Source organism: Roseivivax marinus (genome assembly GCF_900109705.1).
In the GTDB taxonomy this organism is placed as follows: domain Bacteria; phylum Pseudomonadota; class Alphaproteobacteria; order Rhodobacterales; family Rhodobacteraceae; genus Roseivivax; species Roseivivax marinus.
On the sequence record NZ_FOAI01000008.1, the window covers coordinates 54,388 to 109,832 of the forward strand.

The window sequence follows — 55,445 nt, forward strand, 5'->3', positions numbered from 1 at the left end:
CTCGATGGCGTCGGCGACCTCGTAGGCTTCCTCGATGGTATAGGGCGCGATGGTCGCGAAGGTCTGCTCCACGTCCCAGGGGCAGCCGGTTTGCGGATCGCGCAGACGGCGCATGATCTCGAGTAGGCGGGGCATCCCGCCCTTCGGGTCGTGGACGAGGGCATCGGATGCGTCTGGGGTCATTGCGCCGGCCTGCGTTTTGCGGTTCCCTCGGGGTCTCGCGCATTGCGCCTCCCTTGTCCATGGTCCCATGCCCGCACTGAACCGCATCGCCGCCTTCGCCCCCGACATGACCGCGTGGCGTCGGCACCTGCACGCCCATCCCGAACTTGGCCTCGCCTGTCACGACACGGCGGCCTTCGTCGCCGACCGCCTGCGCGAGATCGGCGTGGACGAGATCCACGAGGGGCTAGCCGAAACCGGCGTGGTGGCGGTCATCCACGGTTCCGGGCCGGGCCCGGTCACGGGCCTGCGTGCCGACATGGATGCACTGCCGATCCTCGAAGAAACCGGCGCGGACTGGGCCTCGACAGTGCCGGGCCGGATGCACGCGTGCGGCCATGACGGCCACACCGCGATGCTCCTGGGAGCGGCACGCTACCTCGCCGAGACCCGCGCCTTCCGCGGCACGGCGGTTCTGCTGTTCCAGCCCGCGGAAGAGACCATCGGCGGCGGTCGCCTCATGGTCGAAGCTGGCGTCATGGAGCGTTTCGGCATCGAGGAGGTCTACGCCATCCACACCGATCCGGTGACGCCCCTGGGGCGGTTCTCGACCCGGGCCGGGCCGATCATGGCGGCGGTCGACGACTTCGAGATCGTGCTGACCGGGCAGGGCGGACACGCCGCGCGTCCCGACGCCTGCATCGATCCGATCCCCGCCGCGCTGGCGCTGGGGCAGGCGCTGCAGACCATCGTGTCGCGCAACGCCGACCCGCTGGCCGGGATCGTCCTGTCGCTGACCGTGGTCGAGGCCGGCTCGGCCACCAACGTCATCCCCGAGCGCGCCCGCCTCGCCGGCACGGTCCGGACGTTCGACGCCCGCCTGCGCGACACCGCCGAACGGCGCCTGCGCGAGATCGTGGCAGGACAGGCGGTGAGCTACGGCGTGACGGCGCACATCGACTACGACCGCTCCTACCCGCCGACGGTGAACCACGCCGAGCAGGCCGGCTTCGCGGCGGACGTGGCGCGCGAGGTGGCGGGAGCGGCTGGAGTGGACGACGACGTGGCCCCCGTCATGGGAGCCGAGGATTTCTCCTACATGCTCGAGGCGCGGCCCGGGGCCTACGTCAAGCTAGGGCAGGGGCCCGGCGCGTCGGTCCACCACCCGAAATTCGACTTCAACGACGAGGTCGCCCCACTCGGCGCGACTTTCCTCGCCCGCCTGATCGAGCGGCGGCACGGCACCGCGGCTGGCTGACGGGCCGGACGGATCTCACGCGGACAGCACTGACAGGAGGCGCAGGTGGCGCTCGAAGACGCAAAGACCCAGATCGACCATGCCTTTACGCGGCCCGACGCCGCCGGGCTCAGTTTCGAGAACGCCTTCGGTGGCGCGACCTCGTTCCTGCGCCGGCGCTACACCAAGGACCTCGCGGGCATCGACGTGGCGTTCACGGGGATACCGTTCGACCAGGCGGTGACGCACCGCCCTGGCTGCCGTTTCGGCCCCCGCGCGGTGCGCGAGGCGTCGTCGCTTCAGCCCTACGATCCGCCCTATGGCTGGGGTTACTCGCCGCTCGAGGCGTTCGCGGTCGCCGATTTCGGCGACATGCCCTTCGACTATGCCAAGGTCTGGGAGGTACCCGCGGCGATCGAGGCGCACATCGCGGGGATCCTCGACCAGGGCGCCGCGGCGATCACGCTGGGGGGTGACCACTTCATCACACTGCCGGTTCTGCGCGCGCACGTCGCGAAGCACGGGCCGCTGGCGCTGGTGCAGTTCGACGCCCATTCCGACAGTTGGGCCGATGACGACCCGGACCGTATCGATCACGGCACGTTCGTCTACAAGGCCGTGGAGGAGGGGCTGATCGACCCGGCGCGTTCGGTCGCCATCGGCATCCGGACGGAGAACCCCGATACCCGCGGAGTCACCGTGATCGACGCGCCCGAGGTGCACCGGACCGGCCCCGACGCGGTGGCCGCCCGGGTGCGCGAGATCGTGGGCACTGGCCCATGCTACCTGACCTTCGACATCGATGCGCTCGATCCGGCCTTCGCGCCGGGGACCGGGACACCGGTCTGGGGAGGGCTGTCAAGCGGACAGGCGGCGATCCTCCTGCGGGAACTCGCCGGTCTCGACATCGTGGGGGGGGACGTGGTTGAGGTATCCCCGCAATACGATACCAGCGGCGCCACCGCCGTTGCCGGGGCCCACGTTGCCATGGAGATCCTCTGTCTCTGGGGTTGGACCCGGCGCGGCTGACACGCGTTGCACTCGTGCAAGGGGCCGCAGACGTCCCGAGTGAGGTGGAAGTGAGAATGCTGTTCTGGCTTATCGTTCTGGTCGTCGTGGGCGGCCTTGTCTGGATCCGGTTCGCCCCGTCGGACCCTGATACGTGGCACGTCGATCCGCAGGTTACCGCCGATCAGGATCTCTCGAACGGCGTGCGGCGGCGCATTCCCGCAGGTGCCGACACGCTCGACCGCCTGAACGGGATCATCCTCGCGACGCCGCGCACCGATCGACTGGCCGGGAGCGTCGACGAGGGACGCGTGACCTACGTGACCCGCTCCAAGTGGATGGGTTTTCCGGACTATACCACGATCGAACGCGAGGCAGATGAGCAGGTCGTGGAGCTGTGGGCGCGCGCCCGCTTCGGCAAGTCCGACATGGGCGTGAACCGCGGTCGCGTCGACAACTGGCTGTCAGAACTGCGGGCGGGCGACGAGGGCTGAGACCCTTCGCGCTGTCGGGCCGTTCCGGTCAAGGTCGGCCCCCACGCATCCCTCCGCCACCTCGCGCCACATCGGCACGTTGAGCGACATCTGGCACTGCGCGGTAAAGCTGCGGCGTCCCACGTGCAGGCAGATCGTCTCGCCCAGTTCGACCCGGCCGCCGGTGCTGTCGGTGCAATAGCAGTCGATTTCGGGCGGATGACGGTCTTGGGCCCCGGCAGGAAGGGACGGAGCAAGAAGCGCGGTCAGGAGAAGAGCGGGCCGGAGCATCGCCAATCCTACCACGCCGCCGCGGCTTGACCAAAGCGTCCCGATGAAGGACAGACCGGCCTCATGGTGCCCGAAGAGCGACTTGCCCAAATCGTAGACCGGTTCGAGTATCTCGAGGCCTGTATGGCCGAGGGATCCGGCGACATCGCCGCACTCGGTCGCGAATATGCCGAGCTACGGCCGATGGTGGAGCAGATCGCGGCTTGGCGGTCGCTGCGAGACGGCATCGATGAGGCCGAAGCCATGCGCGACGACCCCGAGATGCGCGCACTGGCCGAGGAAGAACTGACCGAGCTGAAAGCGCGCCTGCCGGAGGCCGAACACGCACTGCAAATTGCGCTCCTGCCGCGCGACGCGGCCGACACACGCCCCGCGATCCTCGAGATTCGGCCGGGCACCGGCGGTGACGAGGCCGCGCTTTTCGCCGCGGATCTCCTGCGGATGTACCTTCGTTATGCCGACGCGAAGGGCTGGAGCGTCGAGATCATCGAGGAGCAGCACAGCGAACTTGGCGGTCTGAGGGAGCTTGTGGCCCGGATCTCCGGCGACGCGGTTTTTGCGCGTCTCAAGTTCGAATCCGGCGTGCATCGCGTGCAAAGGGTGCCGGCCACCGAGTCGGGCGGGCGAATCCATACCTCGGCGGCTACCGTCGCGGTCCTGCCAGAGGCCGGCGAAGTCGACATCGCCATTGATCCCGCCGACATCCGTGTCGACACCATGCGGTCGTCCGGCGCGGGCGGCCAGCACGTCAACACCACGGATTCGGCGGTGCGGATCACCCACCTGCCCACCGGGATCGTCGTGACCTCGTCCGAGAAATCGCAGCACCGAAACCGCGAGATCGCCATGAACGTCCTGCGCGCCCGTCTGTTCGACGCCGAGCGCACACGCGCCGCGGCCGAACGCTCGGACATGCGGAAGACGCAGGTGGGTTCGGGAGACCGGTCCGAGCGGGTGCGGACCTACAACTTCCCGCAGGGGCGTCTGACCGACCACCGTATCAACCTGACGCTCTACAAGCTCGATCAGGTCATGGCCGGAGATCTCGATGACGTGATCGACGCGCTGGTCGCCGACGCCCAGGCGGCTCAGCTGGCCGAGATGGGCGCGTGACCGAGGTCGCGGCGCCGTCGGCTTCCGCCGTGCTGGCGGGTGCGGTCCGGCAGCTCGACGCGGCCGGTGTTCCGGACGCGGGGCGCGACGCGCGCCGCCTGATGGCTCATGCGCTGGAAGTCCCGCCCGCACGTCTGTCTGTGGCGCTTCCGGAGCCGATGACGGTCGAAGCGCAGGCCCGCTTCGCGACCCTCGTCGCGAGACGCGCCGAACGGGTTCCGCTCAGCCATATCACCGGCGAGCGCGAGTTCTGGGGCCGCGCGTTCCGCGTCACCGGCGACGTCCTCGACCCCCGGCCCGAGACCGAAACGCTGATCGCGGCCGCACTCGAGGCGCCCTTCGCCTCTGTCCTCGATCTGGGCACCGGGTCCGGATGTATCCTCCTGACCCTGCTGGCCGAGCGACCCGGGACTAACGGGACCGGTACGGACCTCTCCCCAGGTGCGCTGGCGGTCGCGGCCGAGAATCGGGCGCGGCTGGGTCTTGATGCATCCGCCGTGCTATTGTCCGGCAGCTGGACCGATCCGCTTTCTGCGGACGCGCGCTTCGACCTTATCGTGTCGAACCCGCCCTACATCGCCGCCGGCGAGATGGACGGACTGCCGCCCGAAGTGCTGCGCCACGAGCCGCGCATGGCGCTGACGGACGAGGGCGACGGGCTCGCGGCCTACCAAGCCATTGCCACGCGCGCGCCAGATCACCTGGCGCCGGGCGGGCGTCTGATGGTCGAGATCGGCCCGACCCAAGGCCCTGCTGTCGCCGCTCTCTTCGCGTCCGCCGGGCTGCGAGACGTCACCGTGCGCCCGGACATGGACGGTCGCGACCGCGTCGTCTCTGCAAAATCCGCGCAAAATCCCGCAAGTTGACGGAAATTTGGGGGTTTGCGCTTGTAAAACGCACAATGACGTGTTTACTCGATACTCAGTCGGGCCGGTGGATGGCAACGCGGTCCCGCCCGACGCCAAGCCGCAAAGTGACGTGAACCGAACAGGCCGGCGCCGGTCGCGCGCCACGGGGTTCACGGGCAAATCCAGTCACAAACAGGGCTGACAACCAAGTTATGCGTTCTTCCAAATCACGCTCGCGGTCCAAGAATAACCGCAACCGCAACAACAACATGGGCAATGTCGTCAACCGGGTGTTCGACAGCTCCGGTCCGGACGGCAAGGTCCGCGGTACGCCCCAGCAGATCATAGACAAGTACAACCAGCTGGCGCGCGATGCTCAGCTGGCCAACGATCGCGTTGCGACCGAGAACTTCCAGCAGCACGCCGAGCACTACCTCCGCCTGCTGTCCGAAGCGCAACGCGAACAGGAGAACCGCCGCGAGGCGCAGGAACGCGAAAACCGTGAGCGCCAGGCGCAGCGTGATCGCGAACGCTCCGACAAGAACGACGACGGCAACGGTGGCGGCCAGAACAACGGCAACGACCAGTCCGGCCAGCAGGGCAAGGGTGACCAGCCGGGCAACGGCCCGCAGCCGGACCAGTCTGACGATCAGCCGCGGCAGGACGATGCCGCGCAGGAGCAGCCGCGCAAGCGCCGCAGCCGTCAGAAGGACGCCGACGTCGTCGACTTCTCCGAGGACGACGACAGCTCGGGCCTTGTCGAGACGCCGGAAAGCGCCGCCGAGGAAACGCCGAAGCCCAAGCCGCGCCGCCGCAGCAGCCGTGCCAAGAAAACGGCCGAAGGCGACGGGTCGTCGAGCGGCGACGAGGGCGGATCGGACGGCGGCACGACCGCCAGCGCCGCCGAGTGACAATTTCGAGGCCGGTCCACCGGGCCGGCACGACAATCGGCCGGGACTGCGTGATCGCAGCCCCGGCCGCCGTGTTTTCGCGGTGACGGAATCTGGCGCGCCTAGCGCGCGGCGACGAGCCGTGCCAGCGCGCAGAACTGCTCGAGCGGGATCTGTTCGGCCCGCTCGGTCGGCACGATGCCGGCCTCGACGAGCAAATCCTCGATCTGCGGATGAAGGCCCTTCAGGGCGGCGCGCAGCATCTTGCGGCGTTGATTGAAGGCCTTGCCAACGACGCGCTCCAGCACCTTGGGATCGGCGGGATAGCGGGGCTCCGGCAGGGCGGTCAGGTGCACCACCGCCGAGGACACCTTGGGCGGCGGCGTGAACGCGCCCGGCGGCAACGACATGACGATGCGCGCGTCCGTGCGCCATTGAGCCAGAACCGCGAGACGGCCGTAGGCCTTGCTGCCCGGCGCGGCAACAATCCGCTCGGCCACCTCGCGCTGGAACATGAGCGTCAGTGTCGACCACACCGGTGGCCAGACCTTCGGCGTCAGCCACCGCACGAGAAGCTCGGTGCCCACGTTGTAGGGCAGGTTTGCGGCGATCTTGATCGGTGGCGACAGGTGATCCAGCGGGTCGATCTCGAGCGCGTCGCCCTCGATCACCTGCAACCGTCCGGGATAGGCCTCGGCGATCTCGGCCAGCGCGGGCTGGCAGCGCGGGTCCTTCTCGACCGCCAGCACACGGCGCGCGCCCTCGGCCAGGAGACCGCGGGTCAGGCCTCCGGGACCGGGGCCGACCTCGAGCACGTCCGCCCCGCCAAGATCGCCCGCCGCGCGGGCGATCTTGGCCGTCAGGTTCAGATCCAGAAGGAAGTTCTGCCCCAGCGCCTTGCGTGCCGACAGGTTGTGGCGCGCGATGACGTCGCGGAGGGGCGGCAGGTCGTCAATGGCCATCTTTATCCCCGCTCACGCGGTGCCCCCGGCCATGCGCCATGCCATCTTCAGCGCCTCGATGGTCGAGGACGGATTGGCCTCGCCCCGGCCCGCGATATCCAGCGCGGTGCCGTGGTCGGGCGAGGTGCGGATGAACGGAAGGCCCAGCGTGACGTTCACGCCCCGGTCGAAATCCAGCGTCTTGATCGGGATCAGCGCCTGATCGTGATACATGCAGATCGCGGCATCGTACTTCTTGCGTGCGGCGGGATGGAACATGGTGTCCGCCGAATGCGGTCCCGTCACGTCGAGGCCATCGTCCCTGAGCCGCGCCAGCGCCGGTCCGAGGATCTCGAGTTCCTCTCGCCCGATCCGCCCGCCTTCGCCGGCATGGGGGTTCAGGCCCGCCACCGCGATGCGCGGCTCGGGGCACTGGAAGAACCGGCGGAGACCTTCGTGGGTGATCCGGATCACCCGGTCGAGCGCGTCCGTCGTCAGCGCGCGCGGGACTTCGGTCAGGGGAATGTGGATCGTCGCCGGGACCACCCGCAGCAGGTCCGAGGCCAGCATCATCACCACGCGGTCGACACTGGCGAGATCGGCGAGGTATTCCGTGTGACCGGGAAAGGCGAAGCCGGCCCCGTCAGCCAGTGCCTTCTTTTGAATGGGCAGAGTGCAGAGGGCCGAGGCGCGGCCGTCACAGGCGAGCATCGCGCCCGTGCGGATGGCCTCGACCACGCGTGCGGCCTGCGCCGCCTGTGGGGCACCGGGCACCCGTTCGCCGGGAAAGGCCAACGGCAGGACGGGCAGAGCGTCCTGCGCGGCCTCGGTCGCCGCGCGAACATCCTCGATCCGCGCCACCGGGGTGTCTTCGGGCAGGTGGTCAGGGTCGCCGATATACGCGAAGGGCAGGTCCGCGCCCAGATGCCGCCACGCCGCCGCGGCAAGCTCGGGGCCGATCCCCGAAGGCTCGCCGCAGCTCATGGCGACGGGTGCGGGGCTCATTCCCCGGTGATCCGCGCGTTGGCACGCAGCTCGGCGAGGTAGTTTTCGGCCAGGCGCTGGACGCGACGGTTTCGCAACCCGAGAGTGACCTCCTCGCGCCGTGTGCGGGGTGCGTCCTCGTCACCGTCTGCGCCGGGCGCGGCGTCGGCGGCCGGGTCGGGTGCGTTTTCCGTGGATCGCCCGCAGAGCATCAGAAGCACGAGTGTCTGGCCGTTCGAACGTGTCAGCGCGGTAGACGTCTCGCCGGGGTCGAGTTTGGACAGCTCGAAGGCGATGTCGGTGGGCAGTTCCGCCGGCGGCAGGGTCTGGCGGTCGAGGCGCGAGCGCGGCTCGTTTTGGGCGATCCCGTAGAGGTCGTCGCAGCGGTCTGCGCGCGAGGCCACAACGCGGGCGCGGGCCAGCGCCTCGGCGGTGCGTCCGCCGGGGATGTAGTAGGCGGCGTAGTCGACGGTCGCGACCTCCTGCATGGTATAGCCGGCCTCCTCGACGCCGCGCAGCTGGAACAGCGCCACCCCGTTCTCGATCGGCAGCGGGTCGGTCACTTCGCCGGGCTGAAGCCCGAGCAGGATCGGACGCAGCACCGGCGGCAGCTCGGTGATGTCCTGCCACGGCAACCGCCCGCCGTTCTCGCGCGAGCGTGTGGCCGAATATTCGCGGGCCGCGGCCGAAAAGCGCACCTCGCTCGTATAGCTCGAAATCTGCTCGGCGATGGCCTGCGCCTCGGCGGCGCGCTGCGGCGGCGCGGGAATGATGATTTCGGAGAGCAGGACGCGCACGTTGGACGAGGTGCCCGGCCGCATGGCGCGGTCGACGGTGGTCTCGGTCACGTTCGCCTCGCTGGCGAAACGCTGCCGGATGAACTGGCGCCACGCGACGCCGGCATAAACGAAGTCGCGGAAGGTTTCCTCTTCCACGCCGCCCTGCGACAGCGCCTGGATGAACTCCTCGCGGCTGAGGTTCGCGCGACCGGCGAACTCGGCCATGCCCTCGAGGATCTCCTCCTCGGTGGGGGCGACGCCCACGGAACGCGCGGCGCCCACCTTGAGGCGGTCCTCGATCAGCTGTTCGCGGGCCAGCTCCTGCGGATTGCCGGGCGAGTTCAAAAGGTCGAGCATCGCGGCGCGCTGTTGCAGCTCGTAGCCGGTGATGACCCGCTCGTCGACGCGGATGGCCGGAGCGAACAGGTTTTGCGCGGCGGCGCCCAGCGGCGCGACCGCGATCAAGGCCGCGGCGGCCAGGCGGATGAGGCTCAGTTGCATGTGCGTCTGTACTCCTTCGCGCTGCCGCCGGTGCTGAAGCCCTTCAGTGCGACGGTCAAGCCGAAATCGGTCGATGGTTCGAGGTTGGTCGAGGAGGCGAAGCGCCGCGATACGGTGAACCGCGCGCTGACGCATTCGTTCTCGTATGTCAGTCCGAGGCCGGCGCGGGCGAAGCGGTCGTCGACAAGGTCGTAGCGGCCCTCGGCTTCGCCGGACCAGTCTCCCGGCAGGTCGTAGCCGCCGTCGAAGCTCCATTCGGACGTGGCGCTGTCGCGGTTCTCGCCGGGGTCCCGTGCCACGAGGATGTAGGACGCGCCGAGGTCCACGATCCGGTTAGTCCAGGTGGCGCGCGCCGCGGCCTTGTTGAAGGTGCCGTCCTCCTCGTCGAGGAGGCCCCGCGCGGTGAAGGCAAGGCCGTCGGCGGTGGCGAGGTGGCCCGCCAGCAGCAGGTCGGAGTCCTCGTCGTCGAGGCCCGAGGACCGGGTGAAGGCCGGATCCGCATCTTCGCGCCAGACGCGACCCACGGTCATGCCCGCGGTCCAGCCGAACGGGTCGGAATGCTGCCAGCGCAGGCCCATCGCCGAGACGCGGCCCCGCTCGCGCCGGTCGGCGGCGGGAAAGCGGGAGATGTCGATCAGGTTGCCTTCGTCGAACTCGACGCGCGTGCTTTCATCGTTGGGGATGTTCGGCCGGTCGCCACCGATCCACGCCGTCTGGAACAGTGGCTCGATCAGGGTCCGGCCGCCGTCGCCGCCGACGCGGGTCCAGGGCCAGCGCAGCTCCACCTCGACGGCGGGCGTGAGCTGCGAGGCATGGCGGTCCGATGTCGCGTCCTGCCGGATCTCGAACCGGTCGGCCCAGAGATGTCCCGCGACCCCGGCGCGCAGTCCGCCCTGCAGCGTCCAGCGGCGGCGCCACGACGCTTCGAGCGTCGCGCGCGCCACGTCCCGGCCGTCGACCACATCGTCGGCGTCGTTGCTGTCCACGTTCAGGTCCGAGTAGCGGTAATGTCCCTGCGTGACACCGCCCAGCCGAAGCTCGCCGCCCCAGAGATCGGGAAAACGCTGCTCGTACTCGGAGTGGATCACGATGGTCGGCTGGGTGGCGTTGCGCTCGTCATCGCGCAGGGTCTGGTAGTGGATAAGCTCGGTGCCGAAGAAGGACAGGGGCGTTGTCCGCGTCAGGGCGATCTCGCTGTCGAGACGGTCCTTGGAGGAATAGTCGTAATCGCTGAGATACGCCTCGTCCGAGGTGGTCTCTAGATCGAACTCCAGCTTGAACCGGCGCGGCAGGTCGAAAGAGCCCTCGGCGAAAAGGTAGGCGCGGCCGTCGTTCTCGAGGGTGTCGCTGCTCGCGGCCGACAGGATTTCGAGGTCGCCGTAGCGGAACGCCTGCCGGTAGCGCAGCTCGAGCGTGCGGGTGACCGGCGACAGGTAGGGCGTGAGCGTCATATCGCGGGACGGCCCGAGCGGAATGAAGTAGGGCGTCTTGATCCCGAAGCCGAGAAGCGTCGAGGTCCGGATGCTGGGTGTCAGGAAGCCTCGTGCCCGCTCCAGCGTCGGGTCGGGGATCCGCAAACGCGGAAGATAGGCGATCGGTACGTCGAGAACGCGAAACTGAGCCCCGTCGAAGTAGATCTGTTGCTCTTCCTCGTCGTGGACCACGCGCCGCGCGCGGATCTGCCAGAGCGGCGTCTGATTGGGCCCGCAGACCTGGCACGAGGTGACCGCGACCTTGGACAGCGCGGTGTAGCGACCGCCCACCCGCTGCGCCTCGACCGACGCGAGCTGAAGCTGTTCGTCGAGGACGAGCCGCGCGCCGCGCAGGAGGCCGTTCTCGAAGTCCTGATCGAGGTCCGCCCGATCCGCGACCAGAACGTCGCCACCGGGTTCGGTAATCCGAAGCGGTCCCTCGATGCTGAGCGCGTCGGTGTCCTGGTCGTAGACGATGCGCGTCGCCTCGAGCCGGGTGCCGTCGTGCAGTGCCTCGACGTTGCCCTCGGCCACAAGGCGCGACTGGTTCTCCACTGTCACCCGATCCGCCACCAGCAGGGCGGGCTGCTCCGCGTCCTGTGCCGACACGGGACCGGCGAGGGCGCACAGCCCCGCGAGCCACAGGATCGCCAGCGCGCGCAGTCTCATCCGTCTTCCCTCTGCAAGATCAGCCCGAGCGCCAGCAGAAGCGAGGCGACGGGCGGCACCCAGGCGGCCGGGATCGCGGGGATCTGGCCGGTTTCCCCAAGGATTTGCGCGAAGTTCCGGACGTAGTAAAGCCCGAAGCCCAGAAGCACCGCGGTCAGCACCGACAGGCCCGTGCGCCCGAGGCGGCTGTGCCGCATGGTAAAGCCCGCGCCGAGCATCACCAGCGCCACGAGGAAGAGGGGCCGTGCCAGCTCCATCCAGAACCAGACGATGTGACGCTGCGCGGAAAAACCTGCGCGCTCGAGATCGGCAATGTAGCCGGGCAGCGCCCAGATCGGCACCGCGGAGGGGCGGCCGAAGCGGTCGCGGATATTCTCGCGCGTCAGAGTCGACTCGATGCGCAACTCGTCGAAGGTTTCGGACAGGGCCTCGGCGTTCTGGCCCGGCGCCAGCGGCCAGGATTTGGCGTTGGTCAGCGTCCAGGCGCCGTCGCCCAGCGTGGCGCTCTCGGCCTCCACCCGCCGGACCGGGCCGACATCGGCGTCGTAGGTCACGAAGGTCACGTCGAAGAGCGTGGTTGCGTCGGCATTCGCGCGCGTGGCGCGGATCACCGTCTGCCCCGTCCTGTCGCCCTGCCGCAGCCAGAGCCCGTCCTCGCCGATCGAGAGCGTGTCGGTCTCGCCGTTGGAATAGCGCTCTGACAGCGTCTCGAACCTTTGCGAGGTCGCCGCCGCGATGGGGTTCAGGACGGCCACCGAGATGCAGCCGGTCAGCGCCGCGACCATAACCGGCCCCACCAGCGCCACGAGGCCCGAGCGCCCGGACGCCCGCGCCACCACCAGCTCGGAGGACCGCGCGAGGCTCAGGAACACCGCCACGGACGCGAGGATCATGATGAGCGGGAGCATCTCGTAGAGTGACGAGGGCGCGTTCAGCAGTGTCAGCGTGACCACGTTCCCGAAGGCCACCTCACCGTCGAAGCGGCGCAGCTGTTCGACCAGGTCCAGAAGGCCGAGGAATAGCGCGAAGACCGCGAAGAGGCCGAGGAACATCATCAGGAACCGGCGCGCGAAGTATAGGTGCAGCGTCATGCGGGCGCGACCTCCTCCGACCGGCGGGGCCGGGCGCGGCGGAAGGGCCGGCTCGCGACGTGCAGAAGCGCCGCGACGATCAACAGGCCCACCAGCGTCGGCAGGTAGATCAGAGGCCAGAGCGCGGCACTCGACCGCACGGGCGCCGTCACCACGCTTTCCGTCAGCTTGATGACGACCAGCAGGAAAATCGCGAAGACGATCTGCCGCCCAAGCCCGAAGCGGGAAAACCCGCCCACCATCAGCGCGGAATATCCCACCAGCGCGGCGACCAGCGCCAGGAGCGGCTGCTGGAAGCGATTGTGCGCCTCCTCCAGAACTTCGCCGGGCGTGTCGTCGGCGGCCTCGGCCATCTCGTCGGTGCGAAGCAGCAGATCGGCCGTGGACATGGCATAGGTTCGCGGCCTCTGGCTGCCGCTCGATCCGACAAGCGCCGAGACGTCGTAGGTCAGGTCCGCGAAGGTCGTCGTCGAAAGACGCTCGGTCTGAAGGTCGAGGGTCTGCGCCACGCCGTTCAGCATGACGATGTTTGTCGCGCCGTCCTCGCGCAGGACGTAGGCCGTGTCCGCGATGTAGGTGACCGCGCGGCCCCGCTGGCGGCGGTCCGACAGGAACACGTCGCGCAACTGGCCGTCGTCGGTGATTTCGCCGATGTAAAAGGTCAGACCGCGCGAGGGGTGGAGGAACTGGCCCTCACGCAGGAGCTGCGCGCTGATCGACTCGGCGATCTCGCCTTCGCGCTCGCGAAGCTGCGCGAGCGAGGCCGGGACCAGCAGGTGGCTCAGCACCAGCATCATCGCCATCACGATCACGCCGAAGGCCAGCGGCGCCCGAGCCAGCCGCCACGGCGAAAAGCCCGTGGCCTGCACGACCGCCAGTTCGCTGTCCTGGCTCAGCCGGTTGGTCACGTAGGTGGTCGCTGCGAAGGCCGCCATCGGCAGCACGAGCCGGATCACGTTGGGCAGCGACAGTGCGGTGAACTCGAGGAAGATGCCCGCCGAGTGCCCGTCGCCGATCAGGCGATCGAACAGGAGAACCGCGCGGTTCACCCAATAGACCGCCACGAGGACCAGCGCGAAGAACCCGAAGAGGATCATGAAGCGCGACAGCATGTATCTGTCGAATCTGGCCACCGGTCCTCCTCGCCGCGTGTCGGGGTGCCGGGCGACCCTAGCCGGTTCCGGCGGGGGCGGAAAGTCCGGTCCGGCCGGTCGCCGCCCAAGCCAGCGCGAGGACGCGCCGCGCGCTCTGGTCATCCCCGGTCGGGGCCGATACCTCTGTGCCAGACCCGACAGACGGAGACGCCGACATGACCGACATGCGCGAGATCACCATCCAGGCCACCGACATCGAGGCGCTGGCCGAGGCCGAGGGCCGCATCGCCTGCCTGATCCCCGGCGACGGCAAGCTCGGCACCGGCGCGCGGCGGCTGAACCGGCTGACCAAGGGTGCCGTGCAGCGCGCCGTGGACAGCGAGCGGTTCGCCAAGATGAAAGAGGGCGATCTGCTGTCGCTGGCCTTCCCGGTGGGCCTCGCAGCCGAGGGCGTGGACCTCGTCAAGCTCGACCGCCGCTGCGACGCGCAGGACGCGCGCATGGCCGGTGGCGCCATCGGCCGGGCGGCAGGAACCAAGGCACTGACGGTTCTCGCCGAGAACGGCCGTCACACCGAAGAGGTGGTGCTGGGCGTGGCGCTGCGCAGCTACGAGTTCACCGCGCGCAAGTCCGAGCCGGGTGAGACGCCGAAACCCGCCGTGATCCACTGCGCCAAGCCCGAGGATGTGGAGGCCGCCGCCCTGCCGCGCCTCGCCGTGGCGGAAGGGTCGCTCTTTACCCGCGACCTGGTGAACGAGCCCGCGAACGTGCTCAACACCGTGGAATTCGCCGACCGCCTCAAGGGCCTTTCCGACCTTGGCGTAGAGGTCGAGGTCCTGGACGAGGCGAAGATGGAAGAGCTCGGGATGGGCGCCTTTCTCGCCGTCTCCGTGGGATCCGAGACGCCGGCCCAGCTCGTGGTGATGAAGTGGAACGGCGGCGGCGACGAAGCCCCGTTGGCCCTCGTCGGCAAAGGCGTGGTGTTCGACACCGGCGGCATCTCGATCAAGCCGTCTGCTGGCATGGAATCGATGACCATGGACATGGGCGGCGCCGGGACCGTTGCCGGAACCATGCGCGCACTGGCGAAGCGCAAGGCCAAGGCCAATGTCGTGGGACTTGTGGGCCTCGTCGAGAACATGCCTGACGGGCGTGCCTACCGTCCCGGCGACGTGCTGACCTCGATGAAAGGCGACACGATCGAGGTGATCTCGACCGATGCCGAAGGTCGCCTCGTGCTGGCGGACGTGCTCTGGTACGCGCAGCAGACCTTCAAGCCGTCGGGCATCATCGACCTCGCCACCCTCACTGGCGCCTGTATCGTGGCGCTTGGCAATGACAACGCGGCGGTGTTCGCTTCGGATGACGCGTTTGGCGGCAAGCTGCTCAACGCGGCCAAGGCCGAGGGCGAGGGCGCGTGGCGCCTGCCGTTCGGCAAGCCCTATGCCGATCTCATCAAGTCCGACATCGCCGACATCAAGAACTCCGGCGGACGCGCGGCGGGAACGATCACGGCTGCCGAATTCCTGAAGTGCTTCGTCGAGGATGATGTGCCGTGGTGCCACATCGACATCGCGGGCGTGGCGACCACCTCGAAGGACACGGGCCTTGCGCCGAAGGGCGCAACGGGCTGGGGCGTGCGCACGCTCGACCGGCTGGTGCGCGACGGCTTCGAGACGGAGTGAGATGGGCGCCGCCTACTTCTACCACCTGACGCGCCGCCCGCTCGAGGCGGCGCTGCCCATGCTGCTCGAACGGTCGCTGGCCGCCGGGTGGCGCGTGGCCGTGCGCGGCCGCGACCGCGGCCAGCTGGTGGCGCTGGATACGGCGCTCTGGACCGGCGACGAGGAAAGCTTCCTGCCGCACGGACTTTCGGGCGGTCCGCACGACGCCGATCAGCCGATCCTGCTGACTGATACGCCGGACCTGCCGAACAACGCTGTCTGCGTGATGTCGGTGGACGGGGCCGAGGTCGGACCCGAGGAGGTCAAGACGCTCGAACGGGTCTGCGTGCTCTTCGACGGGCACGATCCCGATGCGATGCAGACCGCGCGCCGCCAGTGGAAGGCGTTGAGCGACGCAGGCTGCGCGGCGCAATACTGGTCCGAGGAGTCCGGGCGGTGGGAGAAGAAGGCCGAGAGCGCGGGACGCTGAGGCGCAGAGCGTTGGGTGAATCACGCCTGCGCTGGGACGGGCGCACTTCTGTTGGCCGGGCAGACTACCCTATCGCGTCCGGTCAAAGCGGACGGTTTCGCGACGGTCGTTCCGAATGCCCGTTCGATCGGCACGCGAGTGGGCATCAGACGGCGCCGTGACCGCGCCACCAATTCTCTGACCAATCAGCTCAGGTGCCCCGCTCCAGCACCAGTTCGTCCCCGGCGATCTCGATGCGTCCGAACCGCTGCAGGTACGACATGCCGAGCAATGACTGGCCCATCTCGCCCTCGTTGACATAGGCCGGCACGTCTCGGTCCGTGAACGGCCCCAGCGCAACCTCGTCCAGCGTGACCGGCGCGGTGCGCACCGTCCCGTTCGCCGTCAGTGCCTCGGAGTAAAAGGCAAGGTCGTCGCCGGACAGTCCCGCGCGCTCTGCGTCGCTCAGCGTGAGCACGGTGCCCGTTGCGCCGGTATCGACCATGAAGCGCGTGGGCGTACCGTTCACCTGGAGCGTGGCGTAATAGTGCCCGTCCGGCGCGCGCGGCAGCACGATGCGGCCTTCCTCGGCGATCACGCTCTGCCGTGGCGCGGCGGTCTGGCGGATGTCGCCCCAAAGACCCACCGCGGCGATCACACCGACGAAGATCAGGGCCCAGGCGGCCATCTGCTGCAGCGTGCGGCCCATGCCCTGTCGGCCCTGAATCACCAGCCAGAACACCAGCACGGCGCCCAGAAGGACGAGATAAATCAGTGATCCGATGTCGTTGCCGCTCATGCCGGTCCCCCTTGCCTCCGCTCAGAGGTAGGGCGGGGCGCCCGCGATGTTTAGGGTCAACCTGCCTGGGGCGTCGCGAAACCGAAGGCGATCAAGCCGTCGACCACGAATTGGACCGAAAGCGCGGCAAGGATCATGCCCAGAAGTCGCGTGACCACGGTGATGCCGATCTTGCCCAGCAGACGCTCGATATGGTGCGACAGCAGGAGCAGAACCAGCGCCATGGCGAGGACAAGGAACATCACCCCCAGGACGGCGGCGGTTTCGGCCGGCCCCTCTGCGCGACCGACCAGCAGGATGACCGAGGTCACGGCCCCAGGACCCGACAGGAGCGGGATCGCCATCGGGAAGACCGACGGATCCGGCCTGTCTTCCTCCTCGTCGGCCTGGTCGTCGCGCCGCTTGGTGCGGCGCTCGAACAGCATGTCCAGCGCGGTCAGGAACAGCAGAACGCCGCCCGCGATGCGGAAGGCGGGCATGGAAATCCCGATCGCACCAAGGACGCTTTCGCCGAGAAACGCGAAGAGACACAGCAGAGTCGCACCGATGGCGCAGGCGCGCAGGATGATGGTGCGCTTGTGGGCGCGTGTCTCGCCCCGGGTCAGCGCCATGAACACCGGCACGATCCCGATGGGGTCGATCACCACGAAGAGCGTCGCGAATGCGGAGAGGAGGAAAGCGGTATCCATGGCCCGCCCGATACGCCGCGCCTGCCGCTTCGGCAAGCCCGGCGTGCTGCTGTTCACCCGACGCTTTCAGGGGACGAACCCGCTCCCTTCTTGTCGTCGGGTGAAATACTCCCGTTGGAGTGTCGTCCTCTGCGGGCGGCCGCGCCTTCAATCGCAGGAGGGCGCGGCGAACGGAGGGGTCAGACCAGACCCTTGGCGTCCCAGATATCGGCCATGTAGCCGCGGATCGTGCGGTCCGACGAGAACCAGCCCGAGCGCGCCGTGTTGAGCGCAGCCATCCGCGTCCAGGCGGAGCGGTCGGCGAAGGCCGCATCGACCTCGCGCTGCGCGCGCCAGTAGTCGCTGAAGTCAGAGCACACGAGGAAGTAGTCGTGCCCGCTGAGGTTTTCGACGATGTTGGCGTAGCGATCCGGCTCGTCGGCCGAGAACACGCCGTCGCCAATGGCCTTCAGCGCACGGGCGAGGCGCGGGTCGGCCTCGATCGCCTTGCGGGCATGATCCTCGACCGCGCGGCGTGCGTCCACCTCGTCGGCGGTCATGCCGAAGAGGAAGAAGTTCTCGGAGCCCACGCGCTCGCGGATTTCCACGTTGGCGCCGTCGAGCGTGCCCACGGTCGGCGCGCCGTTCAACGCGAACTTCATGTTGCCGGTGCCCGAAGCCTCCTTGCCAGCGGTCGAGATCTGTTCCGACAGGTCCGCGGCGGGGATCAGGCGTTCGGCGAGGGTCACGTTGTAGTTCGGCAGGAAGATCACCTCGAGCTTGTCGCGCGTCTCGGGATCGGCGTTCACCACCCGGGCCACGTCGTTGATGAGGCGGATGATATCCTTGGCGAAGAAGTAGCCCGGCGCCGCCTTGCCGGCGAAGATCTTCACCCGCGGGGTCCAGTCGGCCGAGGGGTTGTCCTTGATGTCCTGCCAGTGGGCGATGGCCTCGAGGATGTTGAGGTGCTGGCGCTTGTACTCGTGCATCCGCTTGATCTGGATGTCGAAGATCGCCTCCGGGTCGACCTTGAGACCGTGGGTGTCGGACAGCCACGACGCGAGATCGGCCTTGTTGGCGCGCTTGGCCTCGGCATAGCGGTCGGACCACGCGGCGTCGTCCACGTGCGGCTCCAGTTCCTGCAGGCGCTCGAGGTCGGCGACCCAGCCGTCGCCGATGGTGTCGGTGATGAGCGACGACAGCCGCGGATTGCACGACAGCAGCCACCGGCGCGGGGTCACGCCGTTGGTCTGATTGACGATCTTCTCGGGATGCAGCGCGTGCAGCTCCTCGAACACCGTTTCCTTCATCAGGCCGGTGTGCAGCGCCGAGACGCCGTTCACCCGGTTCGCCATGATGAACGACAGCTCGCCCATGTGGACCTGGTGATCGGCGCGGATCGACAGGCTGCGCGAGGGGTTCGCCTTGGCGTGGGCGTCGTCGATGCGGTCGACGATCTGGAGGTGACGGGGCAGCAGCTTGCCGAAGACGCCCTCGCTCCAGGTCTCGAGCGCCTCGGGCAAAAGCGTGTGGTTGGTGTAGTTCAGGCATCCCTGCGCGATACCCATCGCATCGTCGAAGGGCAGGCCGCGCTCGTCGTGCAGAAGCCGCACCAGTTCCGGGCCCGCAATCGCGGGATGGGTGTCGTTGAGCTGCACCGCGACCTTGGAGGGCAGCAGCCCCGGATCGTCGTATTCGCTGTCGAAGCGGCGCAGGATGTCGCGGAGGGCGGCGGCCGTGAAGAAGAACTCCTGCTTCAGCCGCAGCTCCTTGCCCTGCTCGGTGGTGTCGTCGGGATAGAGCACGCGGCTGATGGTCCGCGCCAGCGCCTCGGGCTGGGCCGCGCCCTCGAAATCCCCGCGGTTGAAGCTGTCGAGATCGAACGGATGCACCGCGCGCGCCGACCAGAGCCGCAGCGTGTTGACCCACTTGCCCTGCCAGCCGGCGATCGGGGTGTCGAACGCCTCGGCATCGACTTCCTCGGCCGGGGTCCAGACGGCTTTGCCGGCCTCGTCCGAAACCGATCCGCCGAAGCCGATGCGGTAGCGCGATTCCGGGCGCTCGAACTCCCAGGCGTGGCGCTGGAGCAGCCAGGTTTCGGGGGCCTCCATCTGCCGCCCCTCGGCGAAGGACTGCTGGAAGAGGCCATGTTCGTAGCGGATGCCGTAGCCCATTGCCGGGCAGCCCAGCGTCGAGAGGCTCTCGAGGAAGCACGCGGCCAGACGGCCCAGTCCGCCGTTGCCGAGCGCGGCATCGGGCTCGTCACCCACGACGGTCGCGAAGTCGAGGCCCAGCTCGTCCAGCGCGCCCCGCGCCTGGTCGAGAAGCTGGAGATTGACGATGCCATCCTCCAACAGGCGGCCGATCAGGAACTCCATCGACAGGTAGTAGACCCGCTTCGCACCGGCGTCGTAGGTCCGCCGGGTGGCGTCGAACCACGCCTCGACCATGCGGTCGCGCACGGCATAGCTCAGCGCCATGCGCCAGTCCTGGGTCTGGGCCGTCTCGGGGGTCTTGCCGAAGCTGTAGGCAAGATGGCTGAGGATCGCGTCGCGCAGGTTGTCGCGCGAGACGACGGGCAGGGTGGCGATGTTCATGGCGGGTCTCCTTGGGCGAGGGCCGTCCGGCACGGGTCCCGGTTCACCGCTGATGAAGCGCAGGAGGGCGCGCTTGGCAAGGTTCCCGGGTGTAAAAAGATGCCGCAGCGCGGCATCGCCTGTCTCTTGAGCAGTCCGGTGACCCTGCGTCCCGTGCGCGGTCTCAGGTCGCGGCGGGCCTCGCCGCACCGGTCAGCTCGGCCAGGTGAGCGGCCGAGCCGGTGAGCGCGGCGTAGTCGTCGGTGATCATCCGGATCGGGAATTGCGCCATGAATGCCGCGAAGCGCCCCTTGTCGGCGAAGGCGTCGAGAAAGCCCAGCCGCGCGAGGTGCGGTCCGAAGTGTCGCGCGACGCCGCCGCAGAGATAGATGCCGCCGAAGGGCAGGAGCGTCAGGGCAAGGTCGCCGACCATGCGCCCGAGCAGCGTGGCGAAGATCTCCATGGTGCGGACCGCGCGGGGATCGCCCGTCTCGGCCGCCTGCATGATCGCCGCCGCGTCGAGCGGCTCTCCGGTGCTGTCCTCGTGGCAGAGCCAGGCGTGGATACGCTCGAATCCACGGCCCGACAGGGCCTCCTCGGCGCCCGCGCTGCCGTGGGTGACGATGAGCCAGTCCCGCAGTCGCAGGTCGGCGGCGGTCTGAACGGGCAGGGCGGTGTGCCCGGCCTCCGCCGGCGGAACCAGCGTCCGTCCGTCGAGTCGGAAGACCGGCGCGGCGTTCAGCCCGGTGCCTACGCCCACCACCAGCTTGGCCGCATGGTCCGAAGACGGATCGCCGGTGGCGATCTCGTCGAGCGCCTCGGCCGTCAGGTGGTCCACGGCGTGTCCCTGTGCCTGGAGGTCGTTCAGGACGGCCACGGTGCTTGCGCCGGTGGCCTCGGACACCACGGCGCGGTCTACGGTCCACGCGAGGTTGGTAAGCCGGCCCACGCCGTCGCGCACCGGCCCGGCCATCGCGACACAGGCCGAAGCCGGGTGCGCATCGCGGTCGCCGAGGTAGCGGGTCAGCACTTCGGTCAGGTCAGCGTGCTCGGCATTGCGATAGCGCACGATGCTGCCGGGATCGACCCGGGCCCCGTGGGCCAGCGCGACGCGGGTGTTGGTGCCGCCGATGTCGGCGACCACGGAGAGGTCGGTCATGCGCGGCCCCCGCGGGGCGTCGGAACGTGAGGCGCAAGGTGCGAGAGGGGCCGGAACTGGCGCATGGCTCGGATCTCCTGGGTCATGACGGGGCCCGTCCGGTCGACTGGCCGAGGATCAGTTCCGCTTCGATCAGGGTTTGCAGCGGGGCGCAAGACGGATCGCGGATCATCTGGAGAACCATCTCGGCAGCGCGGCGGCCGGCGTCGCGCACCGATGCGCGGGTTGCGGTGAAGACCGGTACGTCCCCGCCGTTCCTGAGGTAACCAAGATCGTCGTCATGGGCGACCACCGAGACCTCGCGCCCGAGCGTCACGCCCTCGTCGCGAAGCGCCCGCCAGATGCCCAGCGCGACCACCATCGAGGCAGCAACGATGGCGGTGGGCGGATCAGGCAAGGCGCGCATCTCGCGCGTGGCGGTGTAGCCCAGCCGTTCGGTCATCTCGCCCGAGCTCAGGAGTGCAGGATCCGCCGCGATGCCCTGCGCGGCCTGCGCGGTCAGCACGCCCTCGCGTCGGCGCAGGGCGAAATCCTGCCGCTCGGGCCCGTTCACCAGTGCGATCCGGCGGTGGCCGAGTGCAAGCAGATGCTCGGTCGCGCGTTCGAAAGCGCGGCGGTTGTTCATGTCGATCCAGGCGTAGTCGTCGGGCAGCTCGGAGGCGCGGCCGTGGACCACGAAGGGCAGGCCGATCTCGCGCAGGAGAGCGATGCGCTCGTCGGCCGGCAGAGGCGCGTGGACGATGATGCCGTCGACCAGTCCCCTCCGCCGCAGGTTACGATAGCGCATGGCCTCGTCTTCGTCGTCGACAAGCGTCAGTTGCATGTCGTAGCCCGCGCGCAGGTAGGCTTCGGACGCGCCAGTGATGAAGTCCCCGAAGACCGGATTGACCATCTCGTGGCTCTTGGAGACCGGCATGACATGCCCGATCGCCATGGCGCGGCCGGTGGCCAGCCCCTTGGCCCAGGCATTCGGGGAATAGCCCACGGCGCGTGCCGCGGCCTCCACGCGCAGGCGCGTGGCCTCGTTCACCTCCGGATAGCCGTTCAGCGCGCGGCTGACCGTGGTGGGACTTAGCTGAAGGTGCTCTGCGAGCTGCTTGAGGTTCATCTTGCCGCTCAAAGCGCTTTCAATTCCCGAGCAGGATAGGCGGAAAGCTCCGGCCTCGGAAAGTCCTTTCTGGGTCCGGCCATGCCGCGTTGCAGCATGATTTCCGGCAAGGAACCGTGGGTCCGGCATTGACTCGTGCTATCATCTGGCCGAGCGTCACCATATCAAAGCGCTTTGAAGAGGCGCACGCAAGGCGGGTCACCGCCGTATCATGCGACCGGAACACGGGAGGTTCTCAGCTATGACACGCACATTGACCGCAAGCGTCGCGACCCTGGCCCTGCTGGCCGGGGCGGCCTCGGCGCAGGATCTGCTGGTGCCCGTTGGCGAAGGGCCGTTCACCTGGGACAGCTACAACACGTTCGCCGAGAACACCGATCTTTCGGGTGAGACTGTGACCATCACCGGCACCTGGACCGGCTTCGAGAAGGAGAAGGTCGACGAGGTCTTCCGCTACTTCGAGGAAGCCACCGGCGCGACCGTGGAATACTCCGGTTCCGACAGCTTCGAGCAAGACATCGTGATCTCGGCGCGCTCGGGCTCGGCGCCCAACATCGCGATCTTTCCGCAGCCGGGCCTGGCCGCCGACATGGCGTCCCAGGGCTACCTGACGCCGCTCGACCCTTCCGTGGGCGATTTCGTGCGCGAGAACTACGCCGCGGGTGAGAGCCTCGTGGACCTTGCAACCTATGCCGGGCCCGAGGGCGAGGAGAACCTCTACGGCATCTTCTACCGCATCGATCTCAAAAGCCTCGTCTGGTATAATCCGATCACTTTCGACGAGTTCGGTTTCGACGTGCCCGAGAGCATGGAGGAACTGAAAGAGTTGACCGAGGACATGGCCGACGAGGGGCTGACGCCCTGGTGTCTCGGCCTCGGCGCCGGGGCCGCCACGGGCTGGCCGGCGACCGACTGGGTCGAAGAGATGATGCTTCGCCTGCATTCTCCGGACGTCTATGACCAGTGGGTGTCGAACGAGATTCCCTTCGACGATCCGCAGGTGGTCGCGGCGATCGAGGAGTTCGGGTGGTTCGCCAAGAACGACGATTACATCAAGGGCGGCGCCGAGGCGGCAGCGACCACCGATTACCGCGACAGCCCCTCGGGCCTGTTCACGATCCCGCCCGAGTGCGGGATGCTGCGGCAGGCCTCGTTCGTGACCGCGTTCTTCCCCGATGACGCGGAGATGGGCGAGAACATCGACTTCTTCTATTTCCCGGCCTTCGAGGAGAAGGATCTCGGCAATCCGGTGCTGGGCGCGGGCACGCTCTTCACCATTACCGATCCGTCCGAAGGCGCGACCAAGATGATCGAGTTTCTCGAACTGCCACTGGCCCACGAGATCTGGGCCAACCAGGGGGCATTCCTCAGCCCGCATTCGGGCCTCAACCCCGAGACCTACCAGACCGACACCCAGCGTCAGCAGTCCGAGATCATCCAGGAGGCCACGACGTTCCGGTTCGACGCGTCCGACCTGATGCCGTCGGAGATCGGCGCGGGTGCGTTCTGGACCGGCATGGTGGACTACGTCACGGGCTCCGAGGCTGCGGACGTGGCGGCCGACATTCAGGCCCGCTGGGACCAGTTGAACTGATCATGACGCGCGGCCCCCACAACCCGGGGGCCGCGACGCGCTTTCGGCGGAAGGGCCCCTCATGTCCCCGATCCTGACAGGTCTCGTCACCATCGCCATCGCGGTCGCAGGCTGCGCGGGATACTTCTATGCCTCGAACTGGGTGCTGGACCGGGTGATCTTTCCGCCCGGCACCGACGATCGCGGCCGCAACATCGCGCGGGCGAACCTCGTGCGGCCGTGGCTGTTCATCCTGCCGGCAATGCTCTTCCTGTCGGTCTACCTGATCTACCCGGTGGTCGGCTCTTTCTGGCGCTCGCTCTTCAATCGCTCCGGCGTGGAGTTCGTGGGCCTCGGCAACTACACCGAGATGTTCGCCGAGGAGGGTTTTCGGGTCGCGCTCTTCAACAACATCCTATGGGTGATCTTCGTGCCCGCGGCGGCCACCTTCTTCGGACTCCTGGTGGCGCAACTGACGGACCGGCTGCGCTGGGGCAACCTTGCCAAGTCGATGATCTTCATGCCGATGGCGATCAGCTTCGTGGGCGCCTCGCTGATCTGGAAGTTCGTCTACGCCAACGATCCCGATATCGGCATCATCAACGCGCTGCGCGACTTCGTCGGGCTGGAGCCGGTGGACGTCCTGCAGGTCGCGTTCTGGAACAACTTCTTCATAATGTTCATCATGGTCTGGATGCAGACCGGCTTCGCAATGGTGATCCTGTCCGCCGCCCTGCGCGGGATCCCCGAGGAGACCATCGAGGCGGCGATCATCGACGGCGCCAACCCGTTCCAGATCTTCTTCAAGATCAAGGTGCCCCAGATCACCGGCACGATCCTCGTGGTGTGGACCACGATCACCATCCTCGTGCTCAAGGTCTTCGACATCGTCTACGCGATGACGGGCGGCAACTTCGACACCGAGATCCTGCCCTCGTACATGATGGACTACATGTTCCGCGACGACGGACGCGCCACCGCCGTGGCCTTCGTCATCATGGTCATCGTCACCCCGGTCATGGTCTGGAACATTGTCCAGGCCCGCCGCGAAATGCGCTGAGGGAGGGCGGATCATGGACAACATCGCGGGGCAGAAGTCGGGCCTGTCGATCGTCACCAATATCAGCGTCGTGGCGCTGGTGCTGATCTGGCTGATCCCGACCGTGGGGCTGCTGATCTCGTCCTTCCGGACCGACGACCAGATCACTCAATCGGGCTGGTGGCGTTCGGCCTTCGCCGTCAGCCAGGCCTACCGAGTGTCGCCGCCCGAGGAAGGCGCGCGGCAGGAGGGGGACCGCTGGGTTCTGGAGGGCAATCTCTTCGACGCGTCAGAGGACGACGAGGTGACAGGCTCGGGACAGGTCACGGGGTTCGGCCTGACCTCGCGGGCGCCCGGCGCGGCCGAACCGGGTCGGACCTACGCCCGATACGAGGTCGCGATCATGGACGAGGGCGAGCTCGACGACACCAACCTCGAGATCGCACACCCCGCCGGCGAGGAGCCCTCGTTTCCCGCCACCGACGAGGACGGCAACGAAATCGTGCTCGACCCCGCGCCGATCTTCGACCGGGCCGTGACGGTGCAGGAGAACGGCGATTTTCGCTATGAAGACGCGGAAGAGATCGACCGCGCGCCGACGATCTACATCACGGCGCCGCAGCCGCCGGACTTCACGCTGAACAATTACGAGCAGATCCTGACTTCTGACAACATGGACCAGGCGTTCATCAACACGCTGACCGTGGCGATCCCGGCGACGGTGATCCCCATCGTGGTCGCGGCCTTCGCGGCCTATGCGCTCGCGTGGATGGACTTCGCCGCCCGCGGCTTTTTCATCGCGATGGTGGTGGGCCTGCTGGTGGTGCCGCTCCAGATCGCGCTCGTGCCACTTCTCACGCTGCACCAGCGGGTCGGCATCGGTCAGAGCTTCCTGGGCGTCTGGCTGGCGCACACGGCCTTCGGGATGCCCCTCGCGATCTACCTCTTGCGGAACTACATGATCGGCCTGCCGCGCGACATCATCGAGTGCGCCAAGGTCGACGGGGCCACGGACTTCCAGATTTTCACCAAGATCGTGCTGCCGCTGTCGTTCCCCGCACTTGCGAGCTTTGCCATCTTCCAGTTCCTGTGGACCTGGAACGACCTGCTGGTCGCCAAGGTGTTCCTGCCGTCCCAGTCCGACAGCTGGGTGATGACGGTGAAGATCGCCGACGACCTTCTGGGAAGCCGGGGCGGCGACTGGGGCATCCTCGCCGCGGCGGCCTTCGTGTCCATCGCGGTGCCGCTTGCGGTGTTCTTCGCGATGCAGAAATACCTCGTGCGCGGGCTTCTGGCCGGATCGGTCAAGTAGCGCGGACGGGCAGGGAGGAGATCACCGCGTCGGGTCTTACACCCGGCGCAGCCCGTCCGGAGGGGTCGGCCCGAGAGGGCGGCGGAGGCGGGCAAGGCGACACACGGCGCGACAGACGCCGAACGAAAAGGAAAGACGCGGATGAACATGGCATCGGCGGTTGAGCCATCCCGCGACGACACGTCCACCGCCTGGTGGCGCGGCGCGGTGATCTATCAGGTCTACCCCCGCAGTTTCCAGGACTCGAACGGAGACGGGATCGGCGACCTGCTGGGCATCGCCCAGCGGCTGCCACACATCGCCTCGCTCGGGGTGGACGCGGTGTGGATCTCGCCCTTCTTCACGTCGCCGATGCGCGATTTCGGCTATGACGTGTCCGATTACTGCGACGTTGACCCGATGTTCGGGACACTGGCGGACTTCGACATCCTCATCAGCACGGCGCACCGACTGGGGGTGAAGGTCTTCATCGACCTCGTTCTGTCGCACACCTCGGACCAGCATCCGTGGTTCAAGGAAAGCCGCAGTTCCACGGATAACGACCGAGCGAACTGGTACGTCTGGGCCGATGCCAAGCCGGACGGGACGCCGCCCAACAACTGGTTGTCGATATTCGGCGGCTCGGCGTGGGCCTGGGACGGCACGCGCTGCCAGTACTATCTCCACAACTTCCTGACGGAGCAGCCCGACCTGAACCTGCACGAGCCGGCCGTGCAGGAGATGCTGCTGAACGTGTCGCGCTTCTGGCTCGACCGTGGCGTGGACGGCTTCCGACTGGACGTCATCAACTTCTACTTCCACGATCAGGAACTGCGGGACAATCCACCCCTGCCGCCCGAAGAGCGCAACCCGATCACGGCGCCCGCGGTGAACCCGTACACGTGGCAGAACCACATCTACGACAAGACCCGGCCCGAGAACATCGACTTCCTGCGCAAGCTGCGAACCTTGATGAACGAGTACGGCGCGGCGGCGGTCGGCGAGGTGGGCGAAGACATTCGTGGTCTCGAAGTGCTGGGCGAGTACACCGGCGGCGACGACAAGATCCACATGAGCTACGCGTTCGAGCTGCTGTCGGACCACATGCCCACTGCCGAGTATATCGCGGGCGTATTTTCGCAGGTCGAGGAAAAGGCGGCTCAGGGTTGGGTCTGCTGGGCGTTTTCGAACCACGACGTTCCCCGCCACCTGACGCGCTGGAAGCTCTCCGAGGCCGGCGCGCGGCTGTTCAACACCATGATGATGTGCCTGCGCGGGTCGGCCTGCATCTACCAGGGTGAAGAGCTCGCGCTGCCCGAGGCCGAGATCGCGTTCGAGGACTTGCAGGATCCGTACGGCAAAAAATTCTGGCCCTCTTTCAAGGGTCGCGACGGATGCCGCACGCCGATGGTGTGGGAGCCGTCGAACCAGAACGGCGGCTTCTCGTCCGGTATGCCTTGGCTTCCGGTGAGCCATGAACATCTGAACCGCGCGGTTTCCCTTCAGGAGCAGGACCCCTCCGCGATCCTGCACCACTATCGCCGCGCCATAGGCTTTCGTCACGCGCACCCGGCGCTGCAATACGGCACGCTCGAGAACATGCAGGCCGTGGGCACGGTGTTGTCGTTCGTGCGCGAGTACGAGGACGAAGCGCTGTTCTGCGCCTTCAACCTGTCGGCAGATCCGGGCGCGATCGACATGCCCGAGGGAAACTGGCGGCAGATCGGCATCGAGCTGGGGTCGGGCGGGCCGGCGCCCGATGGCAAGCTGCATCTCGGCCCGTGGCAGCCTGCACTCATGATGCGCGTCGGCGACTGAGACTACGGACGACGGACGAAGCGGGGAGGAGACCGGAAGACATGGCGAACCTGAAGCTGAGCGGGGTCCGGAAGGCCTATGGCGGCACCGTCGAGGTGCTCAAGGACATCGACCTCGAGATCGAGCAGGGCGAACTGGTGGTGTTCGTCGGTCCCTCCGGATGCGGCAAGTCCACGCTCCTGCGCATGATCGCGGGGCTGGAGAAGATCACCGACGGCACGCTCGAAATCGACGGGCAGGTGGTGAACGACGTGCCGCCGGCGCAGCGCGGGATCGCCATGGTCTTCCAGTCCTACGCGCTCTACCCGCACATGACCGTGCGCGACAACATGAGCTTCGCGCTCAAGATCGCGAAGAAATCCAAGGACGAGATCGAGGCCGCGGTCGACAAGGCCGCCAAGATGCTCCAGCTAGAGCCCTATCTCGACCGGCTCCCCAAGGCGTTGTCGGGCGGCCAGCGCCAGCGCGTCGCCATCGGACGGTCCATCGTGCGCGATCCCAAGGTCTACCTCTTCGACGAACCGCTCTCGAACCTCGACGCGGCGCTGCGCGTGGCGACCCGGATCGAGATCGCGCAGCTCAAGGAGCAGATGCCGGACTCGACGATGATCTACGTCACCCACGACCAGATCGAGGCGATGACGCTGGCGAGCCGCATCGTGGTTCTCGCGAACAAGGGCATCGCGCAGGTCGGTCCGCCGCTGGAGCTTTACGAGAAACCGCGCACCGAGTTCGTGGCCCAGTTCATCGGCTCGCCCGCCATGAACCTGTTGCAGGGCGAGATCGTCGAGACCGGCGAGCGTACGCGCGTGAAGATGGCCAACGGCGGCGAGGCGGTGTCGGCGGTTCCCACGCGCGAGGAGGATCGCGGCAAGCGCGTCAACGTGGGCGTCCGTCCCGAGGATTTCGCCGAGACCGACGGCACCCCGATCTACCGCGGCAAGGTGGACATCACCGAGGCCCTCGGCGAAGTAACCCTGCTCTACTTCGAGGCGCAATCCGACGAGCCGGTGATCGGCAAGCTGCCCGGCGTCCACGCCGACCTGCGCGGCCGCCAGGTGGCCATGAGCGCCGATCCTGCCAAGGTGCACCTTTTCCACGAGGGGAAGTCGCTGCTCTGGCGTTGAGCCGGGCTGCCCCTATTCCGGTGTGACAACGGTGAACGGCGTGCGCGCCAGCACCGTATCGTCCCGTCCCAGTTGATAGCGCAGTTCGTAGTCGCCCACGGTCTCGGGCGCGCGCATCACCAGCGGGCTGTCCTGCGACGTGTGGGCGAAGCTCACGCTCTCGGCGTCGGGCGCTCCGGCCTCCGCGATGGCGATGTAGTCGCGGCGATAGTCTGGCCCGGTCCACGACACTGCGAACGGAGCTCCTGCGGCCACCTCCTCCGCGCCCGCTGTCACGCTTGCCTCGATCGCGGTCAGCTCGATCGGACGGCGGGCCAGAACCTGCTCACCCACCCCGGCTGCGACGTAGCGGATCTCCCACGGGCCCGGGTTCGGTGGCATGTCGAGGATCAGCGGCGAGCCGTCGCGCACGTAGCGGAAGCCGGCATAGCCCGGGTCTTCCGGTCGCGCGACCGAAACGAAGTCGCGCTCGTAGGCCGGTCCCTCCCAACTCACCACCACCGGGGCACCGGCCGGCGCAGTTTCGGCCGCCTCGAGCGACGCCGATACCTCGTCCACCCGCAGCGGCTGCGCGGCCAGCACGGTGCTGTCCTGATCGATGACATAGCGCAGTTCGTAGTCGCCTTCCTCGAGCGGCGCGGTCACGGTGAGCGGCGCCCCGGCGCGCGTCGGCGTTCTCGAGACGAAACCTCCATCGCCCGGCCGCCCGATCACGACGTAATCGCCGCGATAGTCCGGGCCGTCCCAGTCCACCTCCACGGGCGAGCCCGCCGCCACCCGCGGCTCGGCCCAAAGCTGCGCGGTGACGGCGAGAACCTCCACGGACTTGCGGGCGACCACGGTAGCGTCCTGTGCCATCACGTAGCGCAGTTCGTAGTCGCCCGGCTCGGCGGGCATCCGAACCCGGAGAGGGCTGCCCTCCCGCGTCGGCGTGGTATTGACGTAGCCGTCGCTGCCAACCTCGGAGATCGCGATGTAGTCGCCCTCGTAGTCCGGTCCGATCCACGCGATCATCGGAGAGTCGCCGGCATCGACCGGGCTGTCGATCTCGACATCGGCTTCGACCGGCCGGACGGCCAGGGGAGCTCTTGCAAGCACCTCGGAATCCGCAGAGCGGACGTAGCGGATTTCGTAATCCCCCGGAGTGGGCGGCAGCACCAAAGCCACCGGCGTGCCCGCGCGGGTGTGGGTGTAGTTCACGTAGCCTGCATGATCAGGCCGGGACACGGCGATATAGTCGCCATCGGCGTCCGGGCCGGTCCAGTCCACCTCGACCGTGGCTCCCGCCGGCGCCTCGGACGGGCCGGTCACGGACGCGTCTGCCGCCATTGCCTGCGCTTGCCCGGTGTCGGACGAGGGGACTCCGGCCCCCTGCGCGAGGGCGGTTTGGGGCAGGGCGGCAAGGATCAGAACGAGGGGGGCGGCGCGCATGGGCGGGTCCTTCCGGCGGTGTCTGCGCGCACCCTATCGCCTTGTAGCGCGGCGCCAAGAGGCCCCGCGATGGCCGGCGCATCGCGACCCATCACGCAGGTGCAGAAAATTCTGTTAAATGTTCTATAAACGTTCCATCTTGCGATTGGCAGAGGCGCCGATCGCGCCTACATGACGGCCTTGGCGCAGAGACGAGAGCAGACATGCCCGAGATGAAGCACATCGAGGTCCGCGGGGCCCGCGAACACAACCTCAAGAGCGTGGACGTGGATATTCCCCGCGACCAGCTGGTCGTGATCACAGGGCTTTCGGGGTCGGGAAAGTCCAGCCTGGCCTTCGACACGATCTATGCCGAAGGGCAACGCCGCTACGTCGAAAGCCTGTCGGCCTATGCGCGCCAATTCCTCGACATGATGGAAAAGCCGGACGTCGACTACATCTCGGGTCTCTCCCCGGCGATCTCGATCGAGCAGAAGACGACGTCGAAGAACCCTCGCTCGACCGTCGGCACCGTGACCGAGATCTACGACTATCTCCGGCTGCTCTTTGCCCGCGTCGGCACGCCCTATTCTCCTGCCACCGGCCTGCCCATCGAGGCGCAGCAGGTGCAGGACATGGTCGATGCCGTGATGAAGATGGAGGAAGGCACCCGCGGCTACCTTCTCGCGCCGATGATCCGTGACCGGAAGGGCGAGTACCGCAAGGAATTCCTCGAACTCCGGAAGCAGGGCTTCCAGAGGGTAAAGGTGGACGGCACCTTCTACGAACTCGACGAACCGCCGACCCTCGACAAGAAGTATCGCCACGACATCGACGTGGTGGTCGACCGGATCGTGGTCCGGGAGGGGATGGAGACTCGTCTGGCGGACTCGTTCCGCACCGCACTGGATCTGGCCGACGGCATCGCCGTTCTGGAAACGGCCCCGCGTGAGGGAGAGGGAGAGGCGGAGCGCATTACGTTCTCCGAAAACTTCGCCTGCCCGGTGTCCGGCTTCACCATTCCCGAGATCGAGCCACGCCTGTTCTCGTTCAACGCGCCCTTCGGTGCGTGCCCGGCCTGCGACGGCCTCGGCGTCGAGCTGTTTTTCGACGAACGGCTCGTGGTGCCGGACCAGAACCTGACTATAAGAAACGGCGCCATCGCACCTTGGAGAAAGGGAAAATCACCATACTTCACGCAAACGATCAACGCCATCGCGAAGCACTATGAGTTCGACGCCAACACCAAGTGGGTGGATCTGCCGGACTTCGTCAAACAAGTGTTCCTGTTCGGTTCGGGCGAGGAAGAAATCCCGTTTCGCTATGACGAGGGCGGCCGGGTCTATAACGTGACCCGCGTGTTCGAAGGCGTGATCCCGAACATGGAGCGCCGCTACCGCGAGACGGATTCCAGCTGGGTCCGCGAGGAATTCGAGCGGTACCAGAACAACAAGCCGTGCTCGGTCTGCAACGGCTTCCGCCTGCGCGAAGAGGCACTGGCCGTGAAGATCGGCGACCAGCATATCGGTCAGGTCGTGGAGGCCTCCATCAAGCAGGCGTACGACTGGTGCGCGGGCGTGCCCGAAAGTCTGACCCAACAGAAGAACGAGATCGCCCGCGCGATCCTGAAGGAGATCCGCGAGCGCTTGGGCTTCCTGAACAACGTGGGTCTCGAGTACCTGACGCTCTCACGTGCGGCCGGAACCCTGTCCGGTGGCGAAAGCCAGCGGATCCGTCTGGCGTCGCAGATCGGGTCGGGCCTGACCGGCGTGCTCTATGTGCTCGACGAGCCGTCCATCGGTCTGCACCAGCGCGACAACGATCGACTGTTGGGGACGCTCAAGAACCTTCGGGATCAGGGCAACACGGTGATCGTGGTCGAGCACGACGAGGAAGCCATCCGAGAGGCCGACTACGTCTTCGACATCGGCCCCGGCGCGGGCGTGCACGGCGGCAAGGTCGTCTCTCATGGCACTCCCGGCGAGGTCGCCGCCGACGAGAACAGCCTCACCGGCCAATACCTTGCCGGGACACGGGAAATCGCCGTGCCGACCAAACGGCGCAAGGGCTACAAGAAGAAGCTCAAGGTGGTCAACGCCACCGGGAACAACCTCAAGGGCGTCACGGCCGAATTTCCCTTGGGCAAGTTTGTCTGCGTGACCGGCGTGTCGGGCGGCGGCAAGTCGACCCTGACCATCGAGACGCTCTACAAGACGGCCGCCACACGGCTGAACGGCGCGCGAGAGACCCCTGCGCCCTGCGAGACGATCAAGGGGTTCGAGCACCTCGACAAGGTCATCGATATCGATCAGCGCCCCATCGGGCGAACTCCGCGCTCGAATCCAGCGACTTACACGGGGGCCTTCACGCCGATCCGCGACTGGTTCGCCGGTCTGCCGGAGGCCAAGGCGCGGGGATACAAGCCAGGACGCTTCAGCTTCAACGTGAAGGGCGGCCGGTGCGAGGCCTGCCAGGGCGACGGCCTCATCAAGATCGAGATGCACTTCCTGCCCGACGTCTACGTCACGTGCGAGACCTGCAACGGCGCCCGCTACAACCGCGAAACGCTGGAGATCAAGTTCAAGGGCAAGAGTATCGCCGATGTCCTTGAAATGACGGTTGAAGACGCGCAGGAGTTCTTCGCTGCCGTGCCGTCGATCCGCGAGAAGATGGATGCGCTCGTGCAGGTGGGACTGGGCTACATCAAGGTCGGTCAGCAGGCGACGACCCTCTCGGGCGGCGAGGCTCAGCGGGTGAAGCTGTCCAAGGAACTCGCCAAGCGGTCCACGGGACGAACCCTGTATATCCTCGACGAGCCGACGACCGGCCTTCACTTCGAGGACGTGAGGAAGCTGCTCGAAGTCCTTCATTCCCTTGTGGATGCCGGCAACACGGTGGTGGTCATCGAGCACAATCTCGACGTCATCAAGACGGCCGACTGGATCGTCGATATCGGCCCCGAGGGCGGCAATGGCGGCGGCGAGATCGTGGCTGCCGGCACGCCCGAGGACGTGTCCCAAGAGGAGCGGTCGCACACCGGACGTTACCTCAAGGCCATGCTGGACCCGCGGAAGCTGGCAGCGGAGTGATGCGTCTTACGGCGTTCTAAAGGTCGCGGACGTATCACCGCCGTCATGACGAAGATGGCGGGCTCAGCGATATGGCGGATCGTGATGAAGGTCGTGGCGACCCTTGACCTCTCCACTCTGTCGGAAAGCGCCGCGCGATCAGTCGGGCGAGGGCGTCGAGGTGTTGAGATCGGGAACCAGCCGTCCGTGCCGGCGGGTCTCCGCGAGAAGCGCGCCGAACGTGGAGATGCCGCGGCCCTCGAGCATCGACAGCATCCGGGCCAGCGACCGCGCGGTCAGGATCGCGTCGCCGGTGGCCGAATGGCGGCGGATGTCGGTCTCGTCCACGCCGAGACGCGCCGCGATCGCGTCGAGCCGGTGATCCGCGGTCGTGCCGAACAGGATCGCCGAAAGCAAAACGGTGTCGAGGATCGGTTGCGTCCACTCCACACCCATCGCCGCGGCGTGCTTGCGCAGAAAGGCCATGTCGAATGGCGCGTTGTGCGCCACGATCACCGAACCCGCGGCGAAAGCGTGAAACGCGCGGCCCGCTTCGGCGATGCCCGGCGCTCCGGACACGTCGCGATCGCAGATGCCATGCACCCGGCGGGCGGCCTCGGGGATCGGTCGGCCGGGATTGACGAAGGTCTCGAACCGCTCGCCCGCGACGGGCTTGCCGTCCATCACCCGCACAGCGCCGATCTCCACGACCTCGTCGCGATGCGGCAAGAGACCTGTCGTTTCGGTGTCGAATACGCAGTATGTCAGCGCCCGCAGCGGAGCGTCCGGGCCCGGAGCCACGTCCGGCCGCGCGGGCAAGGCGAAATCGTAGACCACGCCCGTCTCCATGCGCTCGCCCCCCGTCTCGGTGGCGGGCGGATCGAGGACAAGAAGGTAGCCGCCATCTGCCATGGGGCGCGCGCGCACCGAAAGCCGTTCGTTGTCCGCATCGCCCCGCAGCGTAGCCCCGGCGCCCAGGCCGGTGGACTGCACCCGGCGACGCAGCGCGGCCAGTTCGCCCGCATCGAAATAGTCCGCCATCGGGGCGCCGAGGCGCGGCGGCGCACGTCGAGACAGAAGTTTTGCAGCCTGCCCATCGTAGAGGACAATGCGGTCGCCGGAGTCGACGAGGATCGTTGCCACCGGGATCTCGGTCAGAAGCGCGGTCAGCCGCGTCCGGTCCTCGGCCAGGCGCCGGGTTTCGGCGGCGACGGTCTCGGCTGTGCGCACGGCGGTATCGCCAAGCGCACGCGCCACCGCATCCGCAGCCGGGCCGAGATCGCCCAGGTGGCGTGCGTCCGTAGCCGAACCGGCAGAGGACGCGCCGCCGCCATGTGCACGCACCCTCAGGTCGTCGGCAATGCGTTCGACCGGCAGAGCAACGTTCTGATCGAAGAGCCACCAGAACAGCGCCGACAGGAACAGCAGTCCGAAACCGCCCGTGACGAAGGCCAGCACGAAGCCACCGGCGTCCTGCTGCGCGCCGAGCGCAAGCGCTCCGCCGAACAGCGCAAGCGCACTTGCCGCGAAGGCCGCGAAGAAGAGGAGGACCCGAAGGCGAAGCGAGCGGCGCATGAGGCTCAGGCCTCCGCGCAGACCGAGGATACGATCGGATCGTCTGGCCCCACGTCGCGCCAGACCGGATTGCCACCGTCGCCACCGGCCGGATCCGCGCGGCGACCCGTGGTGCAATCGACGGCGACCTGCACCGCCTGCACCGGCCGCCAGCGGCCGAAGAAGTAGAGGTCGGCGAGGAACAGCCCCTCTTGTGAGTTGGTGCGTAGGGTTCCTTTATCGACCGCGACGAAGCGCTCGGTCATCGGCACGGCGTAGGTCCAGGGGCGGTACCAGTTGGACGCGGCGACGCGGTCAGCCACAACCATGTCCTCGGGCAGCGCGGCGCGGGTGCGCGCGTACCATCCGTACTCCATCGCGATCGCTGCGATCATCATCGAGGCGCCGGCCCCCAGCGGGACCACCCAGCGCGGCAGCCTGCCGCGTGAAAGGTTCGTCACCAGAAGCATCAGCCCCGCGCCCGCCACGCCTGCGAAGATGACCGCGAACAGCTCGAATATCATTGTGGTCCCGTGCCTCCCCGCACTCAGCCCAGCATGCCGCGGCCATGACCGACCGCCGACTGCATTCCCTTGACCACCACGAAGGCGTCCCGCAGGTGCGCGCGATCAAAGTCCGACAGCTCGGCCGGCGCAAGGTAATTGTCGGGTGCCTCGCCATGACGAATGCGCCGGACCTGGTGGGCCAGCCGGGCCTCGGCGATGACGTCGTATGCGTCTATCAAGTCGCGGCCGCCGCGGTCCGACACAGTGCCCGTGGCGCGCGCGGCCGTCAGCCGGGCGCGCGTGTTGACCGGTTCGATCCGCCCGCGCAGCGCGTAGACCCGCGCGAGGTCGGTGACCGGCACCACGCCGGAATGCTTGAGGTCCAGCGTGTTCTTGTGCTCGCCGGACCGGATCAGGGCCAGCCCGCGAACAAGTCCCAGAGGCGGGGTGTGCGTCAGCGAATTCGCGATCATGTGCGACACGAAGATCGAGTTCCGCGAAGCCGCCTCGAGGGTTTCGGCCTGAAGGCTCTCGAACAGGGTACGGTCGCCGCCGATGGGCCGCAGGTCGAACATCACCGAGGCCAGCATCCGCGCCTCGGGCGAGGGGGTGGCGATCCACCCCATGAAATCAGAGCGCCACTTGGACTGCCGCTGCCGCCAACGCGGGTTCGAGGCCATCATGTCACCCGGGCAGTAGACGTAGCCGCAGCGGTCGAGGCCGTCGCAGACGCGCTGCGCCAGGGCGGCGAACCAGTGCATGTCGTCCTCGGTGGCCGCGTCGTCGATGACCAGGCAGTTGTCCTGGTCGCTGACGCCGGTCTGTTCCTGCCGGCCCTGGCTGCCGCAGGCGAGCCAGAGATAGGGGACGGGCGGCGATCCCAGCTCGGCCTCCGCGAGCGAGATCAACCGACGGGTCGCGGCGTCGGCCACGTCGGTGACAAGACGTGTCGTCACCTCGTGGCGCGTGCCCGCGCCCACGAGCTGGCGCAGGAGCAGGGGGATCCGCGCGGTGATCCGCGCCATTGCCTCTGCGTCCGGCGCATGGGCGACCTCTCCGACGAGATCGGCGGCGGTCGACGCCCGGTAGCGGGTCAGATCGGTCTGCGTGACCATGCCCACGAGCCGCGCGCCGTCACAGATCGGGACATGGCCGATCCCGTGCTCCATCATCGTGTGCAGAACGTCGGACCCGAGCGCGGCGGGCTCCAGCGTGATCGGGTGGGGGGTCATCACCGTCCGGATCGGGGTGTCGCCCGGCAGCCCCTCGGCCAGCACCTTGCCCGAAAGATCGCGCAGGGTGACGATCCCGGCGAGGCGATCGCCCTCGGTCACGCAAAGGCTCGATATCCCGGCGGCGCGCATTCGTTTCGCAGCTTCCTGCGCGGGGGTGTCCGGGGGAACCACGTGGGGCGCAGGCGCCATGATCTCGGCCACGCGGCTGGTGGCAAGATCGGCGCCTTCGGTCCGGCGCGGGCGTGCCCGGTCGAAGAAGCGGCGGACGGCCGGTTCCGCGGCGAGAAGCGCGTGCCAGGCGTCGGGCGGCAGCACCAGCAGGTGCGTGGGTTCGGTGGTGTCGGCGGTGGTGGCGGCCAACCCGTCGCGGGCCAGTCCGCGCTCGCCGAAGGAATTGCGAGGACCGAGCAGCGAGACCTGTTCGCCGTGGGCATCCCGCACCTCGATCCCGCCGGAGACGACGATGAACAGCCCGTCGAGGCGGTCACCGAAGGTGTAGACCCGGGCGCCCGCCGGCAGCTCTCGCTGAATCATGCGGGCGGCGAGGTCGGCGCGCGCGGCCTGCGCCAGGGAGGCGTAGGGATCCTGCTGGGAGAGAAACTCCGCGAGCTCGGAGTGCGACAGGGGCATCGGGCATCTCCGCGTCGGTCGTGGCGTCCGTCCACGCCTGGGGCGCGCGGACGGAACCGGATGTAAAATGACCGGGGCACGCGGGCCGCCCCGGTCGGTCGTGGTCAGTGCGACTGGGCCGAGCCTGCGCCGCGCGGCACGCGGACGCTTTCGACGAGGTCCTTGATGTCCGCCGGCACCGGCTTGGTCATCGACGACACGGTGTAGGCCACCGCGAAGTTGATCGCCGCACCCACCGCGCCGAACGAGGTCGACTTGATGGTGCCGAGCAGCGGATCCGCGTCGGTGAAGCTGTTGGTGTCGGGGATGAAGAACCAGCCCTTGTGCAGGAAGATGTAGACCAGCGTCACGAGCAGGCCCGCCAGCATCCCCGCGACCGCGCCCCGGTTGTTGATGGTGGTCGAGAAGATTCCCATCATCAGCGCCGGGAAGATCGACGCCGCCGCGAGGCCGAAGGCCAGAGCCACGGTCTGTGCCGCGAAGCCCGGGGGGTTGAGGCCCAGCCAGGTGGCCACGGCAATCGCCACCGCCATCGCGATCCGGGCGCTCAGAAGCTCGGCCTTCTCGGAGATGCCGGGATTGATCTGACCCTTGATGAGGTCGTGACTGACCGCCGACGAGATCGCCAGCAACAGGCCCGCCGCCGTCGAGAGCGCGGCTGCGATGCCACCCGCGGCGACAAGGCCGATGACCCATCCCGGCAGGTTGGCGATCTCGGGGTTGGCGAGAACGAGGATGTCGTTGTTGAAGTTGGTCAGCTCGTTGCCTTCCCAACCGGCTTCCTCGGCCCGCGCCTGCATGTCGGCGTCGCCGTCGTTGTAGTACTGGATCCGTCCGTCGCCGTTCTTGTCTTCCCAGCCAAGGAGTCCGGTCTGTTGCCAGACGGGCATCCAGTCGTAGGCCGGGTCGCTCTCGATGGTCTCGATCGCCACGGCCTCGCCGTCAGTGCCGTTGGGCCACATCAGCTCGGTGATGTTGAGACGGGCCATCGCGCCGACCGCCGGGGCGGTGAGGTAGAGAAGCGCGATGAAGACGAGCGCCCAGCCTGCCGACCAGCGTGCATCGCTGACGCGGGGGACGGTGAAGAAGCGCATGATGACGTGCGGCAGACCCGCCGTGCCGATCATCAGCGACAGCGTGAACAGCAGCATGTTGAACGTGTCGCCGTTGTGCGCGGTGTACTCGTTGAAGCCGAGATCGGTCACCACCTGGTCGAGACGCTGCAGGAGCGGTTCGCCCGAGGCCTGGTGCTCTCCGAAGAGGCCGAGCGCCGGGATCGGGGTGCCGGTCAGCTGAAGCGCGATGAACACCGCCGGGATCGTGTAGGCGAAGATCAGCACGACGTACTGCGCCACCTGCGTGTAGGTCACGCCCTTCATGCCGCCGAACACCGCGTAGGCGAAGACGACGACGGCGCCGAGCAGAAGACCGGTGGTGCTGTCGACCTCGAGGAAGCGGCCGAAGGCCACACCCACGCCGGTCATCTGGCCGATCACGTATGTGAGCGACGCGACGATCAGGCAGATCACGGCCACGAGGCGCGCGGTCTTCGAGTAGAAGCGGTCGCCGATGAACTCGGACACCGTATACTTGCCGAACTTGCGCAGGTAGGGCGCGAGCAGCAGTGCCAGCAGCACGTAGCCGCCGGTCCAGCCCATCAGGTAGGTGGAGTTGTCATAGCCGGTGAAGGCGATGAGGCCGGCCATCGAGATGAACGAGGCCGCGGACATCCAGTCCGCAGCGGTCGCCATGCCGTTGGTGACCGGGTGCACGCCGCGGCCCGCGGCGTAGAAGTCCGACGTGGAGCCGGCGCGCGCCCAGATGGCGATGCCGATGTAGAGCGCGAAGCTCAGGCCCACGAAGACGATGTTGATGACGGTCTGATCCATGGCGATTACTCCTCGTCCACGCCGAACTGCCGGTCGAGCCGGTTCATCCGCCACGCGTAAAAGAAGATCAGCGCGAGGAAGACGAGGATCGAGCCCTGCTGGGCGAACCAGAACCCGATGTCTGTTCCGCCGACCTGGATGCCCGAAAGCATCGGGCGCAGCAGGATGCCGAAGCCGAAGCTGACCAACGCCCAGATGACGAGGCAGCCAATGATAAGACGGACGTTGGCCTTCCAGTAGGCCACCCCGTCGGACGTCACGCGTTGTGACGTCGTATGCGTGTGTTCCGCCATTTCCGCGGGTCCTCCTCCTTGGTGTGGGGCGCGGGTGGGACCGTCCCCCCGGTCCGCGCCTTCCGTCCCGACCGGCCGCGCTAGCGGCGGCTGGGGTCTCCTCCTGCCCCGGCTCGCCTTTCGCGGGCGCGCATGTGGGGCGCCGCAACCTTACCTCATAGTGAAAATATTGGAATAAGCGCCTTCGGTAGCACGAACTTTCTGTAAATCTCTTTCCCCTTGCGCGAGGCGTCTGTAAATATCGTTACCTCGATGTAAATCATGCGCCTTGCCGGTCAGAAGAGGCGAGCGCCGATCCGTGGTCGCTTGGGTCGAGTGGCGGAACGGCAAGGCGAGAGAGCGTTCACCGGCAGGATCAGACACCAGACATTCAAAGGCGAATCTGGCTGTTTCCCATCTGCGGCGTGACGCCGTTCTTCATCGCCGCTGCGCTGACCTTGGCTGTCTCGGGGATGGTGCTTTGTCTCACACCTCCGGCCTTCAACGCGGCGCGCCGCCGGGGAGAGAACCGGCGGCGCGGAGCCCGTAGGGCAGGGAGGGGAAGGGACGCTGACGTCGGTTCCTGAAACGAAAGTGGCGAGCCGCACCGCGACCCGCCATTCTTAACTTCTTAGGAACGCTCTTAGTTTTTGTAAGCGTTCAGGCCCGAAGCGTCTCGGTGGACGAGAAGAACATCGCCTGGCTGATCGCCGAGCGCACCTGCTCCTCGGAGTAGGGCTTGGAGATCAGGAAGGCCGGTTCCGGTTTGTCGCCGGTCAGCAGGCGCTCGGGGAAGGCGGTGATGAAGATCACCGGACGTTCGCCCAGATCGCGCAGAATGTCGTTCACCGCGTCCACGCCCGACGAATTGTCGGCAAGCTGGATGTCGGCCAGGATCAGGTCCGGCGTTTCCTGCCCCGAAAGCTTCACTGCACCGTCTCGGGTGCGCGCGACGCCGGTGACCCGGTGGCCGAGGTCGGCGACGATGCTTTCGAGATCCATGGCGATGATCGCCTCGTCCTCGATGATGAGCACCCGGCCCGACATGCCGTCGGCCATCTCACGCCGCGCGGTCTCGATCAGGGTGTCGGCCTCTTCCTGACCAATCTGCATGATCTCGGCCACTTCGGACGTGGTGAACTCCTCGATCGTGTGCAGCAGAAGCGCCTCGCGGCTGTTGGTGGTCAGCTTGTTGAGGTGACGCTGCGCTGCCGCCCGCGGGCCGGTATCCTCTTCGGTCACGGGTGCGCCGGTCGTGACCCAGATGCCATGGAACACCTGAAAAAGTCCGGTCTTGCCGGAACTCGCTTCCGTCACCATCGTTCGATCGGCAAGAACAGCTTCGAGAGTTGCGGCCGCGTACTGGTCGCCGGTGGTCTGGGCGCCGGTCAGGGCGCGTGCATACCGACGGAGATACGGAAGGGCGGCTCCGATTTCGCTGCTCAGATCTGCCTGTGTCATATCCTAGTCCCTTAAAAACTTTCTTGGGAACCGAACGCGCTCTGTCGATGTTTGTTCCCGAGTTACATGTGAGTATATGCGGCCGGTTTGCGTAAGGACGATGATGGCTGACAGCAGAAACAACACGAAGCAGGCGCAAGTGATCGATGAGAACTTGAAGCGTGTTTATCAAGACATGCTGAACGAAGACGTTCCAGACCGTTTTCTCGACCTTCTGTCCCAGTTGAAGGCACAGGACTCCGACGAAGGAGACGAGGGTGAGACGGCCGGCGCCGTGCGCCGGGGTGAGGGAGCATAATGAGCGGTGAGCCACGTGACGAAATCGTCCAGCACCTTCCCGCGATGCGAGCCTTCGCGCTCAGCCTGACACGGAACTCCGCACTGGCCGACGACATGGTCCAAGACAGCTTGGTCAAGGCCTGGACAAAGATTCATACATTCGAGCCCGGCACCAACATGCGCGCCTGGCTGTTCACGATCTTGCGTAACACGTACTATTCGAACCGCCGCAAGGCCGGTCGCGAGGTATCGGATGCCGATGGTCTCATGACCGAGGGGCTGTCCGAAAAGCCCGCGCATGATGGCCGATTGCAGCTCGCCGATTTCCGCAGGGCCTTCGCACAGCTCAACGACGAGCAGCGCGAAGCGCTGGTTCTCGTTGGCGCATCGGGCTTTTCCTACGAGGAGGCAGCCGGAATGTGCGGCGTTGCCGTGGGAACGATCAAGAGCCGCACCAACCGCGCCCGCGCCCGGCTGGCGGCTTTGATGCAGATGACCGAGGACGAGGCGCTGGAGATGACCGACAGCGCAACGATGGCGGTCGTCTCCGGAAACCGTTCGACCGCCGCGAGGTAAGCCATGATCGGCGCGCCGGGTCCTCGTCCGGTTCCGAGTGGTCTCGGGGCCCGGATCATCGGGTTCCTGACTGTCGCTCTCGTTCCGCTCGGCCTCGTGGCCTACTGGCAGACCGCGCAGCTCGAATCCGAGACGCGCGCACGATCGCAGCTCAGCGTGACCGGAGTGACCGAGAACTCCGCCTCCCTCGAGAGGCGGAGCATTCTGCGTGCGCTCGGCGCGGCGCAGGCGATCGGCTCCACCGGCAGCATCGTCGCGGCGGACGTCGAAACCTGCAATCGCTACCTCATGGACTTCCGGGAATCGAGCGCGACCTACACCTACGTGGGCGTGCTCATGCAGTCCGGCGCCGTCAAATGCGGATCGAGCCGACAGAGCGCGCGGGTCGAGGATTTCCCCGCGCTGCTCGAGGCCATCAAGCATCCCCGCCCGTCGGTGATCCGCGTCGACAATCCGTCCATCAGCCCCGAGCCCGTGCTGGTCGTGTCCGAACCGTTTCAGGTGAACGGTGTGCACCAGGGCCACGTGGCCATCTCGATTCCGGTCAGGCACGTGCGGCCCGAGAACCGGCCGCCCTCCGAGTTCACCGACCTCATCACGTTCAACCGGATGGGTCAGATCCTGACCACCGAGAACGGTTACGAGCAGGCCCTGCGACACCTGCCGATAGATGCCGGGCTCGACGACCTGTCCGGCGCCGCCGAACACAGCTTTCTCGCGATGAGCGCGGACGGCGAAGAGCGTATCTTCGCGCTGGCTCCCATCGTGCCCGATCTGGTCTGGGCTCTGTCGGCCTGGCCCGAGGACAGCTCGGCCGCCACCACGCTCGGGACATCCGGGTTCACCCGCTCGCTGCCGCTGGTAATGTGGGCCGCAAGCATCATCGTCGCCTATCTCGCCGTGAACAGGCTGGTGATCCGCCACATCCGCACCCTGCGCCACCAGATGCGCAGCTTCGCCCGCGACCGCCGCGTGCCGGCTCAGAGCGCATCCGGGGACATGGCGCTCGAGTTGCGGGACATGGAAAACGATTTCCTGCGGATGGCCGACTCGATCATGCAGGACGAGGCCCAGCTCGAGAATGCGCTGCGCGAGAAGACCATCCTGCTGAAGGAAGTCCACCACCGGGTGAAGAACAACCTTCAGCTCATCTCGTCGATCATGAACATGCAAATCCGGCAAAGCGCCAACGCCGAGACGAAGGTTGTGCTGCAACGCCTGCAGGAGCGGATCCGCGGCCTCGCCACGATCCACCGCAACCTCTACCAGACGGGCGACCTGGGCCACGTCAACGCGGCCGACCTCCTCGGTGATCTGATCGGGCAAATGTCGATCGTCTCGGGCAAGTCCTCGACCCCGATCGAGGTGACCAAGAGCCTCGAGCCGATAGAAGTCTATCCCGATCAGGCGATGCCGATCTCGCTGCTGACCGCCGAAGCGCTGACCAATGCGGGCAAATACATGGGGCCCGACCCTGATGGCGTCTGCCGGCTGCACATCGCTCTCCATCACGAGGACGATCAGGCCGTGATCCTGGAGATATCGAATTCTACCGGCGAGAGCCCGATCTTCGAGGACGCGACGCGCAGCGGGTTGGGCAACCGGCTGATTCAGGCGTTCTCGACGCAGCTCGGCGGCACGCTCCACCAGGGCGCGGAAGGGGATCGCTACAAGGTCACGGTCCTGTTCCACCTCTCCGATTTCAAACCCGAAGTGGTGGATTACTGAGATGACCGAGCGTCCCGAGATCGCGTCCCTGCCGCGCCCCGACACCGCGGAGGGCAAGCCGCGCCATGTCGGCGTCGAGATCGAACTGGGCGGGCTGCCCGAGACCCGCGTGGCCGAGCTCGCCCGCGATGCCTTCGGTGGCGAGATCGAGCGCGGCGAGGAGAAGGGCCTTGTCCTGACCGGAAGCCGCCTCGGCGACATGGAGATCTATCTCGATAGCGCTTTGCTCGGACATGCCGACACACGCTTCCAGGAGGGCCTGCACGAGATGGCCCGCACCGTGGTCCCTGTCGAGATCGTGACCGGGCCGATCCTGCCCGCCCGCATCGCCGAGCTGGACACCTTTCTCGACACGCTGCACGCGGCCGGTGCGTCCGGCACGAGCGGAGGCATCACCGCGGGCTATGGCGTACACTTCAACCCCGAGGTCGTGTCCACCCGACTGGACGACGTTCTGCCGGTTCTGAAGGCCTTCGCCTTCGCCGAGGACGCGTTGCGCCAGGAGATGGGCATCGACCTTTCGCGACGGGTTCTGCCCTTCGTCGATCCCTATCCGCGGCGCCTCCTCGATGGGCTGGCGCGGGCGCCAATCCCGGATATGGCGGCCCTGATCGACCTCTACCTCGACCGTGCGCCGTCGCGGAACCACGGGCTCGACATGCTGTGCCTCTTCGCTCACGTGGACCGGGACCGCGTGGGCGCCAAGATGGACCTGGCGTCCGTCTCGGCGCGGCCGACGTTCCACTACCGGCTGCCGGATTGCCGGATCGGCGACCCGAACTGGTCTCTGGCGCTGGAGTGGAATCGCTGGGTCGCGATCGAGCGGCTGTCCGAGGACCATGGCTTTCTTGCCGAGATCGAGCGCGCCTGGCAGGCGCATCGCGACGCGCTGACCACCGTGCGCGGCGACTGGACCAAATTCACCTCGGAACGGATGGGCCGCTTCGCGTGACACGTCGTCCGATCATCGGCGTGACCGTGTCAAACCGGTCCGGCTGGCGCATCTTTCCGCTGATGTGGCTCAACATCCGCCTTGCCGGCGGGCGCGCAATCAAGTGGCGCGCAGGTAGAGAGGTCGATCTCGACGCAGTGGACGGCGTGGTGATCGGCGGCGGCGACGACATCGCCCCAACGCTCTACGGTGGCGAGGTGCACGTGGGCGTGCGCCTCGATCCGGCCCGGGACGAGATGGAAAGCCGCGTCCTGCGCGATGCCTTCGAGCGCAACATGCCGATCCTCGGCATCTGTCGCGGCGCGCAGATGCTCAACGTGGTGCTGGGTGGCAACCTTCACCAGGACGCCTACGACGTCTACGATTCGCCCTTCGTGAAGACGATCCTGCCGAAGAAGCGCGTGGACGTCGTCGCCGACAGCCTGCTCGCGCGCACCACGGGGCGTCCCTGCCTGCGTGTCAACGCGCTGCACACGCAGGCGGTCAACGACCTCGGGCGCGGCTTGCGGGTTGCGGCGCGGGATCAGGGGGGCATGATCCAGGCAGTCGAGCGTATCCGCGATCCATTCGCGCTCGGCGTGCAATGGCACCCCGAACATATCTTCTACCGCCGCGCCCATCGTCGGCTGTTCCGCGCCCTCGTGGAAGCTGCCCGCGCCAGCACAGCACGGTCCGGACAGCTCGAGGCGGCGGAGGCCGAGGCCAGGCTCAACATGCCCGGGGCAGGGGCCGCATTCCGCGACGTGGGTCCGACACCTCCGCTCTGATTGCATGTGATTCGTCCCTGTGGCGAATCCGCCATAGCTAAAATGCGCTCCAATCCGCACGGAACCCGGACCCCTCCCGGGGGTTTTCTTCGCAAATGAAGTGAGGAAACGAGCGAATGTCTGCAGATGTGTATGTGATCGGTCTCGCAGGCCTGTCGCTGATCGCGGTGATGATCTTCGCGCTCACGGCACGGTCAAGCGACGACCACACTCACGATGACCGGCAGCGGCACTCTTCGTCTCTGGTACGGGATGGCCGCTCCAACTGATCAATCATCCCGCAAGGGGGCCGCTGCAACTTACGCGGCCCCCTTGCCCGCACGACAGACCTTTCCCCCGTGACCATTCCGCGGTTCTCTCGTGGAAGAACACGAGGGGCCTTCCATGACAGATCTCGACATCCGCATCGCTGCCGCCCGCGGTGAAATTCCCGCCGACCTCGTCCTGCGGGGCGGGCAGGTCTACGACCTCGTGACAGGAACCCTGAGCGAGGGCGATGTCGCGATCGTCGGCGACCGGATCGTGGGCGTGGAAGCCGATTACGAGGCACACGAGGTGATCGACGTCTCGGGCCTGATCCTCGTGCCCGGCTTCATCGACACCCACCTCCACGTGGAAAGCTCGCTCGTCACACCCCACGAGTTTGACAGGTGCGTCACGCCACACGGTGTGACGACAGCGATCTGCGACCCCCATGAAATCGCCAACGTGATCGGTGCCGAGGGCATCCGGTATTTCCAGAAAGCCTCCGAGACCACCGTGATGGACCTGCGCGTGCAGCTGTCCTCCTGCGTGCCGTCGACCCACATGGAGACATCCGGCGCCACACTCGAGGCTGATGATCTGGAGGCTCTGCGCGGCCACCCGTCGGGAATCGGGCTTGCAGAGATGATGAACTATCCCGGTGTCATTCACCGCGACCCCGGCATCATGGCCAAGCTGCGCGCGTTCGAGGGCGGCCACGTGGACGGTCATTGTCCGCTCCTGTCGGGTCGCGACCTCAACGCATATGCTGCGGCCGGAATCCGCACCGAGCACGAGGCGACCAGCGCCGAAGAAGCCGCCGAGAAGCTGCGGAAGGGCCTGCGCGTGCTGATCCGCGAGGGGTCGGTCTCCAAGGACCTGCTGGCCCTGCAGCCGCTCCTGACCGAACGGACGGCGGCCTACATGTGCCTGTGCACCGACGACCGCAACCCGCTCGACATCGCGGAGGAGGGGCATCTCGACCACATGATCCGCACGCTGATCGCACACGGCACGCCCACGCTTGCGGCTTACCGCGCCGCGTCGCTGTCGGCGGCCGAGGCGTTCGGGCTGAAGGACCGCGGTCTCGTCGCGCCGGGCTATCGCGCCGACATCGTGGCGCTGCGCGATCTCGAGACCTGCGATATCGCCCATGTGATCTGCGGCGGCCGGCTGGTCGAGGGCGCGCTCTTCGAAGGGCGGTCCGAGCTGCCGCCGGTGGGGCGCGGTTCGGTCACGCTGCCACAGATCGACGCCGCTACTTTCCGCCATGCCACGAACGCCGAAACCACACATGTCATCGGCATCCGCGAGGGCCAGATCCTCACCGATCACCTGGTGGAGGACGTGGCCATCACCGACGGCGACCAACGCCCCGACCCGGTGCGCGACCTCGTCCGGATCGCCGTGATCGAGAGGCACGGGCGCAACGGCGACGTCGCCACCGGCTTCGTGCGCGGCTTCGGGATGACTGACGGCGCCATCGCCGCCACGGTCTGCCACGACCATCACAATCTCGTGGCCGTGGGCATCGACTACGATGACCTCGCGCTTGCCGCCAACAGGCTTGCCGAGATCGAGGGCGGCTTCGTGGTCACGCAAGGGGGCAGGGTGGTCGCCGAACTGGCTCTGCCGGTCGCGGGCCTCATGTCGCTGGAGCGGTTCGAAACGGTGCGCGACCGCCTGCGCGACCTGCGCGCGGCGGCCAAGGACCTTGGCGTGACGCTGCACGAGCCGTTCCTGCAACTCGCGTTCCTCGCGCTGCCGGTGATTCCGGCTCTGAAGATCACCGACCGCGGCATGGTCGACGTGGAGCGCTTCGAGATCCTCGAATAGGACTTGCCGGCGGTTTCGTATTTCCGTATTTCCGGAAATATGGAATCAGATATCATCTCGCAGTTCTCCGCCCTCGCGCATCCCGGCCGCCTCGGGGTGTTCAGGCTGCTCGTGCGCCGGGCGCCGGACCATGTGCCGGCGGGCGAGATCGCCGCGGCGCTGAACCTGCCGGCGTCGACGCTGTCGCCCTATCTCGCGCAGCTTCGGCAGGCGGGCCTGGTGACGGAGCGGCGGCACGGCACGTCACGGCGCTATGCCGCGCACGTCGACGGGGCGGTCGAGATGGTGGACTTCCTGCTCGGCGATTGCTGCCGGGGCCGCGTTCCGCTCTGCCCGCACCCGGGCGCCAGTGTTCGGGAGACCTCCGACATGATCCACCGACCCTACCGCGTCCTGTTCATCTGCACCGGCAACTCCGCCCGGTCGATCTTTGCGGAGGCGTTGCTGCGCGAACTCGGCGGCGACCGCTTCGAGGTCCACTCGGCCGGGACCAGGCCCCAGTCCGAGCTCAACCCGCTCGCGGTGAAGATGCTGGCCTCAAAGGGACACGACACATCCACCCTGCGAGCCAAGAACGTGGAAGAGTTCCGCGGCGCCGAGCCAGCCCCGCTCGACTTCGTTTTTACCGTCTGCGACCGCGCGGCGAACGAAGACTGCCCTGCCTGGGCCGGCCAGCCGGTCTCGGCCCACTGGGGCCAGCCCGACCCGGTTGCTGCCACTGGCACCGAAGCCGAGCGGATGCTGGCCTTCCAGAGCGTCTATGGCGCCCTGCGCAACCGCATTCAGGCCTTCGTGGCCCTTCCCATCGACAGCCTCGACCGCGCCGCGCTCCAGCGCCGCGTGGACGACATTGCCCATCTCGACCAGACCGGGGAAACCGCGTGACCACATACGCTCTGAACGGGCTCGGCCGCATCGGAAAGCTCGCCCTGCGGCCCGTGCTCGAGGCCGGCCTCGACATCGCGTGGCTGAACGACGCGGTGGGCGATCCCGAGATGCACGCGCACCTGCTTGAATTCGACACCGTGCACGGCCGCTGGTCCGCCAACTTCGCGCACGACGCCGAAGCGATCAGCGTCAACGGCACGCGCCTGCCGATCCACAGAAAGAAAAGCCCGGCGGATCTTCCTCTCGACGGGGTGGACGTGGTCGTGGACTGCACCGGCCAGTTCAAGACCGAGGCCGCGCTGGCGCCCTATTTCGAGGCCGGTGTGAAGAAGGTGGTGGTCTCGGCGCCGGTCAAGGACGGCGGCGCGGCGAATATCGTCTACGGCGTGAACCACGACATCTACGACCCCGCGTCCCACCGGATCGTCACGGCGGCAAGCTGCACCACGAACTGCCTCGCGCCGGTGGTCAAGGTGATCCACGAAGGGCTGGGAATCCGTCACGGCTCGATCACCACGATCCACGACGTCACCAACACGCAGACCATCGTGGACCGCCCTGCCAAGGACCTGCGGCGCGCACGCTCGGCGCTGAACTCGCTGATCCCAACGACGACCGGCAGCGCCACGGCGATCACGCTCATCTACCCCGAGCTGACGGGCAAGTTGAACGGCCACGCGGTGCGGGTGCCGCTTCTGAACGGCTCGCTGACCGATTGCGTGTTCGAGGTGGAGCGCGAGACCACGCCGGAAGAGGTCAACGAGATGTTCCGCGTCGCCGCCGAGGGACCTCTGGCAGGCATTCTCGGCTACGAGACGCGCCCGCTGGTGTCGACCGATTACGTGAACGACCCGCGCTCCTCAATCGTGGATGCGCCCTCGACGATGGTGGTGAACGGCACACAGGTGAAGGTCTACGCCTGGTATGACAACGAATGGGGCTACGCGCACCGTCTCGTGGACGTCGCTCGCATGGTGGGAGACAGCCTGTGAGCGCCACCTCCCACAAGGCCACTGAGCGCCCAGACGGCCTGAGTGCCTACATCGCGGTCACGGCGGCCTACTGGGCGTTCATGCTGACCGACGGGGCGCTGCGGATGCTGGTGCTTCTGCACTTCCACACGCTCGGTTTCTCGCCGGTGCAGCTGGCTTACCTGTTCATCCTCTACGAGCTTGCTGGCGTGGTCACCAACCTTGCCGCGGGCTGGATCGCCGCGCGGTTCGGGCTGACCTCGACGCTCTATGCCGGTCTCGTCATCCAGATCGGGGCGCTCGCGGCGCTGACGCAGCTCGATCCGGGCTGGTCGGTCACGTCCTCCGTGGTCTTCGTCATGGCGGTGCAGGGTGCGTCCGGCGTGGCCAAGGACCTGGCGAAGATGTCGTCGAAGTCGGCGGTGAAGGTGCTGGCCCCCGAGGAGGCCGGCGGCCTCTTCCGCTGGGTCGCGGTCCTCACGGGGTCGAAGAACGCGGTCAAGGGCCTGGGCTTTCTGCTGGGCGCGGCGCTGCTGGCCCTTGCGGGGTTCCAGGCCGCGGTGATCGGCATGGGCGCGGTTCTGGCGATGATCCTCGTTGCCGTCGCGTGGAAGATGCCGGGCGGACTGCCCAAGGGCCGGAAGGAGGCCAAGTTCCGCGAGGTCTTTTCCGACAATCCGAACGTCAACTGGCTGTCGGCGGCGCGGGTGTTTCTTTTCGGCGCGCGTGACGTGTGGTTCGTGGTCGGCATCCCGATCTACTTCTACGCCGTGCTGTCGGACGGATCCGAGGCCGGCAACCGCACCGCGTTCTTCGTCATCGGCACCTTCATGGCGGTCTGGACGATCCTCTACGGTGCGGTGCAGGCCTTTGCGCCGCGGCTTCTGCGCGCCAAGGACCGCCCCGAGCCCGAACTGGTGACGGCCGCGCGGGGGTGGGTGGCGGCGCTGGTCGCGATCCCGGCGCTTCTGGCGGTGCTGGTCTGGATGCGGGGTGAAAGCGTAGAGACCACCACGGGCCTGATCGTCGGCCTCCTGATCTTCGGTGCGATCTTCGCGGTGAACTCGTCGCTGCACTCCTACCTGATCCTCGCGTTCACCAGCGGGGCGCGGGTCACGATGGACGTGGGATTCTACTACATGGCCAACGCGGCTGGCCGGCTTCTGGGTACGCTCCTGTCAGGGCTGACCTACCAACTGGCCGGGGTCGGTGCATGCCTGATGACTGCCTCGGTGATGCTGGCGCTGTCGGCGGTGGGCGCGGCGCGGCTGTCACCCGAGCGGAGCGGATAGGTGGCGACGGCCTGAGAGCGCCAACTTACGGAATAAGAAAGGCCGGCCCCGCGTCTCACGGGGTCGGCCTCTTTCACGTCAGGCGCACGGGCGCGGTCAGTCGAAGGCCATGAGACCTTCGAGCACCACGTCGGGATGCGCCGGGAACTTGCGGATCCGAACGCCGCAGGCATTGTAGATCGCGTTCGTCACAGCGGCGCCCGCGCCCGAGATGCCCAGCTCGCCGATACCCTTGGCCTGGATCGGGTTCGCGTAGTCGTCGCGCTCTTCCAGGAATTTCACGTCGAGCTGCGGCACGTCGAGATGCGCCGGCATGTGGTAGTTGGCGAAGTCGCGCGTGATGATGTGTCCACGACGCGGATCGTGCTCGGCGGCCTCGGTTAGCGCGGTGCCGATGCCCCAGATCATGCCGCCCCAGCACTGCGACCGGGCGGTGCGCTCGTTTAGGATGCGACCCGCGGCAAAGGTCCCCGCCATGCGCTTGACCCGAACCTCGCCGGTCCAGGCGTGCACGGCCACCTCGGCGAAATGCGCGCCGAAGCCCGAGGAGAACGCTTCCTTCCGTGTGTCGCCGGGCTTGATCTGGGCAACCTCCACGATGTCGCTGTCGATGAGATCCTCGAGCTTCTTCTCGACGTTGCCGCACCGGGCGAGGCCGTTCGACAGCGTAAGGTCGTCGCCGCCGCAGCCCATCTTGTCCGCGATCTGGTCGCGGATGGCCTTGCAGGCTAGGAACACCGACGAACCCGACGAGGCAGCACCGAACGAGCCGCCGGAGCCAGCCGCCTTGGGGAAGCTGCTGTCGCCGAGACGAACCTCGACCAACTCGCGCGGCAGCCCCAGCATTTCCCCGGCGATCTGGCCGAGGATGGCATAGGTGCCGGTGCCGATGTCGGTCATGTCGGTTTCGACGATGGCCCCGGTAGGGGTGAGGATCACGCGCGCTTCGGACGGCAACAGCATGTTCATCCGCGCGGCCGAGGCCACGCCCATGCCGGTGAACCAGTCGCCTTCGCGGCGGGCTCGGGGCGACTGGCGCTGGTCCCAGCCGAACGAGGACGCTCCGTCCTTCAGGCACTCCGCCAGCATCCGGGCCGAGTAGGGCAGGCCGGTTTCGGGGTGCGTCTCGGGGATGTTGCGCAGGCGCAGTTCCACCGGATCGACCCCCGACGCTTCGGCCAGCTCGTCCATCGCGGTCTCGAGGGCGACCATGCCCACGGCCTCGCCCGGGGCCCGGACCGAGCCCGACGGATTGCGGTGAATACGCGCCGTCTCCTGGCGATACCGACGGTTCGCGCCGCCATAGAGGAAGTGCGTCGCCTGGTTCGTGGGCTCCGAGAAGCCCTCGTTCGGCAGGTTCGACACCCGGTCGCGATGCTCGATACCCAGAAGCGTGCCGTCAGCCTCCGCGGCCAGCCGGATCCGCTGGGTCGTTTCGGTGCGGCGCAGCACGGCGTCGAACACCTGCTGCCGGCTCATCACGACGCGGACCGGACGGCCCAGATCCTTGGCGGCGATGGCAGCCGCCACGGCCTCGTTCGAGATGCCCAGCTTGGATCCGAAACCACCGCCAATATAGGGCGACAGGATGCGGACGTTTTCTTCTTCGATATTAAGAGCATCGGCCAGTTCCTTCACGTTGAACTGGACCAGCTGGCAAGAGCCGTGAAGGGTGACCTTGTCGCCCTCCCAGACAGCGATGGCGGCATGAGGTTCCATGGCCCCCGCGACGTGTGCGGCGGTGATGTATTCCTCGTCGACGGAATGCGCGGCCTTGTCCATCGCCATGTCGATGTCGCCGTAGTCTTCCTTGTCGGTCCACTCGGTCTCGGAGGCGTTGTCGGGATCGACCTCGGCTTCTTCCTCGGAATACTCGAGCTTGAGCCGCTGGGCAGCGTCACGCGCCTGCTCGAACGTGTCGGCCACGACCACGCCGATGGGCTGGCCGAGATACTCGATGTACTTGCCATCGCGCACCGGGCTTTCGCCCATCATGCCCTGTGCCGGGTTCCGGATCATACGCTCGTCGGTCATGTGAACGGCGAGAACCCCGGGCATGTCGCGAACGCCGGCCTCGTCCACCCTGAGAACGCGGCCCTTGGTGATCGTGGCGCGCACGAGCACGCCGTGGGCGAGGTTCTCGACCTTTGCCTCGGCGGCGTAGGTCGCCTGACCCGAGACCTTCAGGTGTCCTTCGGGCCGCACCAGCGGCGCGCCGATGATGCCCTGACCGGTTTCGTCGAGGAGGCGCGGCTGCACCTCGTTCATGCGGAACGTTCGCGTCATGCGGCGTCTCCCATGTCAAAGTGGGTCTCGCCCGACAGGCCGGTGGCGTCGCGCAGCGCGGAAATCAGCGTGCGTTTGGCCAGCGGGGCCTTGAAGGCATTGGATTCCTCGGTCCAGGCGTCGCGCAGCAGCACGTCGGCCGCCTTGGCGAACAGCTCGTCCGACGGCGCTTCGCCGGCCAGCACGTCCTCGACCTCGGTATCGCGCCACGGCTTCGCGCCGATGCCGCCGAAGGCGAGTTGCGCGCTTTCGATCGTGTCGCCGTCCATCTTTACGACGGCCGCGACGGACACGAGGGCAAAGGCGTAGGAGGCGCGGTCGCGAACCTTGCGGTAGGTCTGACGGGCCCCGGAGACCGGCGCGGGCAGGATCACCGCGGTGATCACCTCACCGGCCTCCAGCGCGTATTCCTTTGCCGGGTTGTCGCCGGGCAGCAGGTAGAGATCGCCCACCGGAAGGGTGCGCGTCTCGCCAGACGTCTGACGAATTTCCACCTGGGCGTCGAGCGCCCGCATGGCCACGGCCATGTCCGAAGGATGCGCGGCGATGCATTCCGGCGAGGTGCCGAGGATCGCGCACATCCGCGCGATGCCGCCTTGGGCCGAGCAGCCGCTGTTCGGCTCGCGCTTGTTGCAGGGCATGGCGGTGTCGTAGAAATACGGGCACCGTGTGCGCTGCAGCAGATTGCCGCCGGTAGTGGCCTTGTTGCGGATCTGGCCGGAGGCGCCGGCCAGCAAGGCGCGGGCGAGGACCGGATAGGCCCTGCGGACGGTCGGATCGCCGGCAAGCACCGAGTTCGACACCAGCGCGCCGATGCGCATACCGCCGTCGGGGGTGCCGTCGATGTCCGACAGGCCCGGCAGGCGGGTCAGGTCGACCACGTGCTCGGGCGTCATGATCTGCAGCTTCATCAGGTCGATCAGGTTCGTCCCGCCGGCGATCGGCGTGGCGCCGTCCGTCAGCGCCTGCGAGGCGACCTCGAGGTTTTCGGGGCGGGTGTAATCGAAGGGCCTCATGCCTTGTCCTCCGCTTCAGCGGCGCGCGCGATAGCTTGGCGGATGCCGGGATAGGCCGAGCAGCGGCAAAGATTGCCGGACATGCGTTCGGCGATCTCCTCGTCGGTCAGTTCGCCCATGTCGGCGAGCGACGGAGAGACATAGGAGGGCCAGCCGAGCTTGGCTTCCTCGATGGCGGCGGTGGCCGAGACGATCTGGCCGGGCGTGCAGTAACCGCACTGGTAGCCGTCGCACTCGACGAAGTCCTGCTGAAGTCGGGCAAGGTCGTCGGGCATGCCGATGCCCTCGATGGTGGTGATCTCGTCATCCTCGTGCATGACGGCAAGCGACAGACACGAATTCACCCGGCGTCCGTTGACCAGCACGGTGCAGGCACCGCATTGACCGTGGTCGCAGCCTTTCTTCGACCCGGTCAGGCCGAGCCGGTCGCGAAGGGCGTCGAGCAGCGTGACGCGGGGCTCGATATCGAGCTTGTGCGTCTCGCCATTGACGGAAAGAGTTACGTCCATGGGGAGCTCCGGTAGGTGGGAAGTCTTCGGAAAAGGAGATGGACGCGCCTCCGCGCCCGTCAAATCCGAACGTCCGATCTGCTACCGGGTTCCTGATGTGACCGAATTGCCTCGACGTCGCCTAGCGGGGCACGCGGATCGGTCCCTTTGGATCGGCGCCGATCCAGTCCGGCAGGCCGACATACCGCTCGACCAACCAAAGCGCGAGACAGAGCGCCACCACCGCGAAGACGAGCCGAACCATGGTCCATGACGGCGGGTTCTGCGCCCACCTGCGCATCCGCATGAGCCAATGGAGGTTCATGCGGTGAAGCGCACCTTGCCGATGTGGGGCAGGTTGCGGTCCCGTTGGGCGTAGTCGATGCCGTAGCCCACCACGAATTCGTCGGGGATGGTAAAGCCGATCCAGTCGGCGCTGACCTCTGTCTCGCGGCGCGACGGTTTGTCGAGCATGGCGATCGAGCGCAGCTTGCGGGGGTTGCGCGAGGCCAGCAGCTTCAGGACATGCGACAGGGTGTGGCCGGTGTCGACGATGTCCTCGACCACCAGCACGTCGCGGCCCTCGATCGCGGCGCGCAGGTCCTTGAGGATGCGGACCTCGCGGCTCGATTCCATCGCGTTGCCGTAGGACGAGACCTCGAGGAAATCGACCTCCACCGGCAGGCTGAGCGCCCGCACGAGATCGGCGATGAAGATGAAGGAGCCGCGCAGGAGGCCGACGACGACCAGTTGCTCGGTGTCGGCGAACTCGGCTTCGATCCTGGGCGCGAGCGCGGCGATGCGGGCCGCGATCTGGTCCGACGAGTACATCTCGTCGATCACGTAGGCTGGGGTCGTCATGCGGATTCCCTTGATTTTCGGTCGCAACATACGACATCCCCCGTCACTGTCACCCAGAAGAGGACAGGCCGGATCCGCGCATGACGACCCATTCCGAGACAAGGCGGCTGCCATACACGGCGCAGCAGATGTACGACCTCGTGGCCGACGTGGGATCGTACCCAGAGTTCCTGCCGTGGTGTGCCGCCGCGCGGGTCAAGTCGACCGAGGACCACGGCGATCACGAGGTGATGCACGCGGACCTCGTGATCAGCTTCAAGGTCTTCCGCGAACGCTTCGGGAGCCGGGTGACGCTCTGGCCCGAGCACAAGAAGATCGACACCGAGTACATCGACGGACCCTTCCGCTACATGGAGGCCAACTGGTCCTTCCGCGACCTCGACGAAGGCGGCT

General features: G+C 67.2%; 50 protein-coding genes (2 of these 50 only partly in view). 25 read left to right on the top strand and 25 right to left on the bottom strand.

What is annotated here, in order from left to right; translation table 11 throughout:
- Nucleotides 1-183, bottom strand: the 5' end (the start) of a protein-coding gene (gene mazG / locus BMX29_RS11375; protein WP_092812904.1) for a nucleoside triphosphate pyrophosphohydrolase. Its footprint begins 639 nt before the window's first position; 183 of the gene's 822 nt are visible here — the first part of the coding sequence; its start codon is at nucleotides 181-183; its stop codon lies off the left edge, out of view.
- 67 nt (nucleotides 184-250) lie between these two features.
- On the opposite strand from mazG, the gene BMX29_RS11380 reads away from it, so the two are divergent.
- The 3 genes from BMX29_RS11380 to BMX29_RS11390 are packed head-to-tail and all read left to right on the top strand — an operon-like array spanning nucleotide 251 to nucleotide 2,901.
- On the top strand, nucleotides 251-1,420 hold the full coding sequence (locus tag BMX29_RS11380; RefSeq protein WP_092812907.1) for a M20 aminoacylase family protein: 1,170 nt from the start codon (nucleotides 251-253) through the stop codon (nucleotides 1,418-1,420).
- Between the two features lie 45 nt (nucleotides 1,421-1,465).
- Nucleotides 1,466-2,428 (top strand): agmatinase, encoded by a 963-nt coding sequence (gene speB / locus BMX29_RS11385; RefSeq protein WP_092812910.1) that lies wholly within the window; start codon nucleotides 1,466-1,468, stop codon nucleotides 2,426-2,428.
- 56 nt (nucleotides 2,429-2,484) lie between these two features.
- Entirely contained in the window at nucleotides 2,485-2,901 is a 417-nt protein-coding gene (locus BMX29_RS11390; RefSeq protein ID WP_092812913.1) for a DUF1499 domain-containing protein, read from the top strand.
- Here BMX29_RS11390 and BMX29_RS11395 read toward each other — a convergent pair.
- Nucleotides 2,872-3,171 carry a hypothetical protein gene (locus tag BMX29_RS11395; protein WP_092812916.1) on the bottom strand — a complete coding sequence of 100 codons (300 nt, stop codon included), beginning with the start codon at nucleotides 3,169-3,171 and terminating at the stop codon, nucleotides 2,872-2,874. The two genes, BMX29_RS11390 and BMX29_RS11395, sit on opposite strands and share 30 nt — an antisense overlap.
- Before the next feature lie 63 nt (nucleotides 3,172-3,234).
- Between BMX29_RS11395 and prfA the strand changes: the two genes are divergently transcribed.
- The 3 genes from prfA (at nucleotide 3,235) to BMX29_RS11410 (ending at nucleotide 6,043) form a co-directional block, all read left to right on the top strand.
- Complete coding sequence (gene prfA, locus BMX29_RS11400; protein WP_092812919.1) at nucleotides 3,235-4,284, top strand: peptide chain release factor 1; 1,050 nt, start codon at nucleotides 3,235-3,237, stop codon at nucleotides 4,282-4,284.
- Nucleotides 4,281-5,150, top strand: a complete 870-nt coding sequence (prmC, locus tag BMX29_RS11405; RefSeq protein ID WP_092812922.1) for a peptide chain release factor N(5)-glutamine methyltransferase — start codon at nucleotides 4,281-4,283, stop codon at nucleotides 5,148-5,150. The genes prfA and prmC overlap by 4 nt, the downstream gene beginning before the upstream one ends.
- A gap of 194 nt (nucleotides 5,151-5,344) precedes the next feature.
- Nucleotides 5,345-6,043 carry a DUF4167 domain-containing protein gene (locus tag BMX29_RS11410; protein WP_043841348.1) on the top strand — a complete coding sequence of 233 codons (699 nt, stop codon included), beginning with the start codon at nucleotides 5,345-5,347 and terminating at the stop codon, nucleotides 6,041-6,043.
- Between the two features lie 101 nt (nucleotides 6,044-6,144).
- Here BMX29_RS11410 and rsmA read toward each other — a convergent pair whose 3' ends face one another.
- Genes rsmA through lptF form a run of 6 tightly spaced genes read right to left on the bottom strand, consistent with a single transcriptional unit; the run spans nucleotide 6,145 to nucleotide 13,592 of the window.
- On the bottom strand, nucleotides 6,145-6,984 hold the full coding sequence (gene rsmA, locus BMX29_RS11415) for a 16S rRNA (adenine(1518)-N(6)/adenine(1519)-N(6))-dimethyltransferase RsmA (RefSeq protein WP_092812925.1): 840 nt from the start codon (nucleotides 6,982-6,984) through the stop codon (nucleotides 6,145-6,147).
- 12 nt (nucleotides 6,985-6,996) lie between these two features.
- Nucleotides 6,997-7,968 (bottom strand): 4-hydroxythreonine-4-phosphate dehydrogenase PdxA, encoded by a 972-nt coding sequence (gene pdxA, locus BMX29_RS11420; protein WP_092812928.1) that lies wholly within the window; start codon nucleotides 7,966-7,968, stop codon nucleotides 6,997-6,999.
- Entirely contained in the window at nucleotides 7,965-9,227 is a 1,263-nt protein-coding gene (locus BMX29_RS11425; RefSeq protein WP_092812931.1) for a peptidylprolyl isomerase, read from the bottom strand. The genes pdxA and BMX29_RS11425 overlap by 4 nt, the downstream gene beginning before the upstream one ends.
- Nucleotides 9,218-11,368 carry an LPS-assembly protein LptD gene (locus BMX29_RS11430; protein ID WP_092812934.1) on the bottom strand — a complete coding sequence of 717 codons (2,151 nt, stop codon included), beginning with the start codon at nucleotides 11,366-11,368 and terminating at the stop codon, nucleotides 9,218-9,220. Before BMX29_RS11430 ends, BMX29_RS11425 begins: the two co-directional genes overlap by 10 nt.
- Entirely contained in the window at nucleotides 11,365-12,459 is a 1,095-nt protein-coding gene (gene lptG, locus BMX29_RS11435) for an LPS export ABC transporter permease LptG (RefSeq protein WP_043841339.1), read from the bottom strand. The genes BMX29_RS11430 and lptG overlap by 4 nt, the downstream gene beginning before the upstream one ends.
- Complete coding sequence (gene lptF / locus BMX29_RS11440) at nucleotides 12,456-13,592, bottom strand: LPS export ABC transporter permease LptF (protein ID WP_244889217.1); 1,137 nt, start codon at nucleotides 13,590-13,592, stop codon at nucleotides 12,456-12,458. The genes lptG and lptF overlap by 4 nt, the downstream gene beginning before the upstream one ends.
- 176 nt (nucleotides 13,593-13,768) lie before the next feature.
- Between lptF and BMX29_RS11445 the strand changes: the two genes are divergently transcribed.
- The gene (locus BMX29_RS11445) at nucleotides 13,769-15,238 is read left to right on the top strand and encodes a leucyl aminopeptidase (protein WP_043841336.1); all 1,470 of its coding nucleotides are present in this window, start codon (nucleotides 13,769-13,771) and stop codon (nucleotides 15,236-15,238) included.
- Nucleotide 15,239: 1 nt separating this feature from the next.
- Nucleotides 15,240-15,707: a DNA polymerase III subunit chi gene (locus BMX29_RS11450; protein ID WP_092812940.1), complete on the top strand. Its 468-nt coding sequence runs from the start codon at nucleotides 15,240-15,242 to the stop codon at nucleotides 15,705-15,707.
- A 190-nt stretch (nucleotides 15,708-15,897) separates the two neighbouring features.
- Here BMX29_RS11450 and BMX29_RS11455 read toward each other — a convergent pair whose 3' ends face one another.
- From BMX29_RS11455 to BMX29_RS11475, 5 genes are all read right to left on the bottom strand, one after another.
- Nucleotides 15,898-16,485, bottom strand: coding sequence for a retropepsin-like aspartic protease family protein (locus BMX29_RS11455; protein WP_092812943.1), 588 nt, complete (start codon nucleotides 16,483-16,485; stop codon nucleotides 15,898-15,900).
- Nucleotides 16,486-16,541: 56 nt separating this feature from the next.
- Complete coding sequence (locus BMX29_RS11460; protein ID WP_043841331.1) at nucleotides 16,542-17,174, bottom strand: MarC family protein; 633 nt, start codon at nucleotides 17,172-17,174, stop codon at nucleotides 16,542-16,544.
- Between the two features lie 179 nt (nucleotides 17,175-17,353).
- On the bottom strand, nucleotides 17,354-19,750 hold the full coding sequence (locus BMX29_RS11465) for a glycogen/starch/alpha-glucan phosphorylase (protein WP_092812946.1): 2,397 nt from the start codon (nucleotides 19,748-19,750) through the stop codon (nucleotides 17,354-17,356).
- Between the two features lie 163 nt (nucleotides 19,751-19,913).
- Nucleotides 19,914-20,888: a glucokinase gene (locus tag BMX29_RS11470; protein WP_092812949.1), complete on the bottom strand. Its 975-nt coding sequence runs from the start codon at nucleotides 20,886-20,888 to the stop codon at nucleotides 19,914-19,916.
- A gap of 82 nt (nucleotides 20,889-20,970) precedes the next feature.
- The gene (locus BMX29_RS11475; protein WP_092812952.1) at nucleotides 20,971-21,996 is read right to left on the bottom strand and encodes a substrate-binding domain-containing protein; all 1,026 of its coding nucleotides are present in this window, start codon (nucleotides 21,994-21,996) and stop codon (nucleotides 20,971-20,973) included.
- Between the two features lie 241 nt (nucleotides 21,997-22,237).
- Between BMX29_RS11475 and BMX29_RS11480 the strand changes: the two genes are divergently transcribed.
- The 5 genes from BMX29_RS11480 to BMX29_RS11500 all read left to right on the top strand — a co-directional run bounded on the left by BMX29_RS11480 (nucleotide 22,238) and on the right by BMX29_RS11500 (nucleotide 28,844).
- Entirely contained in the window at nucleotides 22,238-23,590 is a 1,353-nt protein-coding gene (locus tag BMX29_RS11480; RefSeq protein ID WP_092812955.1) for an ABC transporter substrate-binding protein, read from the top strand.
- A 61-nt stretch (nucleotides 23,591-23,651) separates the two neighbouring features.
- The gene (locus tag BMX29_RS11485; protein ID WP_092812958.1) at nucleotides 23,652-24,629 is read left to right on the top strand and encodes a carbohydrate ABC transporter permease; all 978 of its coding nucleotides are present in this window, start codon (nucleotides 23,652-23,654) and stop codon (nucleotides 24,627-24,629) included.
- Between the two features lie 13 nt (nucleotides 24,630-24,642).
- Nucleotides 24,643-25,920: a carbohydrate ABC transporter permease gene (locus tag BMX29_RS11490; RefSeq protein WP_092812961.1), complete on the top strand. Its 1,278-nt coding sequence runs from the start codon at nucleotides 24,643-24,645 to the stop codon at nucleotides 25,918-25,920.
- A 141-nt stretch (nucleotides 25,921-26,061) separates the two neighbouring features.
- On the top strand, nucleotides 26,062-27,717 hold the full coding sequence (locus BMX29_RS11495) for an alpha-glucosidase (protein ID WP_092812966.1): 1,656 nt from the start codon (nucleotides 26,062-26,064) through the stop codon (nucleotides 27,715-27,717).
- 41 nt (nucleotides 27,718-27,758) lie between these two features.
- Nucleotides 27,759-28,844: an ABC transporter ATP-binding protein gene (locus BMX29_RS11500; RefSeq protein ID WP_092812969.1), complete on the top strand. Its 1,086-nt coding sequence runs from the start codon at nucleotides 27,759-27,761 to the stop codon at nucleotides 28,842-28,844.
- 12 nt (nucleotides 28,845-28,856) lie between these two features.
- On the opposite strand, the gene BMX29_RS11505 is transcribed toward BMX29_RS11500, so the two are convergent.
- Nucleotides 28,857-30,275 (bottom strand): hypothetical protein, encoded by a 1,419-nt coding sequence (locus BMX29_RS11505; RefSeq protein ID WP_092812972.1) that lies wholly within the window; start codon nucleotides 30,273-30,275, stop codon nucleotides 28,857-28,859.
- 203 nt (nucleotides 30,276-30,478) lie between these two features.
- Here BMX29_RS11505 and uvrA point away from each other — a divergent pair, with 203 nt between their 5' ends.
- A complete protein-coding gene (gene uvrA / locus BMX29_RS11510; RefSeq protein WP_092812975.1) occupies nucleotides 30,479-33,343 on the top strand; it encodes an excinuclease ABC subunit UvrA in 2,865 nt (954 codons plus the stop codon).
- Between the two features lie 138 nt (nucleotides 33,344-33,481).
- On the opposite strand, the gene BMX29_RS11515 is transcribed toward uvrA, so the two are convergent.
- The 6 genes from BMX29_RS11515 to BMX29_RS11540 form a co-directional block, all read right to left on the bottom strand.
- Nucleotides 33,482-34,897: a 3'-5' exonuclease gene (locus tag BMX29_RS11515; RefSeq protein WP_092812978.1), complete on the bottom strand. Its 1,416-nt coding sequence runs from the start codon at nucleotides 34,895-34,897 to the stop codon at nucleotides 33,482-33,484.
- Between the two features lie 5 nt (nucleotides 34,898-34,902).
- Nucleotides 34,903-35,400, bottom strand: a complete 498-nt coding sequence (locus BMX29_RS11520; protein WP_092812981.1) for a hypothetical protein — start codon at nucleotides 35,398-35,400, stop codon at nucleotides 34,903-34,905.
- Nucleotides 35,401-35,423: 23 nt separating this feature from the next.
- Nucleotides 35,424-37,247: a DUF294 nucleotidyltransferase-like domain-containing protein gene (locus BMX29_RS11525; RefSeq protein ID WP_092812984.1), complete on the bottom strand. Its 1,824-nt coding sequence runs from the start codon at nucleotides 37,245-37,247 to the stop codon at nucleotides 35,424-35,426.
- A gap of 104 nt (nucleotides 37,248-37,351) precedes the next feature.
- Nucleotides 37,352-39,136 carry a sodium:solute symporter family protein gene (locus BMX29_RS11530; protein ID WP_092812987.1) on the bottom strand — a complete coding sequence of 595 codons (1,785 nt, stop codon included), beginning with the start codon at nucleotides 39,134-39,136 and terminating at the stop codon, nucleotides 37,352-37,354.
- 5 nt (nucleotides 39,137-39,141) lie between these two features.
- Nucleotides 39,142-39,429 carry a DUF4212 domain-containing protein gene (locus tag BMX29_RS11535; RefSeq protein ID WP_043841310.1) on the bottom strand — a complete coding sequence of 96 codons (288 nt, stop codon included), beginning with the start codon at nucleotides 39,427-39,429 and terminating at the stop codon, nucleotides 39,142-39,144.
- A gap of 639 nt (nucleotides 39,430-40,068) precedes the next feature.
- Nucleotides 40,069-40,869 (bottom strand): response regulator, encoded by an 801-nt coding sequence (locus BMX29_RS11540; protein ID WP_043841309.1) that lies wholly within the window; start codon nucleotides 40,867-40,869, stop codon nucleotides 40,069-40,071.
- Nucleotides 40,870-40,972: 103 nt separating this feature from the next.
- On the opposite strand from BMX29_RS11540, the gene BMX29_RS11545 reads away from it, so the two are divergent.
- The 10 genes from BMX29_RS11545 (at nucleotide 40,973) to arsJ (ending at nucleotide 50,401) form a co-directional block, all read left to right on the top strand.
- Entirely contained in the window at nucleotides 40,973-41,167 is a 195-nt protein-coding gene (locus tag BMX29_RS11545) for a NepR family anti-sigma factor (protein WP_092812990.1), read from the top strand.
- A complete protein-coding gene (locus BMX29_RS11550) occupies nucleotides 41,167-41,724 on the top strand; it encodes an RNA polymerase sigma factor (RefSeq protein ID WP_175471180.1) in 558 nt (185 codons plus the stop codon). The genes BMX29_RS11545 and BMX29_RS11550 overlap by 1 nt, the downstream gene beginning before the upstream one ends.
- Before the next feature lie 3 nt (nucleotides 41,725-41,727).
- On the top strand, nucleotides 41,728-43,452 hold the full coding sequence (locus BMX29_RS11555; RefSeq protein WP_092812993.1) for a sensor histidine kinase: 1,725 nt from the start codon (nucleotides 41,728-41,730) through the stop codon (nucleotides 43,450-43,452).
- Nucleotide 43,453: 1 nt separating this feature from the next.
- Complete coding sequence (locus BMX29_RS11560) at nucleotides 43,454-44,404, top strand: amidoligase family protein (protein WP_092812996.1); 951 nt, start codon at nucleotides 43,454-43,456, stop codon at nucleotides 44,402-44,404.
- Nucleotides 44,401-45,171 carry a gamma-glutamyl-gamma-aminobutyrate hydrolase family protein gene (locus BMX29_RS11565; protein ID WP_240476890.1) on the top strand — a complete coding sequence of 257 codons (771 nt, stop codon included), beginning with the start codon at nucleotides 44,401-44,403 and terminating at the stop codon, nucleotides 45,169-45,171. Before BMX29_RS11560 ends, BMX29_RS11565 begins: the two co-directional genes overlap by 4 nt.
- Before the next feature lie 116 nt (nucleotides 45,172-45,287).
- Nucleotides 45,288-45,440, top strand: a complete 153-nt coding sequence (locus BMX29_RS19225; protein WP_175471181.1) for a hypothetical protein — start codon at nucleotides 45,288-45,290, stop codon at nucleotides 45,438-45,440.
- A gap of 115 nt (nucleotides 45,441-45,555) precedes the next feature.
- Nucleotides 45,556-47,250, top strand: coding sequence for an adenine deaminase (gene ade, locus BMX29_RS11570; protein ID WP_092812998.1), 1,695 nt, complete (start codon nucleotides 45,556-45,558; stop codon nucleotides 47,248-47,250).
- Between the two features lie 39 nt (nucleotides 47,251-47,289).
- Nucleotides 47,290-48,135, top strand: a complete 846-nt coding sequence (locus BMX29_RS11575) for an arsenate reductase/protein-tyrosine-phosphatase family protein (protein ID WP_092813000.1) — start codon at nucleotides 47,290-47,292, stop codon at nucleotides 48,133-48,135.
- Nucleotides 48,132-49,130: an ArsJ-associated glyceraldehyde-3-phosphate dehydrogenase gene (locus BMX29_RS11580; RefSeq protein WP_092813002.1), complete on the top strand. Its 999-nt coding sequence runs from the start codon at nucleotides 48,132-48,134 to the stop codon at nucleotides 49,128-49,130. The genes BMX29_RS11575 and BMX29_RS11580 overlap by 4 nt, the downstream gene beginning before the upstream one ends.
- Nucleotides 49,127-50,401, top strand: a complete 1,275-nt coding sequence (gene arsJ, locus BMX29_RS11585; RefSeq protein ID WP_092813004.1) for an organoarsenical effux MFS transporter ArsJ — start codon at nucleotides 49,127-49,129, stop codon at nucleotides 50,399-50,401. The genes BMX29_RS11580 and arsJ overlap by 4 nt, the downstream gene beginning before the upstream one ends.
- A 96-nt stretch (nucleotides 50,402-50,497) precedes the next feature.
- Here the strand turns inward: arsJ and BMX29_RS11590 are convergent, their stop codons facing one another.
- The 5 genes from BMX29_RS11590 to hpt form a co-directional block, all read right to left on the bottom strand.
- Nucleotides 50,498-52,687: a xanthine dehydrogenase family protein molybdopterin-binding subunit gene (locus BMX29_RS11590; protein WP_092813006.1), complete on the bottom strand. Its 2,190-nt coding sequence runs from the start codon at nucleotides 52,685-52,687 to the stop codon at nucleotides 50,498-50,500.
- Complete coding sequence (locus tag BMX29_RS11595) at nucleotides 52,684-53,703, bottom strand: FAD binding domain-containing protein (protein ID WP_092813009.1); 1,020 nt, start codon at nucleotides 53,701-53,703, stop codon at nucleotides 52,684-52,686. Before BMX29_RS11595 ends, BMX29_RS11590 begins: the two co-directional genes overlap by 4 nt.
- Nucleotides 53,700-54,212 carry a 2Fe-2S iron-sulfur cluster-binding protein gene (locus BMX29_RS11600; RefSeq protein ID WP_081749578.1) on the bottom strand — a complete coding sequence of 171 codons (513 nt, stop codon included), beginning with the start codon at nucleotides 54,210-54,212 and terminating at the stop codon, nucleotides 53,700-53,702. The genes BMX29_RS11595 and BMX29_RS11600 overlap by 4 nt, the downstream gene beginning before the upstream one ends.
- A gap of 121 nt (nucleotides 54,213-54,333) precedes the next feature.
- A complete protein-coding gene (locus BMX29_RS11605) occupies nucleotides 54,334-54,516 on the bottom strand; it encodes a hypothetical protein (protein WP_043841297.1) in 183 nt (60 codons plus the stop codon).
- Nucleotides 54,513-55,052: a hypoxanthine phosphoribosyltransferase gene (gene hpt, locus BMX29_RS11610; protein WP_092813012.1), complete on the bottom strand. Its 540-nt coding sequence runs from the start codon at nucleotides 55,050-55,052 to the stop codon at nucleotides 54,513-54,515. The genes BMX29_RS11605 and hpt overlap by 4 nt, the downstream gene beginning before the upstream one ends.
- A gap of 80 nt (nucleotides 55,053-55,132) precedes the next feature.
- Between hpt and BMX29_RS11615 the strand changes: the two genes are divergently transcribed.
- Nucleotides 55,133-55,445 carry the 5' portion of a type II toxin-antitoxin system RatA family toxin gene (locus BMX29_RS11615; protein ID WP_092813015.1) on the top strand. 143 nt of this gene lie beyond the right edge of the window, so only the first 313 of its 456 coding nucleotides appear in the window; the start codon lies at nucleotides 55,133-55,135; the stop codon falls past the right edge of the window.

What these genes read in the sequence shown, in the direction of transcription:
- BMX29_RS11380 (WP_092812907.1), top strand. Translation starts at nt 251, where the DNA reads ATGCCCGCACTGAACCGCATCGCCGCCTTCGCCCCCGACATGACCGCG.
- BMX29_RS11390 (WP_092812913.1), top strand. Translation starts at nt 2,485, where the DNA reads ATGCTGTTCTGGCTTATCGTTCTGGTCGTCGTGGGCGGCCTTGTCTGG.
- BMX29_RS11395 (WP_092812916.1), bottom strand. Translation starts at nt 3,171, where the DNA reads ATGCTCCGGCCCGCTCTTCTCCTGACCGCGCTTCTTGCTCCGTCCCTT.
- prfA (WP_092812919.1), top strand. Translation starts at nt 3,235, where the DNA reads ATGGTGCCCGAAGAGCGACTTGCCCAAATCGTAGACCGGTTCGAGTAT.
- BMX29_RS11410 (WP_043841348.1), top strand. Translation starts at nt 5,345, where the DNA reads ATGCGTTCTTCCAAATCACGCTCGCGGTCCAAGAATAACCGCAACCGC.
- rsmA (WP_092812925.1), bottom strand. Translation starts at nt 6,984, where the DNA reads ATGGCCATTGACGACCTGCCGCCCCTCCGCGACGTCATCGCGCGCCAC.
- pdxA (WP_092812928.1), bottom strand. Translation starts at nt 7,968, where the DNA reads ATGAGCCCCGCACCCGTCGCCATGAGCTGCGGCGAGCCTTCGGGGATC.
- BMX29_RS11425 (WP_092812931.1), bottom strand. Translation starts at nt 9,227, where the DNA reads ATGCAACTGAGCCTCATCCGCCTGGCCGCCGCGGCCTTGATCGCGGTC.
- BMX29_RS11430 (WP_092812934.1), bottom strand. Translation starts at nt 11,368, where the DNA reads ATGAGACTGCGCGCGCTGGCGATCCTGTGGCTCGCGGGGCTGTGCGCC.
- lptG (WP_043841339.1), bottom strand. Translation starts at nt 12,459, where the DNA reads ATGACGCTGCACCTATACTTCGCGCGCCGGTTCCTGATGATGTTCCTC.
- BMX29_RS11445 (WP_043841336.1), top strand. Translation starts at nt 13,769, where the DNA reads ATGACCGACATGCGCGAGATCACCATCCAGGCCACCGACATCGAGGCG.
- BMX29_RS11450 (WP_092812940.1), top strand. Translation starts at nt 15,240, where the DNA reads ATGGGCGCCGCCTACTTCTACCACCTGACGCGCCGCCCGCTCGAGGCG.
- BMX29_RS11455 (WP_092812943.1), bottom strand. Translation starts at nt 16,485, where the DNA reads ATGAGCGGCAACGACATCGGATCACTGATTTATCTCGTCCTTCTGGGC.
- BMX29_RS11460 (WP_043841331.1), bottom strand. Translation starts at nt 17,174, where the DNA reads ATGGATACCGCTTTCCTCCTCTCCGCATTCGCGACGCTCTTCGTGGTG.
- BMX29_RS11465 (WP_092812946.1), bottom strand. Translation starts at nt 19,750, where the DNA reads ATGAACATCGCCACCCTGCCCGTCGTCTCGCGCGACAACCTGCGCGAC.
- BMX29_RS11470 (WP_092812949.1), bottom strand. Translation starts at nt 20,888, where the DNA reads ATGACCGACCTCTCCGTGGTCGCCGACATCGGCGGCACCAACACCCGC.
- BMX29_RS11475 (WP_092812952.1), bottom strand. Translation starts at nt 21,996, where the DNA reads ATGAACCTCAAGCAGCTCGCAGAGCACCTTCAGCTAAGTCCCACCACG.
- BMX29_RS11480 (WP_092812955.1), top strand. Translation starts at nt 22,238, where the DNA reads ATGACACGCACATTGACCGCAAGCGTCGCGACCCTGGCCCTGCTGGCC.
- BMX29_RS11485 (WP_092812958.1), top strand. Translation starts at nt 23,652, where the DNA reads ATGTCCCCGATCCTGACAGGTCTCGTCACCATCGCCATCGCGGTCGCA.
- BMX29_RS11490 (WP_092812961.1), top strand. Translation starts at nt 24,643, where the DNA reads ATGGACAACATCGCGGGGCAGAAGTCGGGCCTGTCGATCGTCACCAAT.
- BMX29_RS11495 (WP_092812966.1), top strand. Translation starts at nt 26,062, where the DNA reads ATGAACATGGCATCGGCGGTTGAGCCATCCCGCGACGACACGTCCACC.
- BMX29_RS11500 (WP_092812969.1), top strand. Translation starts at nt 27,759, where the DNA reads ATGGCGAACCTGAAGCTGAGCGGGGTCCGGAAGGCCTATGGCGGCACC.
- BMX29_RS11505 (WP_092812972.1), bottom strand. Translation starts at nt 30,275, where the DNA reads ATGCGCGCCGCCCCCCTCGTTCTGATCCTTGCCGCCCTGCCCCAAACC.
- uvrA (WP_092812975.1), top strand. Translation starts at nt 30,479, where the DNA reads ATGCCCGAGATGAAGCACATCGAGGTCCGCGGGGCCCGCGAACACAAC.
- BMX29_RS11515 (WP_092812978.1), bottom strand. Translation starts at nt 34,897, where the DNA reads ATGCGCCGCTCGCTTCGCCTTCGGGTCCTCCTCTTCTTCGCGGCCTTC.
- BMX29_RS11520 (WP_092812981.1), bottom strand. Translation starts at nt 35,400, where the DNA reads ATGATATTCGAGCTGTTCGCGGTCATCTTCGCAGGCGTGGCGGGCGCG.
- BMX29_RS11525 (WP_092812984.1), bottom strand. Translation starts at nt 37,247, where the DNA reads ATGCCCCTGTCGCACTCCGAGCTCGCGGAGTTTCTCTCCCAGCAGGAT.
- BMX29_RS11530 (WP_092812987.1), bottom strand. Translation starts at nt 39,136, where the DNA reads ATGGATCAGACCGTCATCAACATCGTCTTCGTGGGCCTGAGCTTCGCG.
- BMX29_RS11535 (WP_043841310.1), bottom strand. Translation starts at nt 39,429, where the DNA reads ATGGCGGAACACACGCATACGACGTCACAACGCGTGACGTCCGACGGG.
- BMX29_RS11540 (WP_043841309.1), bottom strand. Translation starts at nt 40,869, where the DNA reads ATGACACAGGCAGATCTGAGCAGCGAAATCGGAGCCGCCCTTCCGTAT.
- BMX29_RS11545 (WP_092812990.1), top strand. Translation starts at nt 40,973, where the DNA reads ATGGCTGACAGCAGAAACAACACGAAGCAGGCGCAAGTGATCGATGAG.
- BMX29_RS11550 (WP_175471180.1), top strand. Translation starts at nt 41,167, where the DNA reads ATGAGCGGTGAGCCACGTGACGAAATCGTCCAGCACCTTCCCGCGATG.
- BMX29_RS11555 (WP_092812993.1), top strand. Translation starts at nt 41,728, where the DNA reads ATGATCGGCGCGCCGGGTCCTCGTCCGGTTCCGAGTGGTCTCGGGGCC.
- BMX29_RS11560 (WP_092812996.1), top strand. Translation starts at nt 43,454, where the DNA reads ATGACCGAGCGTCCCGAGATCGCGTCCCTGCCGCGCCCCGACACCGCG.
- BMX29_RS19225 (WP_175471181.1), top strand. Translation starts at nt 45,288, where the DNA reads ATGTCTGCAGATGTGTATGTGATCGGTCTCGCAGGCCTGTCGCTGATC.
- ade (WP_092812998.1), top strand. Translation starts at nt 45,556, where the DNA reads ATGACAGATCTCGACATCCGCATCGCTGCCGCCCGCGGTGAAATTCCC.
- BMX29_RS11575 (WP_092813000.1), top strand. Translation starts at nt 47,290, where the DNA reads ATGGAATCAGATATCATCTCGCAGTTCTCCGCCCTCGCGCATCCCGGC.
- BMX29_RS11590 (WP_092813006.1), bottom strand. Translation starts at nt 52,687, where the DNA reads ATGACGCGAACGTTCCGCATGAACGAGGTGCAGCCGCGCCTCCTCGAC.
- BMX29_RS11595 (WP_092813009.1), bottom strand. Translation starts at nt 53,703, where the DNA reads ATGAGGCCCTTCGATTACACCCGCCCCGAAAACCTCGAGGTCGCCTCG.
- BMX29_RS11600 (WP_081749578.1), bottom strand. Translation starts at nt 54,212, where the DNA reads ATGGACGTAACTCTTTCCGTCAATGGCGAGACGCACAAGCTCGATATC.
- BMX29_RS11605 (WP_043841297.1), bottom strand. Translation starts at nt 54,516, where the DNA reads ATGAACCTCCATTGGCTCATGCGGATGCGCAGGTGGGCGCAGAACCCG.
- hpt (WP_092813012.1), bottom strand. Translation starts at nt 55,052, where the DNA reads ATGACGACCCCAGCCTACGTGATCGACGAGATGTACTCGTCGGACCAG.